The organism is Pseudomonas sp. P110(2024) (genome assembly GCF_057480795.1).
Map to the genome: position 1 here is coordinate 1 of NZ_JBLIYT010000021.1, position 54,743 is coordinate 54,743.

The 54,743-nt window shown below is 67.5% G+C and carries 37 protein-coding genes; 13 read left to right on the forward strand and 24 right to left on the reverse strand.

Annotated elements, in window-relative coordinates:
* Window positions 1-202: 202 nt before the first annotated feature.
* The 7 genes from AC25ND_RS25105 to AC25ND_RS25135 all read right to left on the reverse strand — a co-directional run bounded on the left by AC25ND_RS25105 (window position 203) and on the right by AC25ND_RS25135 (window position 8,802).
* Complete coding sequence (locus tag AC25ND_RS25105; RefSeq protein ID WP_028688760.1) at window positions 203-922, reverse strand: thioesterase II family protein; 720 nt, start codon at window positions 920-922, stop codon at window positions 203-205.
* Between the two features lie 4 nt (window positions 923-926).
* Complete coding sequence (locus tag AC25ND_RS25110) at window positions 927-1,148, reverse strand: MbtH family protein (RefSeq protein WP_003256222.1); 222 nt, start codon at window positions 1,146-1,148, stop codon at window positions 927-929.
* A 145-nt stretch (window positions 1,149-1,293) separates the two neighbouring features.
* A complete protein-coding gene (locus AC25ND_RS25115; RefSeq protein WP_247283206.1) occupies window positions 1,294-2,688 on the reverse strand; it encodes an efflux transporter outer membrane subunit in 1,395 nt (464 codons plus the stop codon).
* Window positions 2,685-5,768 carry a MexW/MexI family multidrug efflux RND transporter permease subunit gene (locus AC25ND_RS25120; RefSeq protein WP_028688759.1) on the reverse strand — a complete coding sequence of 1,028 codons (3,084 nt, stop codon included), beginning with the start codon at window positions 5,766-5,768 and terminating at the stop codon, window positions 2,685-2,687. Before AC25ND_RS25120 ends, AC25ND_RS25115 begins: the two co-directional genes overlap by 4 nt.
* 18 nt (window positions 5,769-5,786) lie before the next feature.
* Complete coding sequence (locus AC25ND_RS25125; protein WP_062363475.1) at window positions 5,787-6,881, reverse strand: efflux RND transporter periplasmic adaptor subunit; 1,095 nt, start codon at window positions 6,879-6,881, stop codon at window positions 5,787-5,789.
* 14 nt (window positions 6,882-6,895) lie between these two features.
* Window positions 6,896-7,381: a DUF2165 family protein gene (locus AC25ND_RS25130; RefSeq protein ID WP_062363470.1), complete on the reverse strand. Its 486-nt coding sequence runs from the start codon at window positions 7,379-7,381 to the stop codon at window positions 6,896-6,898.
* Between the two features lie 206 nt (window positions 7,382-7,587).
* Window positions 7,588-8,802 carry a sugar transporter gene (locus AC25ND_RS25135; RefSeq protein WP_062363466.1) on the reverse strand — a complete coding sequence of 405 codons (1,215 nt, stop codon included), beginning with the start codon at window positions 8,800-8,802 and terminating at the stop codon, window positions 7,588-7,590.
* Window positions 8,803-9,012: 210 nt separating this feature from the next.
* Between AC25ND_RS25135 and AC25ND_RS25140 the strand changes: the two genes are divergently transcribed.
* Window positions 9,013-10,329: a hypothetical protein gene (locus tag AC25ND_RS25140; RefSeq protein WP_084943219.1), complete on the forward strand. Its 1,317-nt coding sequence runs from the start codon at window positions 9,013-9,015 to the stop codon at window positions 10,327-10,329.
* 248 nt (window positions 10,330-10,577) lie between these two features.
* The gene (locus AC25ND_RS25145; RefSeq protein ID WP_036985693.1) at window positions 10,578-11,588 is read left to right on the forward strand and encodes a TerC family protein; all 1,011 of its coding nucleotides are present in this window, start codon (window positions 10,578-10,580) and stop codon (window positions 11,586-11,588) included.
* A gap of 62 nt (window positions 11,589-11,650) precedes the next feature.
* Here the strand turns inward: AC25ND_RS25145 and AC25ND_RS25150 are convergent, their stop codons facing one another.
* The 3 genes from AC25ND_RS25150 to mqo all read right to left on the reverse strand — a co-directional run bounded on the left by AC25ND_RS25150 (window position 11,651) and on the right by mqo (window position 27,422).
* Window positions 11,651-24,142, reverse strand: a complete 12,492-nt coding sequence (locus AC25ND_RS25150) for a filamentous haemagglutinin family protein (RefSeq protein ID WP_486976638.1) — start codon at window positions 24,140-24,142, stop codon at window positions 11,651-11,653.
* A gap of 206 nt (window positions 24,143-24,348) precedes the next feature.
* Entirely contained in the window at window positions 24,349-25,497 is a 1,149-nt protein-coding gene (locus tag AC25ND_RS25155) for a substrate-binding domain-containing protein (protein ID WP_062363458.1), read from the reverse strand.
* Between the two features lie 350 nt (window positions 25,498-25,847).
* The gene (mqo, locus tag AC25ND_RS25160) at window positions 25,848-27,422 is read right to left on the reverse strand and encodes a malate dehydrogenase (quinone) (RefSeq protein ID WP_486976639.1); all 1,575 of its coding nucleotides are present in this window, start codon (window positions 27,420-27,422) and stop codon (window positions 25,848-25,850) included.
* 213 nt (window positions 27,423-27,635) lie between these two features.
* On the opposite strand from mqo, the gene aroQ reads away from it, so the two are divergent.
* Window positions 27,636-28,085, forward strand: coding sequence for a type II 3-dehydroquinate dehydratase (gene aroQ, locus AC25ND_RS25165; protein WP_028688751.1), 450 nt, complete (start codon window positions 27,636-27,638; stop codon window positions 28,083-28,085).
* A complete protein-coding gene (locus AC25ND_RS25170; RefSeq protein WP_062363455.1) occupies window positions 28,082-28,927 on the forward strand; it encodes a shikimate dehydrogenase in 846 nt (281 codons plus the stop codon). The genes aroQ and AC25ND_RS25170 overlap by 4 nt, the downstream gene beginning before the upstream one ends.
* A gap of 52 nt (window positions 28,928-28,979) precedes the next feature.
* Here the strand turns inward: AC25ND_RS25170 and AC25ND_RS25175 are convergent, their stop codons facing one another.
* Genes AC25ND_RS25175 through AC25ND_RS25190 form a run of 4 tightly spaced genes read right to left on the reverse strand, consistent with a single transcriptional unit; the run spans window position 28,980 to window position 31,811 of the window.
* Window positions 28,980-29,714 (reverse strand): amino acid ABC transporter ATP-binding protein, encoded by a 735-nt coding sequence (locus AC25ND_RS25175; protein ID WP_028688749.1) that lies wholly within the window; start codon window positions 29,712-29,714, stop codon window positions 28,980-28,982.
* Entirely contained in the window at window positions 29,701-30,348 is a 648-nt protein-coding gene (locus tag AC25ND_RS25180; RefSeq protein WP_028688748.1) for an amino acid ABC transporter permease, read from the reverse strand. The genes AC25ND_RS25175 and AC25ND_RS25180 overlap by 14 nt, the downstream gene beginning before the upstream one ends.
* On the reverse strand, window positions 30,349-31,014 hold the full coding sequence (locus AC25ND_RS25185) for an amino acid ABC transporter permease (protein ID WP_486976640.1): 666 nt from the start codon (window positions 31,012-31,014) through the stop codon (window positions 30,349-30,351).
* Window positions 31,015-31,025: 11 nt separating this feature from the next.
* Entirely contained in the window at window positions 31,026-31,811 is a 786-nt protein-coding gene (locus AC25ND_RS25190) for a transporter substrate-binding domain-containing protein (RefSeq protein ID WP_028688746.1), read from the reverse strand.
* 261 nt (window positions 31,812-32,072) lie between these two features.
* Here AC25ND_RS25190 and AC25ND_RS25195 point away from each other — a divergent pair, with 261 nt between their 5' ends.
* Window positions 32,073-32,771, forward strand: coding sequence for a FadR/GntR family transcriptional regulator (locus tag AC25ND_RS25195; protein WP_028688745.1), 699 nt, complete (start codon window positions 32,073-32,075; stop codon window positions 32,769-32,771).
* A gap of 6 nt (window positions 32,772-32,777) precedes the next feature.
* On the opposite strand, the gene AC25ND_RS25200 is transcribed toward AC25ND_RS25195, so the two are convergent.
* Both AC25ND_RS25200 and quiC read right to left on the reverse strand, forming a co-directional pair.
* Complete coding sequence (locus AC25ND_RS25200; protein WP_028688744.1) at window positions 32,778-33,440, reverse strand: TetR/AcrR family transcriptional regulator; 663 nt, start codon at window positions 33,438-33,440, stop codon at window positions 32,778-32,780.
* 105 nt (window positions 33,441-33,545) lie between these two features.
* Window positions 33,546-35,453: a 3-dehydroshikimate dehydratase QuiC gene (gene quiC / locus AC25ND_RS25205; protein WP_486976641.1), complete on the reverse strand. Its 1,908-nt coding sequence runs from the start codon at window positions 35,451-35,453 to the stop codon at window positions 33,546-33,548.
* 409 nt (window positions 35,454-35,862) lie between these two features.
* Here quiC and AC25ND_RS25210 point away from each other — a divergent pair, with 409 nt between their 5' ends.
* On the forward strand, window positions 35,863-37,236 hold the full coding sequence (locus AC25ND_RS25210) for an MFS transporter (protein WP_186597503.1): 1,374 nt from the start codon (window positions 35,863-35,865) through the stop codon (window positions 37,234-37,236).
* 124 nt (window positions 37,237-37,360) lie between these two features.
* On the opposite strand, the gene AC25ND_RS25215 is transcribed toward AC25ND_RS25210, so the two are convergent.
* Window positions 37,361-38,704 carry an OprD family porin gene (locus AC25ND_RS25215; RefSeq protein WP_182325232.1) on the reverse strand — a complete coding sequence of 448 codons (1,344 nt, stop codon included), beginning with the start codon at window positions 38,702-38,704 and terminating at the stop codon, window positions 37,361-37,363.
* Between the two features lie 278 nt (window positions 38,705-38,982).
* Here AC25ND_RS25215 and AC25ND_RS25220 point away from each other — a divergent pair, with 278 nt between their 5' ends.
* Window positions 38,983-39,306, forward strand: a complete 324-nt coding sequence (locus AC25ND_RS25220; RefSeq protein ID WP_028688740.1) for a DUF2790 domain-containing protein — start codon at window positions 38,983-38,985, stop codon at window positions 39,304-39,306.
* 1 nt (window position 39,307) lies between these two features.
* Here the strand turns inward: AC25ND_RS25220 and AC25ND_RS25225 are convergent, their stop codons facing one another.
* Together AC25ND_RS25225 and AC25ND_RS25230 are read right to left on the reverse strand one after the other, a co-directional pair.
* Entirely contained in the window at window positions 39,308-40,462 is a 1,155-nt protein-coding gene (locus tag AC25ND_RS25225) for a GGDEF domain-containing protein (RefSeq protein ID WP_486976642.1), read from the reverse strand.
* A 120-nt stretch (window positions 40,463-40,582) separates the two neighbouring features.
* Window positions 40,583-41,467, reverse strand: coding sequence for a LysR substrate-binding domain-containing protein (locus tag AC25ND_RS25230; RefSeq protein WP_486976643.1), 885 nt, complete (start codon window positions 41,465-41,467; stop codon window positions 40,583-40,585).
* A gap of 104 nt (window positions 41,468-41,571) precedes the next feature.
* Here AC25ND_RS25230 and AC25ND_RS25235 point away from each other — a divergent pair, with 104 nt between their 5' ends.
* The 5 genes from AC25ND_RS25235 to AC25ND_RS25255 all read left to right on the forward strand — a co-directional run bounded on the left by AC25ND_RS25235 (window position 41,572) and on the right by AC25ND_RS25255 (window position 47,163).
* Window positions 41,572-42,528 carry a DMT family transporter gene (locus tag AC25ND_RS25235; RefSeq protein WP_186597499.1) on the forward strand — a complete coding sequence of 319 codons (957 nt, stop codon included), beginning with the start codon at window positions 41,572-41,574 and terminating at the stop codon, window positions 42,526-42,528.
* A 124-nt stretch (window positions 42,529-42,652) separates the two neighbouring features.
* Window positions 42,653-43,489, forward strand: coding sequence for a glutathione-dependent disulfide-bond oxidoreductase (gene yghU, locus AC25ND_RS25240; RefSeq protein WP_062363434.1), 837 nt, complete (start codon window positions 42,653-42,655; stop codon window positions 43,487-43,489).
* Between the two features lie 203 nt (window positions 43,490-43,692).
* Window positions 43,693-45,396, forward strand: a complete 1,704-nt coding sequence (locus tag AC25ND_RS25245; RefSeq protein ID WP_186597496.1) for an amidase — start codon at window positions 43,693-43,695, stop codon at window positions 45,394-45,396.
* Window positions 45,397-45,537: 141 nt separating this feature from the next.
* A complete protein-coding gene (locus AC25ND_RS25250) occupies window positions 45,538-46,233 on the forward strand; it encodes a helix-turn-helix transcriptional regulator (RefSeq protein ID WP_062363432.1) in 696 nt (231 codons plus the stop codon).
* 15 nt (window positions 46,234-46,248) lie between these two features.
* The gene (locus tag AC25ND_RS25255; protein ID WP_186597494.1) at window positions 46,249-47,163 is read left to right on the forward strand and encodes a pyridoxal-phosphate dependent enzyme; all 915 of its coding nucleotides are present in this window, start codon (window positions 46,249-46,251) and stop codon (window positions 47,161-47,163) included.
* A 223-nt stretch (window positions 47,164-47,386) separates the two neighbouring features.
* Here AC25ND_RS25255 and AC25ND_RS25260 read toward each other — a convergent pair whose 3' ends face one another.
* The 5 genes from AC25ND_RS25260 to AC25ND_RS25280 form a co-directional block, all read right to left on the reverse strand.
* The gene (locus AC25ND_RS25260) at window positions 47,387-48,799 is read right to left on the reverse strand and encodes a DOPA decarboxylase (RefSeq protein WP_186597492.1); all 1,413 of its coding nucleotides are present in this window, start codon (window positions 48,797-48,799) and stop codon (window positions 47,387-47,389) included.
* An 81-nt stretch (window positions 48,800-48,880) separates the two neighbouring features.
* On the reverse strand, window positions 48,881-49,825 hold the full coding sequence (locus tag AC25ND_RS25265) for a LysR family transcriptional regulator (RefSeq protein ID WP_050705911.1): 945 nt from the start codon (window positions 49,823-49,825) through the stop codon (window positions 48,881-48,883).
* Between the two features lie 87 nt (window positions 49,826-49,912).
* Complete coding sequence (locus AC25ND_RS25270) at window positions 49,913-50,623, reverse strand: YebC/PmpR family DNA-binding transcriptional regulator (RefSeq protein WP_062363424.1); 711 nt, start codon at window positions 50,621-50,623, stop codon at window positions 49,913-49,915.
* Between the two features lie 105 nt (window positions 50,624-50,728).
* Window positions 50,729-52,120, reverse strand: coding sequence for an FAD-dependent oxidoreductase (locus tag AC25ND_RS25275; protein ID WP_062574374.1), 1,392 nt, complete (start codon window positions 52,118-52,120; stop codon window positions 50,729-50,731).
* Between the two features lie 14 nt (window positions 52,121-52,134).
* On the reverse strand, window positions 52,135-53,451 hold the full coding sequence (locus AC25ND_RS25280; protein ID WP_028688728.1) for an MFS transporter: 1,317 nt from the start codon (window positions 53,449-53,451) through the stop codon (window positions 52,135-52,137).
* Between the two features lie 245 nt (window positions 53,452-53,696).
* Between AC25ND_RS25280 and AC25ND_RS25285 the strand changes: the two genes are divergently transcribed.
* On the forward strand, window positions 53,697-54,566 hold the full coding sequence (locus AC25ND_RS25285; RefSeq protein ID WP_186597490.1) for a LysR substrate-binding domain-containing protein: 870 nt from the start codon (window positions 53,697-53,699) through the stop codon (window positions 54,564-54,566).
* Window positions 54,567-54,743 lie beyond the last annotated feature (177 nt).

The following is a 54,743-nucleotide window of genomic DNA, read 5'->3' on the forward strand; positions in this document are numbered from 1 at the left end:
AAAGCACCCTGCGAAAGCGTACGCCTCGCAGGGTGCCGGGGTGACCATCTCATTAAGTAACCCGCCGTAAGGGCGGAAAGGTGATTAAGCGTCGACATCACAAATGAATGCGCATACAACTTCCAAAACCAACAACAACAACAACAACAACAACAACAACAGATCAAATATCAGCTATAGCCAAACACCCCAACCCCACCAATCAAGCACAAAGCCTCAAAGGCTCCAACGTCCGGCAAAGCACATCAAGCACCCGCTCTTCCTGCTCATGAATAAAGAAATGCCCACCCGGAAACTTCGTCAGCGAGTACCCCCCGCCAGTCTCCCGCCCCCAAGCCTGCAACTGTTCATCACTGGCCCGATCCTCTTCACCACCCAGCACATGCAACGGACATTGCAACAACTGACGCGGCTCATACACATACCGCCCACAAAGCAAAAAGTCCGCCTGCACGATCGGCAAGGTCAGGCTCATCAGCTCCTGGTTGGCCAGCACTTCTTCAGGTGTCCCCCCCAGCTTGCGCAGTTCGCCGATCAGTTCGGCCTCCCCCCGAGGCTCGGTCCATTTGCCACCGGCATAGTCCTCCCGCCGGGTCGGCGCCGCCGTCCCACTGGCGAACAACGCCACCGGCGCCGGACACCCCAGCGCCCGCAGCTCGTGGGCCAGCTCGAAGGCGACCAGCGCCCCCAGGCTGTGCCCGAGCAGCGCGTAGGGCGCCTGGGTGGCGCCCCGCTGCTCATGGGCCAGCTGCCGGGCCAGCCCCCGCAGGTCGGTGTGCAGCGGATCGCCCATGCGCGCGCCACGCCCGGGCAACTCCACCGGACGCACCTGCAGCCAGGCCGGCAGCTTGCGCCGCCAGCGGCTGTAGACCATGGCGCTGGCACCGGAGTACGGCAGGCACAGCAGGTTCAAGCTCGACACCGCCTTACTGCGCCGCGGCTTCGGCCATCTTCTGGCGCAGGCTCAGTGGACGCATGTCGGTCCAGACCTCATCGATGTAGGCCAGGCAGTCCTTCTTCAGGCCGCTCTTGCCCACCGCGCGCCAGCCGTTGGGGATCGCCTTGTAGTCGGGCCAGATGGAATACTGCTCTTCGTGGTTGACCACTACCTGGAACTGGATATCGTCGCGGTCGAAAACGGAAGTCATTGCCTGTCTCCTTGAATGATGAGTGCCGAACGCGCCGGGCGCAGGGCGGCTTCCATGAAAACGAAGACCGCACCGGAAAAATTAGGCCCATCCTGGAACTCTTGCTCGCCGCCCATGGCGCCCACAGGGTAACAACCAATGAGGGCTACTGTGCCGCACTCCCCCACCCCAACGCCTTGTACAGCGCAATCGCATCCAGGTACGACGCCGTTTCCGCCTCGGCCACCTCGCGCTTGATCGAGAACAGCGCACGCTGGTTCTCCAACACCGCCAGGTAGGTCCCCGCTCCACGCCGATAGCGCTTGTTGGCAATGTCGATGGCCTCGCTGCCGTGGCCGGCGGAAGCCACCAGGCTTTGCAGCCGCGCCTGGTTGCGCACCAGTTGCGTCACCGCGTTCTCCACCTCTTCGCGGGCCAGCAGCACAGCCTGCTGGTAGCGTGCCTGACTGCCCTCGGCCAGCGCCTCGCGCACCCGCAGGCGGGCACGGGCGTTGCCCAGGCGCAGCGCCGGCCAAGTCACCACCGGCGCCAGCTCGTAGGCGCGGGCGGCACTGCCCAGGTCGCCGCCGCGCAGGGCGAAGAAACCGATGAAGCCGCCCAGGTCCAGACGCGGGTACAGCTCGGCGGTGGCCGCGCCGACATCCTCGGTGCTGGCCGCCAGCTCACGCTCGGCGCTGACCACATCAGGGCGCTGGCCGATCAGCGCGTCGACATCGCCCAACGGCAACTGGCGCGCCAACGGCGGCAGGAACGGCGCGACGCCCTGTTCCTGGCTGCCTGGCACCTGCCCGGTCAGCACGTCGAGGCGGTAGCTGGCCTGCTGGATTGCCGCCTGCAACGGCGGCACCGCCGCCTCGCTGAGCAGCAAGTTGGCATGGGCGTTCTGCTGGTCCTCGTACTGGCCGCTGCCGGCGCGCACCTGGGCGCTGGTCAGTTGCAGGGTCTCGCGCCAGGCCTCGACCTGATCCTCGGCCACGGCCAGGCTGCGTTTGAGCCCAAGCTGGAGGTAGTAGTTGCGGGCGACTTCCGCGGCGATACTCAGGCGCGCCTGGCGCAGGTCCGCCTCCGCCGCGTCGGCGCGGGCCTCGGCGGCGTCGGTCAGGCGTTGCAGGCGACCGAACAGGTCGATCTCCCACTGCACGTCGAAGCCGGCGCGGTACTGCTCGGTGCGCATGCGCCGCGGGTCGCTGCCATCAGCCGGTTGCTGCTGCTCCAGGCTCTGGTTGTAGCCGGCGCGGGCGGTGACCCAGGGATAGCGGTCGAGGCTGCGGTCGTCGAACAGCGCCCGCGCCGCCAGCAGGTTGGCATGGGCCTGGCGGATATCGTGGTTGTTGGCCAGGGCCTGGTCGACCAGGCGCACCAGCTGCGGGTCGTCGAAGAACCGCCACCACTGCGCCGGCAACTCGCCACGGGCGGCGAAGGCGGCGCGCTGCGGGCTGTGCACGCCACTGGTCGGTACCTCGGCCTTCTGGTAATCGGGGCCGACGCTGCACGCAGACAAGGCCAGGGCCATCAGGGAGACGACGAATACAGGCTTCATGGCTGGCCCTCCAGGGTTTCGGCCAACGACCGCGCCCGCGCCGAACGCGCGGTGCTGGCATGGTCACGGGCCAGCAGGCTGTAGATGGTCGGCAGTACGAACAGGGTGAACAAGGTCCCCACCAGCATCCCGGTGACGATCACCACGCCCAGCCCGAAACGGCTGGCAGCGCCAGCGCCCGAGGCGAACAGCAGCGGTATCAGCCCCACCACCATGGCTGCCGTGGTCATCAGGATCGGCCGCAGGCGGATCTGCGCCGCCTTGCCGATCGCCGTGCGCCGGTCCAGGTGCTGCTCGGCCTGCAGGGTGTTGGCAAACTCCACCATGAGAATGCCGTGCTTGCTGATCAGCCCGATCAGCGTCACCAGGCCGATCTGCGTATAGATGTTCACCGTGGCCACCCCCAGCGCCAGGGGCAGCAGCGCGCCGCTGATCGACAGTGGCACGGTGATCAGGATGATCAGCGGATCGACCAGGCTCTCGTACTGCGCAGCCAGCACCAGATAGATCACCACCACGGCGGCGAGGAACGCCAGCATCAGGGCGTTGCCCTCCTGCTGGTACTGGCGGGCGTCGGACTGCCAGTCAATGCTGAAACCAACGGGCAATTCAGCCGCGACCTGTTCGAGGAACGCCACCGTGTCGCCCAATGTGACCCCGGCCGCCGGGATGCCCTGGAAAGTCGCGGCGTTCTGCTGGTTGAACTGGGTCAGGCGGTTGGGCTCGACCTGCTCGCTGACCTGCACCACGGTCGACAACGGCACCAGCCGGCCCTCCTCGCTGCGCACGTACTGCCGGGTCAGGGCCTGCGGGGTCAGGCGCTGGTCGCGCGGGCTCTGGGCGATGACGTCGTAGGAGCGGCCGTCGAGGCCGAAGCGATTGAGGTAGTTCTCCCCCACCAGCACCGCCAGCGACTCGCCGATGTCCTGCATGCGGATGCCCATGCTGTTGGCCTTGGCGCGGTCGACCCGCACCTGCACCACCGGGTTGTTGTAGTCCAGGTCGCTGTCGACCACGGCGAACAGGCCGCTCTGTCGGGCCTTGGCCTTGACCTGCTCCATGGTGTCGAACAGCACTCGGTAATCCTGGGAGCTGCGCAGCACCATCTGCACCGGCAGGCCGCCCGTCGAACCCGGCAGCGCCGGCAGCTGGAAGGCAAAGATGCTGGTGCCTTCGACATCGTTCACCGCCGCCTGCAGGTCGAGCTGGATCTGCGAGGCGTTGCGCGCACGCTCGTCCCACGGTTGCAGGTTGATGCCGCCGATGCCCGAGGCGATGCCATCGCTGCCGTTGATGATCCAGGTGCTGACGGTCTCCGGCAGGGTGCGGTAGACCGCGTCGAGCTTGTCGGCGAATCGTTCGACATAGGCCAGGTTGGCATGCTGCGGCGCCTTGATCGCGGTAAGCAGCCCGGCCTGGTCCTCGGTCGGCGCCAGCTCGCGCTGCGGCAGGCTGTACAGCAGCGGCAGGCTGACCAGCACCAGCAAGGCGAAGCCGACACTGATCCAGCGATGTTTCAGCGAGAACCCCAATACATGGGCGTAGCGCTCGGCCAGCCAGTCGAAGAAACGGTTGGCGGCATGGGCCATGCGCCCTTCGGACTGACGCGCATCAAGCAGGAACGAGCTCATCACCGGCGACAGGGTCAGCGCCACCACGCCGGAAACCACGACCGCGCCAGCCAGGGTCAGGGCGAACTCGCGGAACAGCGCGCCGGTCAGCCCGCCCATCATGCCGATCGGCGCGTACACCGCGGCCAGGGTGATGGTCATCGCGATCACCGGCCCGGCCACCTCGCGGGCGCCGATCAATGCCGCCGCCACCGGTGTGCGCCCCTCCTCGATATGGCGGTGGACGTTCTCCACCACGACGATGGCATCGTCCACCACCAGCCCCACCGCCAGCACCATGGCCAGCAAGGTGAGCAGGTTGATGCTGAAACCGAACGCCAGCATCAGCGCCGCCGCCCCAAGCATCGACAGCGGGATGGTCACCACCGGGATCAGTACCGTGCGCAACGAACCCAGGCACAGGTAGATCACCACCACCACGATGGCCAGGGCTTCGAGCAGGGTCTTGGTGACCTCGTCGATGGAGGCCTGGATGAACCGCGCCGTCTCGAAGGCCAGCTCGGCCTTGACGTCCGGCGGCAGGGTCTGGCGAATCTGCGGCAGCAGCTGGCGGATGCCCTCGACGATCACCAGCGGGTTGCCGCCCGGGGTGGCGAACAGGCCCAGGTGCACCGCCGGCACGCCGTCCATGCTGGCGCTGGTTTCGGCCGAGGCGGCGCCGAGCTCGACGGTGCCGATGTCGCGGATGCGCACCAGGCCGTTGCCGTCGTTGCGGATCACCAGCTCGCGGAAGTCGCCGACCGAGGTCAGGTCGGTGTCGACGCGAATATTGGCGATCACGTACTGCCCCTTCACCTTGCCGGGTGCCGCCTGGTAGTTGTTGCGCCGCACCGCCTCGGCCACATCGGCGGCGGTCAGGCCCCGGGCGGCCAGGCGCGCCGGGTCGATCCACAGGCGCATCGACAAGGTCTGGCCACCGAACACCTGTACCTTGGCCACGCCTTCGATGGTACTGAGCAGCGGCTCGACCACCCGCGTGAGGTAGTCGGTCATGGCCGGAATCGGCAGGCTCGGGCTGGCAAAGCCGATATAGGCCACCGCCGTCGACTCCCCGGCCGAGCGCTCGATGACCGGGTCGTAGGCGCGCTCCGGCAGGCGGAAGCGCACCTGGTTGACCTTGGCCATCACCTCGGTCAGCGCCTGGGTCGAGTCGCGGTTGAGCTCCATGCGCACGGTCACCAGGCTGCGGCCCTGCACCGAGGAGGACGACAGGTAGTCGATGCCTTCCACCGACGACACCGCCTGGGCGATCGGCTGGGTGACGAAGCCCTGCATCAGCTCGGCCGGGGCGCCGGGGTATTCGGTGGTCACGGTGATGGTCGAGCTTTCCAGCAATGGGTACTGGCGGATCGGCAACTGCAGCAGCGACAGCAGCCCCAGCAGCAGGATCAGGGTGCTGACCACCAGCGCCAGCACAGGCCGGCGCACGAACAGGTCGGTGAATGTCATGGCGTGTTCTCGCTGGGGTCAGGCGCCGCTGGCCGGGGCCTGCAGGGTGTCTTCGGTGGCTTGCACGGCGGTGCCGTCGCTCAGGCGCAACTGCCCCGACACCACCACTTGGTCGTCCTCGTTCAAGCCCTGTTCGATCACCACCCGACCGGCCTGGCGCTCGCCGGTGCGCACCGCCACCCGCTGCACCACCAATGCACCGGCGGCGTCATCGTGGCGGGCGACGAACACCGTGTCGCCATAGGCGGTATAGGCCACCGCGGTTTCCGGCACGGTCAGCACTTGGCCGTCATCGGGGCTGGCCACCTGCACGCTGGCGTACATGCCGGCCGCCAGGCGCGCATCGGACTTGGCCAGGGTGGCCTGGACCTGCACGGTGCGCGACCGGCCGATCAACGGGTCGATGGCCGTGATATGGGCGGTGAACGGCGTGTCGGGGAAGGCATCCAGACGCACCTCGACCGGCTGGCCGGGGCGCAGTTGGGCACTCAGCTGCTCTTCGAGGGAGAAGTTGACGTACAGGCTGCGGGTGTCGATCAGGCTGACCACCGGATCACCGACATTGAGGTACTGGCCCTGGTTCACCCGGCGGATGCCCAGGCGCCCGTCGAACGGCGCGCGCACCGCCTTCTGGGCGATCACCGCCTCGGTGCGGGCCAGTTCGCCCTGGGCCATGTCGCGGGCCGCCAGGGCGTTGTCCAGCTGTTCCTGGGTGGCGGCGTTCTCGCGCAGCAGGTCCTTGACCCGCCGGTGGTTGGTCCGCGCATTGTCCAGCTGGGCCTTCAGGCGCAGGCGCTCGGCCTGCTCGGGGGCATCGTTGAGGGTGACCAGCACATCGCCCTTGCGCACCTGCTGGCCGGACGTGAAGTTGATCGCCGTCACCCGTCCGCCGATTTCGGCCGACACCAGCACCTGGTGCACCGCCTCCAGCTCGCCGACGCCGGCGAAGGCACGTTTCTGTGGTGCTTTCTGCACCGTGGCCAGGGCCACCTTGACCAGGTGCCGCGCCGGTGTCGCCGTGGCCTGGGCCTGGCCGGCATGGCGCCAGGCCAGACCGCCGGCAGTCACAAGCGCCAGTACCAGGACGCTGCCGAGTATCGCCTTGCTCTTCATCGCGCGTCCTCGCCTCAGGCCCAATTCAGGTTGAACAGGAAGAACGCCAGGATCGCCCACAGCACCAGCACCAGATGGGTGAGCTGTAGGCCTTCCTGGCGAATCCAGTAGCCGAACCACAGGCCACCGAGCAGCATGGCAAAGGTGAAGGCGAGGAAGGCAGCGAGCGCCAGGTTCAGCCAGGCGCGGGCCATGAGCGGGTCCTGGGCAACGATCAGCCCGTAGCAACCGATCCAGGCCGCCACGCTGGCGACCACCTGCAGCAGCAGGATCACCAGCAGCGCGGTGCGGGCCAGGCCGGTCGACTGGCAGGCCCGGCGCAGCAGGGGGAAGTCGATGGCCGGTGGCTGGCGCAGCGGCGCCATGGCCAGGGTGGCGCCGATGGCGCCAACGGAGCTGGCGAAAGCCTGCAGGTTGTTCAACACCGCGATGCTCAGCCACAAGGCCAGGCCCACGGCCTGGATGGCCTGGAACAGCCACAGGGAGGTGTGCAAATCCATATCAACGTCCGTATTGATGGCCTGGCCAGGGGGAACAGGCAATTACACAAGAAAACGCTTGGATATTAGTGGCAGCCTTGCCGATACACAAGCGCCCCTATTACAGGGGCGCATATTGTCTGAGGGATTGATGCGGATCAGTCGATGGGCATTCGCGTGCCGGGGCTGCGCTTCGATGCTCGGGCAGCCCCTACAGAGGTCGCGGTTCAGACCTGGCCGGGAACGCGCGTCAAGGCCTCACGAAAGCGCTGGGTGCTGGACAATGCCAGCACCAGGCCAACCACCGCCACGCCGCCACCGACCAGGCCGATATGCGCCACGCCCAGCTGGCTGCTGACGATGCTGCCCAGCAGCGCGCCGCCGCCGATGCCGATGTTGTAGATTCCCGAGAACAGCGCCATGGCCACGTCGGTGGCATCCGAGGCGAGCTTCAGCGTCTTGGACTGCAGGGCCAGGCTGAAGCTCAGGATCGCCACGCCCCAGACCATGCTCAGCCCGGCGAACACCGGGAAATTGCCCGACAGCGGCAGCAGCAGCAACAGGCACGCCGCCAGGGCGCCGATGGCGCCCACCAGGAAGCCATGGGGGAACCGCTCGCTGTAGCGGCTGAACAGCACCGAACCGAACACCCCGGCGCCGCCGAACAGCAACAGCAGCAGCGTGGTGCGCTCGCCGCCGATCTGCGCCACGTGCAAGGCAAACGGCTCGATATAGCTATAGGCGGTGAACTGCGCGGTGATCACCAGCGTCACCAGCAGGTAGGTGATCACCAACGCCGGGCGCTTGAACAGGATCGGCAGGCTGCGCAGCGAGCCGGAGTTCTGGCTCGGCAGCAGCGGCAGCGACTTCATCAGGCACAGCATGGTCGCCAGCGCCACCCCGGCAATGCACAGGAAGGTGATGCGCCAGCCCAGCGCCTCGCCCACCACCCGCCCCAGCGGGATGCCCATGACCATCGCCAGGGTGGTACCGGTGGCCAAAAGGCCCAGCGCCTTGGCCTGCTGGCCGGGCGGCGCCACGCGCACCGCCAGCGACGCGGTGATGGCCCAGAACACGGCGTGGGCCAGGGCAATGCCGATGCGGCTGACCAGCAGCATGGCGAAGCTCTGCGACAACCACGACAACAGGTGGCTGGCGATGAACACCAGGAACACGATCAGCAGCAGGCGCCGCCGCTCGATGTTGCGGGTCATCAGCATCATCGGCAGCGACGCCAGCGCCACCACCCAGGCATAGATGGTCAGCATCAGGCCGACCTGCGCGGTGGTCATCTCGAAACTGCGACCGATGTCGCTGAGCAGCGCCACCGGGACGAACTCGGTGGTGTTGAAGATGAACGCCGCCAGCGCCAGGGCGATGACGCTCAGCCAGCTGCCGTTGCCGGCTGCAGGGGGCATGGAGGTGGGTACGGGTCCATTCATGTGAAGAGGTCTTTCTCCGCGGGCAAGGCAACAGGACGCGCATCGCCTGCCCAGGTGCCAGGCCGGTGATGCACGTTTTTGATTATTGGAAGGATGCCCAGCATGGTACGCATCAAGCCCGGACCTCACAACCACGGACGCCGACGGAGTACCATGCACCCTTTTGTGGCAGCGCCACTCACCCTGCGGAACAAGGAGTTCGATCCGCCCATGGACAAGCAGCACCCCCAGCAGCAATGGCGCGAGGCGGTCATCGCCTACGCCGAGGCCATCAACCGCTATGTCGCGCAGGGCCGTGCGCAAGGCTGGGACGATCTGGAGGAGCCGCAGGCAGCGGCGACCGAACACCTGCTCGACGCCTGGCTGGCGGCGCTGCGGGCCATCAACCGACCCGGCGTCGAGCCGGCGCAGCGCCAGCTGTTCCGCGAGGCCTGGCCGCCAGCGCACCTGCCGCTGGTGCCCCTGTTCGAGGAACAGGCCCAGGGCATCGGCAACCTGCTGCTGCTCGACGACGGCAGCCTGCTGGCGCGCATCGGCATGCCGTTCGACCGGGGCCAGGTGCTGCGTATCGACGACCAGGGCATCACCCCGGTGATTGGCGTCGAGCACTTCGGCCGCTGCCCGCAGCGGCGCTACTACGCCCTGGCCAATGCCGAAGGGGTGCGCGTGACCGATGGCTGGGGCGGCCCGCAGGTGGCCAGGCTGGCCTGGCCCCATGGCCTGGAAGGCTTGCCCGCCGGCTACCCGTTCGACCCCTTCGACCTGCCGCCGACGCCCACCGCGCTGCTACCCTTCCCTGACGGCCAGCGGGTCCTGCTGGTCAGCAGCGACGGCATCTTCGTCCTCGCCGCCAACGGTGCCACGCGCCTGCTGCCACGCCAGGAGACGATTCTCGAGGACCTGCGCCAAGGCACCGATCCGGACGACATAGCCCTGGGCCTGGCCATGGAGCACGCCGCGTTGTCACCGGATGGCCGGCTGATCGCCCTGGGTGAGCAGTGCGGCCGGCACCTGGTGCTCGACGAACACTTCAGGCCCATCGCCGAAGTCGGCCCGGCCAGCGAGTACCCGCACTTCGCCCTGTTCAACCGGCGCGGCGACCAGCTGATCCTCAACGCCTGCCATTTCTACCAGGGCGGCACCGTCGGCGTGCGGGTGGCCGACCTGCCGGGGCTGGACACCGGCTTCTACAGCGAGGACCCGCGCACGCCGCTGTTGCAGGACGGCGCGCGGATCTACGCAGGCGTCACCCGCGAAGGCGAGTACATCGTCGGCGACGCCCATGGCTATCTGCGCGCCTTTGGCGAGGACGGCAGCGAGCACTGGCAGCACTACCTCGGCTCGACCATCAGCGCTATGGACATCAGCGCCGACGGCCGCACCCTGGCGGTGGCCAGCCATGCCGGCTTCATTTCACTGATCGCCCTGGACAGCGGCCGACCGCAATGGCAGATCGGCACCGGGGCGCATGGCGAGGTACGACGCTGGGTGTGCTGGAAGGGGTTCGAGCAGCCGCTGGCCTGGTAGGCCGGCGGCGCCCCGGGGATGTGCCCCTCACGGATACGCTGCAAGACCCGTCAGCCCCATAGCGCGCAGTCGGTCCGCCGCGCCGCTGGCCATTGGATCCAGGCAAAGAAATGTAACAGCCTGCCATTCGGCAAGCCCGAGGATCGCGACTAGGCTCAAAATCATGTGATGCCGGGCCCCTCTGACGGTTTGCGCCGCCATGTCGGAATCACTGTTGCCATGCAACGTCGACAATCAAGGAGGGGCTCATGACGGCTCTGCAGCAATTCCTCTTCACGCCTTTTCTCGGCACCAGCGCCTGGTTGTGGCTGGTCTTCATCACCATCGTCATCGCCTTGCTGGTCCTCGACCTGGGTGTGCTGCACCGCCAGGACCGCGAGATCGAGATGCGCGAAAGCCTGCTGCTGTACTCGGGCTACTTCAGCGTCGGCGTGCTGTTCGGCGTGTGGGTCTGGTATGAGCTGGGCGCGCAACCGGCGCTGGAGTTCTACACGGGTTTTCTGGTCGAGCAATCGCTGTCGATGGACAACGTGTTCGTCATGGCGATGATCTTCAGCTTCTTCGCCATCCCCCGCCGCTACCAGCACCGCGTGCTGTTCTGGGGCATCCTCGGGGTGGTGGTGCTGCGGGCGATCATGATCGGCGTGGGCGCCGCGCTGGTGCAGCACTTTGCCTGGGTGCTGTACCTGTTCGGCGCCTTCCTGCTGTTCACCGGGGTGAAGATGGCGCTGTCGAAGGACGACGCCCACCCGGACCTGGCCAACAACCCGGTACTGCGCTTCGTGCGCCGGCACATGCGCGTCACCGACGAGTTGCATGGCCGGCACTTCTTCGTTCAGCTCACACCGCCCGGAGCAACGCGGGCTATCCGCTATGCCACGCCGCTGTTCCTGGCCCTGGTATTGATCGAACTGGCCGACCTGGTGTTCGCCGTCGACAGCGTACCGGCGATCTTCGCCATCACCCAGGATCCGTTCATCGTCTACACCTCGAACATTTTCGCTATCCTCGGCCTGCGCTCGCTGTACTTCGCCCTGGCGGCGCTGATGCACCGCTTCGTCTACCTCAAGTACGCGCTGGCGCTGGTGCTGATCTTTATCGGCTGCAAGATCTTCTGGCACGGGCTGGTGGGCAAGGTGCCGGCCGGGGTGTCGCTGGGGGTGACGTTCGGCCTGCTGCTCGGCGGCGTGCTGCTGTCGCTGCTGCGCACCCGCGACAAAAAGGCGGATCCGACAGCGGTCGATGAAGCCCGACGATAACGAGCCGGGCAGCAGCGAAGGCCAGGACTCCTGGCCCATCGCCGCTGCCCGGCAGCCCCGGCTCATAGCAACAGGTTGCCCCGCTCCTCCTCGGTCAACTGTGCCTTCGCCCGTTCATCCAGCGCCCCGGCCCCGAGCACCTGCACCGGGCTCTGGCGATTGTACTGGGGGTTGAGGCTCGCCCCGTCCTGCCCCGGCACCAACCGCTCGCCACCGAAGCCCAGCACCTGCACGGTGATCACCGACGGCTGGCGCTGCCTGGACGCGGCCTGCTGCTGGCGCCCCGCCTCTTCGGCGGCCTGGCTGGCCGACGATGCCGCGGCGCTGGCCGAGGCGATCGCCCCGGTATTCACCGAGGCCACCGCAGGCATGCCCTTGGCGTCGCCCTGGACCTGGATGTTGGCGGCGTTGACCACCTGCAGCGCGGCGATGTTGACATTGCCCGATACGCGGATCCCGGCCTCGCCAGCGTCGATGGTGCCCTGCGGCGCGATCAGGTCGATATCCCCCGGCGGCACCTCGGCGATCGGGTTGAGCGTGGCGATGCCGGCGCCGGTGCTCGGCACGCTTGGCGCCAAGCCGACGTTGCCCCACAGGTCGTAGGTGCGTTTGGGCGGGGTATACACCACGGTGGTCTTCGAACCGCGACCGGCGTTGATGTCGCCCTGGGCCGACCAACCGAGGATCGAGCCGCCGAAGGTGGTCATGATCCGGCTCTGGCCGAGCAGGATGCTGCCGTGCGAGTACAGCTGGATATCGCCGCTGCCCTGGGTGATCACCCCGGCGGTGGACGGTGGCGCCTCGCCCTCGATGCCGAACACCTGCTGGCCACCGGGTGTCAGCACCTGGATGCCGCCGCCGAAGTCGGTATGGATGCCCGCCCCGCCATAGAACGTGGCGCTGCCGCCATAGCTGATCGGATTGCCGGCCACATCCCGCTCAGGGAACAGCGTGGCGATCGCCTGACGGCCGCGTACATAGCTGCCGGTACGCGGGCCGTTGACGTCGTTGTACTCGCGTCCGCCTTCGCGCAGTTCGCTGAAGTAGACCTGCCGGGCGAAGATGCGCTGCTGCTCGGCGGGCAAGGCGGCGAAATAGTCACGGCTTGCGGCGCTATCGCCGGTGAAGTCGAAGCGTTCACGCAGCCAGGCCTGCAGTTCCTGGTCGTAGACCTTGAACGGCTGGTCCGGCTGGCCCTGCTTCGTGCTCAGGTAACGCTTGAGCAGGCGGGTATAGTCCGGCCCGGTCTTGCCAGCGCCGACGATGATGGCGATGGCCGCGCCGTCGTTCCCGCCACCGCTGCCATCGACCCGGCCAATGCTGTTGATCGCCGCCTCCTGGTAAGCCGAGCCCACGCCCTGGCCGGACTGGAACAGGTTGCCCCCGGCCACCACTTCCAACTGGCCGGGCCCGGCAACATTGAAGGTGCTCAGGCGAATGTCGCGGCCGGCGCTGATCAACGAGACATCCAACGCGTCGCCATGAATGATCAGGTTGCCCGAGGAATGGATGTTGCCCTGATCCCCTGCCACCATGCCCGTCGCCCCGAAGCGCTCGGTCCCCAGCGCCTTGCCGGCATTGACGATATCGCGCCCGGCCATCACCCGCACCTGCCCTGCGCCCTGGTACAGCTTGAGCCCGGTCTGCTGGTATTCAATGATTTCGCCGGTGTTCAAGCCGAGGATGTCGCCCGCCAGGGCATAGAAACGCGCAGGCGCCTGCGGCCGCTGCCCGGCCCTGTAGGTGTTGAGCCCATAGGTGAACAACGGCGCCGTATCTAGGCTGGCGGCAACGTCCCCGCTCAGGTTGCCGGCCCGGTACACGAACGCGAAGTCCTGGCCCAGCATGGCAGGTCGCTGCGGCGTGGCGATGGCTGAGGTGTCGGTGCCGGCCTGGCTGATCACATAGCCACCGGCATAGATCGACTCGCCCGCGATCAGTTGCAGGGCGCTGCGCGCAGACGGCGCGGTCATCAGCGAGTACGCCGACGTCGCGACGCCCCGCTCGCTGGCCGAACTGCCGTAGTACAAGCTGCCGTTGGCCGCCAACACGCGCAGGGCCGTCGGGTAGAACAGCCGCCCACCGTAGAGCGGCAGGTTGCGCCCGGGTCGGGTGTCGTCGAGGTTGACCGGCGTGACATTGCCGCCCAGGGCCAGCAAGTCAACGGCGGTGGTCTCGCGCCACAGCGAGAACCAGCTGCTGCCCTGCCCGGCATAGCGCATACCGTTGTCGCCGTGGAAGCCGGTCATGTTGAACTGCGGCACCCGACCTGGGTCGCCCACGCCTTGCACGACCAGGTCGCCGCGGCTGTCCAGGCGCACGGCGGCATCGCCCGGCATCAGCGTCAGGCCACCCAGCGCCGCCGCCTTGGTCGAGGTGAAAGGGTCGTAGGCACGCGACTCGCTGCTGTCGTTGAAGGCGAAGCTGCTGCCATAGACCTGCCTGACCACGCCGATACTGCCCGCCTGCACATTCAGGGCGCCGCGCAGGTTGACCAGCGTGCCGCCCAGGTCGGGGGTGACGCGCGACATTTCCAGGGCACTGGAATCTGGGTTGATGGCGCCGGCCACACGCAGGTTCAGGTCGCCGCCTCCGGTCTGCACCAGGCGGCCGTCCTCGGTCATCCGGCCACTGCCGCCTACCACCAGGTTCAGGCCCTGGCTGCGCTCGGCCTCGACGCCCGCGGTGTTGCTGCTCTGCAGCAGGCCCGCCGAACCGTCCACGCCGACATCCAGGTTGCCGCCGCCCAGGGTGCCGATGCCGGTGAAGCCCACCAGCCAGGGCTCGGCCACCGTGGCCTGGGGCTGCTGGGCGAAGGTGCCGAAGTTGACCCACCAGGCCGCCGGGATATCGGCGCTGGGCTGTCCCTGGCGCCACAACCAGTTGCCCACCGCGGCCGACGCCACTTGCGGCCTGGCGAGGGCACTGCCGGTCCTGGTCGCCACCAGGTTGCCCGTCAGGTCGCCGCCGGCGGCGATGCGCAGGTTGCCGCCCTGCTCCGGATACCAGGCGCGGTACAGGCTGTCGGTCAACGCTTCATAGGCCGTGCCGGCGCCGCCCAGCACGCTGCCGTCGGCCAGCCGGCCACGGGCGACCTGGTGCGGATCACTGCCGTCGCGCCATAGCGACGGCGCCTGGGTGCCGGCGGTGTAGACGCCGAACAGCGAGTCCATGCGCCAGTCGCCGGCGCTGAGCAGGTCCAGATCGCCGGTGCCTGTACGCAGCACGCTGAACATCAGGGTCTGCGGCGTGACCTCGATACGCTCGGGCTCGCTCGGCGCATCAACCTCCACGCACCAGCCGGGGATCGAGCACAGGTCCATGTCGGCTTCCGCCACCGGGGTGCCGGGCTCCATGCCATAGGTGTTGTCCGGCCCCCAGACCCAGATCTTCTTGCCGCCCACTGTCTGGTCCACGCACCAGCCGGCGATGTCGCACAGCACCAAGTCCTCGGGCGCCACCGGGGTACCCGGCTCCATGCCATAGGTGTTGTCGGGGCCCCAGACCTTGATGGTCTTCACTGCCGGCTCGCACCAGCCGGCGATCTCGCACAGCGCCAGGTCCTCGGGCGCCACCGGAGTACCTGGCTCCATACCGTAGGTGTTGTCCGGCCCCCAGACCATGCCGGTGCCGGTATCCCCGCCGCCGCTGCGTTTCTGCTGCGCCATGTAGTGCAGGTCGGCCAGGCGCAACACGCCGGCCTCGGTGTCGGGGCGGGTGATGCGGCTGTCGGCGGCATCCAGGTCGGCGCCGGCCACCAGGCGCATCGACCAGGACTGCGAACCTTGCGCCAGCATCTGCGCCAGCGCCCAGTTGCGCCCCTGCTGGCCATTGACCGCGGGCCGCAACTCGATCAGGTCGACGCCCTCGGCCAGCTTGACGTCGGTGCCGGCCGGCAGCCGCGAGCCCACGGCCAGGCCCAGCACGCCGCGCAGGGTCAGACCGCTGCTGGGCAGGGCAACGCCCTTGCTCCAGGTGCCGCCCTGCACCGCCACGCTGACCGGCAGGCGGCTGCCCGCATCCAGACGCGTGCCAACGGCCAGGGTGACCGGCTCACGCAACAAGGTGCCGGCGGCATACAACAGGTTGCCGCCGGCATCGCGCACCGGGGCCTCGAGCACCGTGCCCGCAGGCAGGGTCAAGGGCGCCGACAGGCTCAAGGCACTGGGCAGGCGCTGGTTGGCCGGCAAGGTGGTGGCGGCGAACGGCAGGTCGAAGTTGAGCAGGCTGCCTTCGGGGAACCGCGTGCCCTCGGCCAGTTCGACGCCGCTGCGCGGGATCACCAGGTCGCTGTCGAAGGGCTGCTTGCCGGGCACCAGCAACCAGCCCTTGCCGTCCGTGCGTGTGTCGTCGGTGGCCAGGTCCACCGGCATGAAGCCGTCGCTGATGCTGCCGTACACCTCCAGGTTGCCCCCGGCGCGCAGCACCAGGTTGCCCACCTCGCCTGAACCGTAGACCGAGGTCTGCGCGGTCAGCGGATTGAGGCTGGCGTAGCGATGGCCGGACAGGTCCAGGTCGCCCTGCACCACCAGGTCGGTGCGGGCATCGGCCGTGGCGATCTCCACGCCCGGCCGCAGGTGCAGGGCCTGGGCGTAGCGGGTGTTGTTGAGCCCGGCCAGGCGCACCTCGAGCAGATCGCGGTTACCCAGCAGGTGGTTGATGAACTGCACGCTCAGGTCGTGCTTGCGGTTCAGGTAATCCTGGTCGATTACCTGGACCGGCCGACCACTGACCGAAGTGCCGCCCGGCGCCGCGTCGGTATAGCGCTGGTTGCCGACCACCGCGATGGAACGGGCACCGAGAATGTCCACAGGGCCGCGCACGTCGATGGCGATATCACCCGCGGTATCGCTGCCCTGGCGCGGGGCGATCAGCTCCAGGGTGCCGCGTGGGCGGCCATCGCCCTGCCCGGCGGCGGTGCCGTGGCGCAGGTCGATGCGCGCGCCGCTGGCCAGGGTCAGCTGGCCCTGGCCACTGTTGAGTTCGACCACGGCGCGGTTCGGCGCGTCGATGATCGCGCCGTAGCTGTCGACCCGCAGCCCACTGCCGTGGGCATCGAGCAGCGCCCCAGCGCCGAGGGCAAGGCCACGTCCGGCGGCCAGGCGGATGCTGCCGACTTGCTCGCCGCTGGCATCGACATGGCCCTCGATCCTGAGCTGGCCATTGTCCAGCGACACGTTGATCTGCCGTGCCTTAAGCTCATCGCCGATCACCAGGTCGCCCTGCTTGATCTGGAAGCTGCGCGCGCCGAACACTTCGTCGCGGTTCAGGCGCTGGTTGAGGCCGGCGAAATCGTCTAGGTGCCGGGCACGGATATCGACCGCGCCACCCGCGTAGGGGACCCGCGTGGCGGCGGCATCATACTGGCCGCTGGCAGCCCCAAGAATCCGGCCGAGCAGCTCGATGCCCCCGCCCTGCTCACCCAGGGCGATGGCGCTCAGGCGACCGGCGCGGTTGTTGCGGGCACTGAGGTCGATCAACGCGCCGGCGGCCTGGTGAATGTTGCCGAACTGACTGCCGAGCACCAGCTCGCCACCCCAGCTGTACTGGGTCACATCATTGAAGGTCAGGGTGCGCCCGGCCAGGTCCACCCGCGCGGCGTCGCCCAGGCGCAGGTCGTCCACGGCCTGCAGGGTCAGGCGGCCACTGGGCAGGCTGAAGGTGCCGTCGACCAGCAGTTGCCGCGCCTTGAGGCTCAACTCGGCCCCCAGTGCCTCGCGGCCGCTGGCCAGTGTGCCCGCAGCGCCTTGCACACGCAGGGTGCCGCCGGCCTCGATGCGGTTGAGCGAACCCGCGGTGCCGGTCCACAACGGCGTGTCCACCAGCAGGTCGCCACCGCTATAGGCGAAGCCGCCGTCGGCCTGGTAGTCGCCACGGCGGTGATGAACCAGCAGGCTGCCCTTGTGGTTGGCCGTCACCTGGTGGCTGGCGTGCAGTTCCACACGGCTGAAGCCCAAGGTCTGGCGCGCCATGTCGGCGCTGCCGTCGGGCTGGCTGTTGGCGCCATAGCCGAATTCCAGGTCCTTGACGCGGATGGCCAGCACGCCATCGCCACTGCCGGCCCCACCCGCGATCGGCGCACCCGCGACGTTACGGGCACCGCTCCAGATCAAGCGTTCGGTGCGGATGGTCGCCTGGTCGCCGGCCAAGCCACTGCCATGGATGGCCGGCACGCCGAGGACCAAGGCCTGCAGACGGTTCTTGCCGGTGACCGGGTCGTAGGTGTCGAGCGCGGTGGTACCGAAGAAATTCAGCGAGTCGGACGCCGCCAGCGTCAGGGTCTGCAGAGCAGGCACGCCATCGGCCGGGCTGCCCTGCAGCAGGCGGTCGAGCACCTGCTGGTTGAGGGTCAGGCCCTGACCCAGGACACCATTGGCCAGGGCCTGGGCCAGCGCCTCGGCGCTGCCGACGTTGATCCGACCGACCGACAGGCCCAGGTGACGGGTGCCGAAGGCCACGCCATCATCGAGGCTGAAGGTCTTGTCGGTGGCGGCGAACAACGAGCCTTCCGAGTACAGCCGGGTGCTGCCCTGGCAATCGCCGGCGCTGCAGCCGCCAATGAGAATGGAACCCGGCGCCCCGCTGGTGGTGAGTGGCGAAGACAGCACCTCCAGCCGACCATTGGACACCGCCAGCAAGGCGCGGCCATTGCTGTTGATGAAGTAGCCGTCATCGGCACCGAAGGGCACCGCGCCACGGCCAAGGGTGACGAGACCGGCCCCCTGCTCGACGACGATACCGCCGTGCGGATCGTTGCTGGTCAGGAACACTTCGCCGGCCCGCAGCTCGGCCCCCGAACGCACCCAGATATCGCGGGTGCCTTCGAGGAAGGTCATCTGGTTGCCGCCCTGGCCGTAGAGCACATTGGCCCGCCCGCCCAGGGTCAGCCGGGGTGCCTGCAAGGCATTGAGCTCGCGTGCCGACAGCACCGCGATGTTGTCGCCGATGGCCTGGCCGCTGCCGCCATCGGCGACGATCTCCAGGCCCCGGGCGCCGAACACCGCCGCGCTGCCGGCATGACCGCCCTGGGCGGCGGCGAAGTTCACCCGCCCGGCGACACGCAAGGTACTGGCGGCGTCATTGTTGGTCTGCACCCGCAGGTTCAGCCACTTGCCATCGGCCTCGATCGCCGCGCGCGGCACGCCCTTGGCCACGGCATCGGCGCGCACGAAGTCGGCGTAGGCCATTTCGTTGTACTGCGAATAGCGTCGCAGCACGTCAGCTGCGGTCAGGATTACCTGGCTCGGCAGCGCCTGGCGGATACCGGTGTTGGCCACCGACAGGCTGCCCGTGGTGGTCCATGAACCGTTGCGCATCGCCTGGCTGCCAGAGCGTCCCACGGCCGTGGCCAGGCCATTGAGCTCGACCCTGAACGCGCCCGGCAGCAGGGCGTAGCTGGCCGGCAGCAAGGTGTAGGTGCCTGCCGCCAGGCCTGGAATGCTGCCATCCAGGGTAATCTGCTGGCCGATCCCCGGCGCTGCCACGCCGGCTTCGCCGGTGACCGGTGCGTAGGGGCCGGTGAAGCTTGGCACGATGGCATAGACCGGGTTGCTGTCCAGGGTGGGCAGGACCAGGCGCCCCTCGCCATCGAACTGCATCAGCGGGTGGTAGCGGGCATCGGTGGAGCCGCCACGTCCGGAGACGAATCCGGCCCCGGTCAACGTGCCGCCCCCGGACAGGTCGATCAAGGCGTCCTGGCGGACATCGATCGATTTGCCGTTGAGCGACACCCCATAAAGGCTGTCGCCTGCCGCCCCCACCAGCTTCACCGCCTCGCCACCGAACAGGTAGCTCAAGCCGTCCACCGTTGCGCCATAGGGCATGACCAGCCCGGCCGCGCTGACCGAGGTGATGCTGCCCGGCAGCAGGGTCACGGACTGGGTGCCCCCCGTTTCCTGCCCCAGCGACAACCCGCCCAGCGGCGCCCGCAGCACGCCGCCCTGCTCCACCTTGCCGGCGATCAGCGCCAGTCGGCCGAATACCGAGAACGGTTGCTCGGGCGTGCCCTGGCCGGCCCTGCCAATGCGCAGGGTGGCGTTGGCGCCCGTCTCGATCTGGCCGAAGGCACCGGTGGTCGGGTAGATCTGCGCGGCGAGCAGCTCCAGGTCGGCATTGCCGCGCAGCAAGGTGCGGTCGGTGCCCTCGCCGACCTTGCCCAGCACGCGCAGGTCGCCCTGGCTGCGCAGGCTGCCCAGGGCAAAGCCACGCCGATCGAAATCCAACGTGCCGCCCGTAGCCAAGGCCAGGCTGCCATGGGCGCCCAGGGTCAGCGCATCGCGCAGGTCCAGCAGCTGCGCGTCGACCTGCAACAGCGCCGCGCTGTCCTGGGTCGACAGGCCGCCCTTGAGGGTCGGTCGGGTCGCCTGCTCAGCGCTGCGGTGGTTGCTGCCCGCGAGCCGCACATAGGGCGCCTGCAGGTGAACACGGGCGTCGCCTGCGCTCCTCTGGGCCAGCACCAGCGAACCGGTGTACAGCTGCAGGCTGCGGGCCATCTGCAGATCAATGCCGCCATCGAACGCCACCACGCCGTCGCTGAGCAGCGACAGGCTGTCGAAGCCCCCAGCAGCGATCCTGGCGACGTCGAGGCGCCCCTGGCCATAGCGCAACGGTCCGCTCTCAAGGCCAGCAGCGCCCTGGGCAAGGGTCAGCTCGCGGGGTGCCTTGACCCCGTCGACCAAGCTGGCATTGAGGTACAGACCGGTGTCCAACGCCACCTCCAGGCTGCCGCCCGCAGCGCCACGACCACCGGAAGCGGCACTGAAGCTGCCGTTCAGGCGCAACCCATGGCTCGACGCCAGGCTGATGCGCCCGCCGTTGCTGGCCACGGCCACCGGCCCCTGGCCACGGACATCCAGCGTGGCCTGGGCGCCATCGGCGCGCAGGCGGGCGCCTTCGGCCATGTCCAGGAACAGGTAGGCGCCGTTGCTGGTGCCCAGGTTGTGGTCGATCTGCCCGCCGATGACGATGCTGCCGCCGTCATCGACCCGGCCATAGCGGCGCCCCTGCAGGTCAACGGCCGTGACCGCCCGACCGGACACATCGATCAGGGCCTGGTCGCCGAGGCGGATGGAGCGCTGGTGCGCGCCTTCGGATACACCGGAATCCATGGCCGGCAGCCACGGCTGCAGCAGGCTGACACTGCCGCCCCAGGCATTGAGGGTGCCGTCCAGGGTCAATTGCGCGGTGCTGCCCAGGCTGATGGACTGCAACGGGTCGACACTGATCGTCGCGCCGCGCCCGACCTCGAGCAACGCTGCTTCGCGCAAGGTCTGGGCGAAACGGGTATCGCCCGCCGCCAGGGCCAGGCTGGCGCCGGCACGCGACTCCAGGGTGCCGGCCACGGCGTTCTGCACGAGCGGCGGCGCCAGCCAGACCTGCGCCTGACCACTGACCGGCTGGCTGGCGTCAAGCCGCTCCACAGGCCGGGTGACCTCGATACGGCTGCCGGCGGCCACGCTCAGGCTGTGATTGCCGGTGATGGCGTAGTGGGTGAAGCCGCGGCTGAAGAAATCCTCGGCCAGATGCACGCTGGCCTTGCCATCGGCGGCGGCGCCAATACTCACCCGGTCGGCGGCCACGGTCAGGGTGCCCGCACCACTGCTGCCGTAACCGCGCAGCTCACCATCGAGGCGCATCCGGCCGGTCCCGGCGCTGTTCAGCACGCTGCTCTGCAAGGTCAGGTTGCCGCCACTGCCGCCGAGCAGGCGGTTGGCTTCGCGGCGCACCACCCCACCGGATACGTCCAGCACGCTGCCGCTGTCCAACAGCACATCACCGCTGCTACGCAGGCTCAGACTGCCGCCGTTGCGCCAGGCCCGCTCGCCGGGACTCACACCTTCACTGCGCAAGCCGCTGACATCCAAGCGTACGCCGGCGGCCACGCCGACCTGCGCGCGCAGCCCTGTCGGGGTAACAAGCGGCAGGTCCTGCAGGCTGGCGAGGACCCGCTGCCTGAGCACATCGCCCAGGACCATCTGCCCGCCTCTGGCGGTCAAGTCGGCATTGACCTGCACCTGCGGGGCATAGAGCGTCAGGCTGCCACCGTCGGCCAGACGCAGGGCATCATCGACCTGGATACGCTGCTGAGCGGCGACCGTAAGGCCGCCCAGGGCCGAGCCGTTGAGCCAGTCGCTGTCGAGCAGCAGTTGCCCGCGACGCTTGTCGTCCAGCGGTGCCTGCAGGCCGATATCGGCGCTCTGCCCGTCCGCCCCTTGCCGCACCAGCACCTGCTGCATGACCGGGGTCAGGCTCATGCCCAGCGCCTTGGCATCGGAGAGATAGCCGGGCACCTGCTGGCCGATCACCAGCTGCGCGCCCTGGGCTCGGGCGCTGTGGACCTGGCTATAGCCGTCGCCTCCGCGCACCGGCGCCTGGACCTGGCGCTCGTCCTGCCAGGTCTGGCCGACCAGTTGGCCATCGAGCACCGCGCTGTGGGTCGCCACCACCAGGCTGCCGGCATCGCGCCCCACGGTGTAGCCCTGCTCGAAGCGCTGCCCAGGGGCGATCAGCGGATTGTAGAAGGTGCGGGTCTGGTCCCAGCGTGCGCTGTGCGCCTGGTAGCCTTTGTACAGGCCGGTGTAGAGCAGGTCGCCCGGGGCCCGCGACAGTTCGTACAGGCGTCCGTCCTCACTACGCAACCAGCTCTGGCGGACGTAGCCGTCCTGCACCGCCAGGGTGCCACCGGACAGGTTGATCTCGGCGCCGGCACGGGTCACCAGGTCCTTGCCGGTGAAGGTCACCGTGCCGCCCTGGGCCATCCACTCGCCGACACTGTGGTTGCGGGTGCCGAGGTAGCCGCCGACCTCAAGCAGGCCACCGGCGGTGTACCAACGATCGCTGGCGTAGCCGTTGACGCCCTTCTCGACATGCACCAGTTCCCGTACATCCACCCACACATCGCTGTTGATCAGGCCGCCCTTGTCACGGTTGCCGGCCGCGTCGCGCTGCTCGTTACCTTGCACGTTGATCTTGATCACGTTGCTTTCCATCGCCACCTTGACCCCGAGGGCCCCGGCCACATCGATGCGCGCGCCCTCGTCCACCAGGCTGCGCAGCCCGGCGCTGACCGCCACCTGGCCGCCGGTGGCCAGGGTCAGGGCGCCTTCCTGGAAATGCACGGTGCCGCCACTGACCACCTCCACCCGCGACTGCTCGGGGCGGTCGATGACCTTGCTCAAGTTGTCGAAGCGGCCCGTGGCATTGTTGCCGCTGACACCATCCACCACCTGCCGCGAGGCCTCCCGCTGGCTGTCGAGGGCCTGGCTGTCGTCGAGCAGCACGGCGGTGACGCTGCCCTTGCCGAAGCTGACCGTGCCGTTGGCGTCACTGGCCGAATTGAGCAGGTGGATGCTGCCCCGCCGGTCCACCGCGGTGCTGGCCAGGGCCACGCCGTCCTGGCGCACGGCATGGCCGGTCAAGGTGATGTCGCCGCCCGCGGCCTGGATCAAGCCAGCGTTGGCCACGCTGCCGGCACTGCTGCCGGCCTTCAGGCTGCTGGCGACCTCGTTGCCACGGGTGGTGGAGAAGGCGTTGGCCTGGGTGCCCTTGCCCCGGCGGATATAGAAGGCGTCACCGGCGGCCAGGGTGGCCTGGCCCTGGGGCGTGATGATCTGGCCTTCGTTGCTCACCTCGCTGCCCAGCAACAGCACGTAGCCGCCCCCTTCGGTGGAGCTGGCCGGCGCGCGGGTTTGCAGCTGCGCGCCGCGCTCGACCTGGAGCTTGCCGGCGGCCTCGGTGAAGGTGGCCTGGCTGGCGTTGTTGTCGACATAAAGCCCACGCTCGCGGAACTGCTCGTCGCTGACCTGCGCTGCCGCCGCCACCAGGTTGCGCACGTTGACCTGGCTGCTGCCGTTGAACACCACGCCATTGCGGTTGACCAGCATCACCGTGCCCTGGGCCTCGATCTGGCCCTGGATCTGGCTCGGCCGGGCATTGGGGTCGTTGACCCGGTTGAGCACCGCCCACTGCGCCTGCTGATCGAACTTGACCGTGGTGTCGCGGCCGACGTTGAAGGTCTCCCAGTTGAGGATCGCCTTGTCGGCGGTCTGCTCGATCAGCACCTGCGTCCTGCCGCCCACCTGGCTCTGCTGCGGCGCCTTGGCATTCTGCCAGCCCTTGGTCAACGGGTTCTCGTCGACCTTCAGGCCGCCCTCGCCCAGGCCGTTGGGCACGGTCTGCGGCTGCACCTGCGCGAGGGTACGCCCGGCGGCCTGGGCGGCCTGCTGCGCGGCGATGGCGGCCACGGTGTTGTTGAGATTGCCCACCGACCGCTGGAACTGCTGGTTCAGGCGCTGCTGCTGTGCCAGCGGCGGTGGCGCGCCGGGCAGTTGCACGGTGCCACCGCCGCCGACGCCGCCCCCGCTGGCGGGCGCAGCGCCCTTGGCCGCAAACCAGGCCGAGCTGAACGGCTGCGCGGCGTGGGCCGTGCCCGCCAGCATCAGCAGCGCGATGGCCTGGGCCAGGGGCTTGAGCAGCATGGGCTCATGGCCGACAGGCTGGCCACGGCGCTGGACGACGGTGGCTGGAGAGTCTGGCTGGTGCTGGCCGCGCGACATCGCAGGGTTCCTTGTGCTGGGTCATGGAAGGCAGTTCGGTGCGGCCGTGATGCCGCTTTGCCATAAGGCAGTCGGCCCGGGCCCGGACCGAAGTTTTGTCATGCAAAGTTCATCTGCCTGGGTTACGCGCACACGCGAAAACCGACGGTGCCGTACCGGCCACCGTCGGTTGTCCGCCCGTTGCGGGCTTGGGCTTTCGCGTGCGCTTACAGTCGGCCGATGCCGTTGCAGACCGAAGCGTTGGCGATGTCGGTGCCTTCGTTGTAGCCGTTGTCCAGGAACACCTTCTTGATCTCGGCGGCGTAGGCGGCCGGCAGGCTGACGAAGGAGTGCTGGGCGATGGTGGCGGCCTTGGTGCCGGAGTACAGGTCGTTCAGGAAGCTGCGCACGGCGGTGGCGTCAGCCGCGGTCTGGTAGCACTGGCCGACCAGCAGGTTGGTGTAGCCGACGATCGGATAGCCCGAGGTCGGAACGATGCCACCGGCGTTGAAGATCGGCACCCACTTGCTTGGGTCGGCGCGATCGGCCGCGGAGCTAGGGGCGACGGCGGTGCCCAGGGCGGTACGGGCGTTGGCGGCGGTCGGCAGCGGCGCGGTGCCGGCGGCCATGGCGTTCTTGCTGACACGGGCGACCACGGCGTTGTTGCCGGTGGCGACATAGTCAGGGCTGACGTAGCCGATGGTGCCATCGGTGGCGTTGACCGCGTTGACCACATCGGCGCTGCCGGCAACGGCTTGCCAGGTGGCCGGCTCGCTGCCGACGTTGGCGGTGGTGAAGGTGCTGCTGACCACGAAGGACGATGGGCAGGAGTCAGCCAGGAAGCGCGACAGCAACTCGGTGGTGCCGCTGCTACCGGAACGGTAGATCACCTTGATCGGGGTGGTGTCGGCGCTGCCCAGCAGCTGGCCCCAGGTGGTGGTGGTGCCGGAGAACACGGCGCACAGCTGGGCGCCGGTCAGTTGCAGGTTGGTCACGCCCGACTTCTTGTAAGGGATGGCGACAGAAGTGCCCACGGACGGGATCTGTACCAGTTTGCCCCAGGTGGCGGCCTTGGTGCTGTTGTAGGTCGACAGCTCCGAGGCGCTCAGCACCGAATCGCTGCCGGCGAAGTCGACGTTGGTGCCGGCCGGCTGGTTGATCGAGGCCGGTGCGTTGGTCAGGAACGCCGTCTTGCCACCGCCGCTGCCCACGCCGGTGTAGCTGAAGTCGGCCGGCAGCAGGCGTGGCAGGGTCGAGGTGCCGTTGTAGAGGTTTTCCGGCAGGGTGGCGCCGCCACCGACAACAGCAGCCATGGATTGGGCCGAAGCCAGGGTAGCAGCCACCAGGGAGGCGGCGATCACAGTACGCTTAAACATGAAGCAATCTCCTATCGTCGTGTTCGTACGTTGAGTGGGTCGCGCATTGCTGTGGCCACAGGCCGCATCCCCTGATCCAGAGGGGTTGGCGGCTGGGCCACGAAGGCAACATTCGCAGCTTGTGGTGACAGGCAAAGGAAAAAACATCGGGAGTTCGGCAGGGAAAAGCTCGGGTGTCGGCGGGCGGTTTCCGGGCCTGCGGCAGGCTGGCCAGGAGCCGGGGCAGGCAGTACGGGAGGGATCGAACCGGAGGATGGCAGCTCAGGTACTCGGGAGCTTGGCCGGGGGAGAAAAAAACATTGCGCCAGTGCCGGCCACTTCACAGTGGCCGGCTGGTCATGGGCGGGTCTTCAGGGCGCGGCGACCTCGCTGGGCGTCGCCAGTTGCAGAACCTCGCTGGTGTAGGCCCACGCTTGCTGGACCTTGTCCGGGTGCTCGTTCAGGCGGATGCCGTAGGACGGGATGATCTGCTTGATCTTCGCCTGCCACTCGGGCGTGGCCACCTTGTCCTTGAACACCTTGCTCAGCAGGTCGAGCATGATCGGCGGCGCGGTCGAGGCGCCCGGCGAGGCGCCGAGCAGCCCGGCAATGCTGCCATCCTTGGACGTCACCACTTCGGTGCCCAGCTTCAGCACTCCGCCGTGGTTCTGGTCTTTCTTGATGATCTGCACCCGCTGGCCGGCCTGCCACAGGCGCCAGTCTGCCTTCTTGGCCTCGGGGAAGTAGGTCTGCAGCGCAGCGAAACGGTCATCGTCGGACTGCATCAGCTGGCCGATCAGGTACTGCACCAGGTCGAACTCGCGCACCCCGACCCGCACCATCGGCCAGGTGTTGTGCAGCGACATGCTGGCGAACAGATCAAGCAGCGAACCTTCCTTGAGGAACTTGGTGGAGAAGGTAGCGAACGGCCCGAACAGGATCATGCGCTTGCCATCGAGCACCCGGGTGTCCAGGTGCGGCACCGACATCGGCGGCGCGCCGGTGGCGGCGATGCCGTAGGCCTTGGCCATGTGGCGCTGGGCGATGGCAGGGTTGTCGGTGACCAGGAACGAGCCGCCCACCGGGAAGCCGGCATAGTCCTTGGCCTCGTCGATGCCGGACTTCTGCAGCAGCGGCAGCGCCGCGCCGCCGGCGCCGATGAACAGGAACTTGGCATCGGTGGCCGAGGTGCTGCCGTCCTTTAGGTTCTTGTACTCGACGTGCCAGCTGCCGTCGTCGTTGCGGGTGATGTTCTCCACTTCGCTGGACAGCTTGAGGTCGAAGTTGGGCCGGGTCTGCAGGTAGCCCACGTACTGGCGGGTGATCTCGCCGAAGTTGACGTCGGTGCCGATGGGCGTCCAGGTGACGGCGAGCTTCTGGTTGGGGTCGCGCCCCTCCATCATCAGCGGCACCCACTTGGCGATCTGCGCGTGGTCCTCGGAGTACTGCATGGGCTTGAACAGCGGGCTGGCCTGCAGCGCTTCGTAGCGTTTCTTGAGGAAGCGGATGTTGTCGTCCCCCCAGACGAAGCTCATGTGCGGCGTGGTGTTGATGAATGAGCGCGGGTTCTTCAGCACACCCTGCTTGACCTGCCAGGCGAGGAACTGACGGGTGACCTGGAACGACTCGTTGATCTCCACCGCCTTGCTGATGTCGATCTTGCCGTCCTTCTCCGGCGTGTAGTTGAGCTCGGCCAGCGCCGAGTGGCCGGTGCCGGCGTTGTTCCAGCCGTTGGAGCTTTCCTCGGCGACCTTGTCCAGGCGCTCGACCATCTCCATCGACCAGCCCGGCTCCAGCTCGTTGAGCCAGACCGCCAGCGTGGAACTCATGATGCCGCCGCCCACCAGCAGCACATCGACCCGCTTGCTGTCGGCGGCGTGGGCGTGGAGGCCCAGGGCCAGGACCAGTGTCGCGACTGCCCACCTGGGCGTTTTGCTGATGTTCATGTGCGCTCCCTTGTTGGTCATTGCGTGCACCTGCGCGATCAAGCTTAGCCGACTGGATTGCTCGGGCATGGCCGCGGTGTTTTTAATGCCTTTGGCGGATCTGTCGCGGGCCAGGTCCGATAATCGCCCGCTTTCAATCGATGATGATTTGACGATACTAACCAGGTAGTACAATTATCGAGACATCCAAAAACAACAAAGTGATACCCCGTCATGACACCCCGAATCCTCGTGCTCAACGGCCCCAACCTCAATCTGCTGGGCACCCGCGAACCCGCCCAGTACGGACATGAAACCCTTGCCGACCTGGCCCGGCTCTGCGCCGCCAGCGCCGCTGAACTGGGCCTGGAACTGGAGTTTCGCCAGACCAACCACGAAGGCGAGCTACTCGACTGGATCCATGCCGCCCGTGGCCGTTGCCACGGCATCCTGATCAACCCTGCCGCCTGGACCCACACCTCGGTGGCCATCCGCGACGCCCTGGTGGCCAGCGAGCTTCCGGTGATCGAGGTGCACCTGTCCAACGTGCACAAGCGCGAGCCGTTCCGTCACCTGTCGTTCGTCTCCAGCATCGCCGTGGGGGTGATCTGCGGCCTCGGCAGCCAGGGCTACCGCATGGCCCTGGGCTACTTCGGCGAACACCTGCGCGAGCACGCGGCATGAGCGGCACAGGCATCCTTGCCGGCCTCATTGGCCGTGGCATCCAGGCCTCGCGCACACCGGCGCTGCACGAGCGTGAAGGCGACGCCCAGGCGCTGCGCTACCTGTACCGGCTGATCGACGCCGACCAGCTGGGCCTGGACGACAGCGCCCTGCCCGCCCTGCTCGATGCCGCCGAGCGCACCGGGTTCACCGGGCTCAATATCACCTTCCCGTTCAAGCAGGCGATCCTGCCGCTGCTCGACGCGCTGTCGGACGAAGCGCGTGGCATTGGCGCGGTGAACACCGTGGTGCTGCGCGAGGGCCGGCGGGTTGGCCACAATACCGACTGCCTGGGCTTCGCCGAAGGCTTGCGGCGCGGCCTGCCCGGCGTCGCGCTCCGTCAGGTGGTACAGCTGGGCGCGGGCGGCGCGGGCGCGGCGGTGGCCCATGCGCTGTTGGCCGAAGGCGTCGAGCGCTTGCAGCTGTTCGAGGTCGACCAGGCCCGCGCCCGGGCACTGGTGGACAATCTCACCCAGCGTTTCGGCGTCGGTCGCGCCGTGCTCGGCGAGGACTTGGCCAGCGCGGTGGCCGACGCCGATGGCCTGGTCAACACCACACCCGTGGGCATGGCCAAGCTGCCCGGCACCCCCTTGCCTCCCGCGCTGCTGCACCCACGGCTGTGGGTGGCGGAGATCATCTACTTCCCCTTGGAGACCGAGCTGCTGCGCCATGCCCGGGCCCTGGGCTGCCGCACCCTGGACGGTGGCACCATGGCAGTGTTCCAGGCGGTCAAGGCGTTCGAGCTGTTCAGCGGGCGCCCGGCCGATGCCGAGCGCATGCAGGCACACTTCGCCAGCTTCTAGCAAGCCCGCGCGTGCGCAATCCGGGCTGCCGCGCGACGAAGCGATGCAGCCCTCAGGCCCCCGCCACCGCACCGATGAAGTTGGCCAATTCCGCCGTGCGCGGCGCGGCAAACACGTCGCGCGGGTGGCCGGTCTCGTGCACCTTGCCCTGGTGCATGAACACCAGCTTGTCGCCCACCTCGCGGGCGAAGCGCATCTCGTGGGTGACCATGACCAAGGTCATGCCCTCCTTCGCCAGCTGGCGCACCACGCCCAGCACCTCGTTGACCAGTTCCGGGTCCAGTGCCGAGGTGATCTCGTCGCACAGCAGCACCTTGGGTGACATGGCCAGCGCCCGGGCGATGGCCACCCGCTGCTGCTGCCCACCGGAAAGGCGGTCGGGGTAGGCGTCGATCTTGTCGCCCAGCCCTACCCGCTCGAGCATCCGCTCGGCCAACTGGCGTGCCTCGGCCCTGCCGGTCTTCTTCACCACCTGGGGCGCGAGCATCACGTTCTCGCCCACGGTCAGGTGCGGGAACAGGTTGAACTGCTGGAACACCATGCCGACCTTCTGGCGCAGCGCGCGCAGGTCGGCACGGCCAGCATCGAGGTATTCGCCATCCACCTCGATCACCCCGTCGCTGATCGACTCCAGGCCATTGAGGGTGCGCAGGAAGGTGCTCTTGCCCGATCCGCTGCGGCCGATGATGGCCACCACCTCACCCTCCTCGATGCTCAGGTCGACCCCCTTGAGCACGTGGTTGTCGCCGTAGTACTTGTGCAGCGCGGACACTCTAAGCAGGGGCATGCAGCCTCCTTTCCAGGTAACGGGCGCTCAGCGAGAGCGGGTAGCAGAGGATGAAGTAGCCCACGGCCACCAGGCCGTAGATCAGGAATGGCTCGAAAGTGGCGTTGGCCAGCATGCCGCCGGTCTTGGTCAGCTCGGTGAAACCGATGATCGAGGTGACCGCCGTGCCCTTGACCACCTGCACCGAGAAGCCCACGGTGGGGGCTATGGCGATGCGCAACGCCTGGGGCAGGACCACATGGCGCAACTGCTCCAGGCGGCCCATGGCCAGGCTGGCGGAGGCCTCCCACTGGCCCCGCGGGATCGCCTCCACGCAGCCGCGCCAGATCTCGGCGAGAAAGGCGCTGGTGAACAAGGTCAGGGCGATGGCCGCGGCCATCCACGCCGACACGTCGATGCCGAACAAGGCGATGCCGAAGAACACCATGAACAGCTGCATCAACAGCGGCGTGCCCTGGAACAGCTCGATGAACGCACGGGCGGCGCCGCGCAGCAGTGGCCGGTCACTGATCCGCGCCACCAGCAGCAACAGCCCACCGACGCTGCCGCAAGCGAACGCCACCAACGACAGCAGCAAAGTCCACTGCAACCCGGTCATGAGGTTGCGCACGATATCCCACAAGGTGAAGTCCATTCAGCGTCTCCCCATCAGCAGGCGCTGGCCGATCCAGGCCAGCAACTGGCGCACGACGATGGCCATCAGCAGGTACAGCAGCGTGGTCAACAGGTAGGTCTCGAAGGCGCGGAAATTGCGCGACTGGATGAAATTGGCGGCGAACGACAGCTCTTCGGTGGCGATCTGCGAACACACCGCCGAGCCGAGCATGACGATCACGATCTGGCTCGTCAGCGCCGGCCACACCTTGGCCAGGGCCGGTTGCAACACCACGTGGCGAAACGCCTCGAAACGGCTCAGGGCCAGCGCGGCCGCGGCTTCGAGCTGGCCCTTGGGGATCGCCTGGATACCGGCGCGGATGATCTCGGTCGAGTAGGCGCCCAGGTTGATCACCATCGCCAGCACCGCTGCCTGCCATTCGCTCAGGCGCACGCCCAGCGCCGGCAGGCCGAAGAAGATGAAGAACAGCTGGACGATGAACGGCGTGTTGCGGATCAGCTCCACGTACAGCCCGAACAGCGCGTCGAACGGCCGCAGGCGCCAGGCCCGGCTCACCGCGCCGAGCACGCCGATGGCGACCCCGAGCACGGTGCCGACCAGGGTCAGCTCCAGGGTGAACAGCATGCCCCGCAGCAACAGGTCGCCCTGCGCCAGCACCGGGGCGAAGTCGAATTGATAGGCCATCGCTCAAGCGCTCAGAGATCGGCCGGCAGCGGCTGCTTGAGCCACTTCTCGGCGTTGCGGTTCAGGCTGCCGTCGGTCCTGGCGGCGTCGAGGGTGGCATTGACCTTCTGCAACAGCGCCGGCTCGTTCTTGGCCAGGCCCACGTAGACCGGCGAGTCCTTGAGCTTGACCTTGAGCACCGGCACCTTGGCCGGGTTCTTTGCGGCGATGGCGGCCATCACCACGCTGCCGCTGGCGATCAGCTCGACCTGCCCGGACAGGTAGGCGGCGATGGTCGAGTTGTTGTCCTCGAAACGCTTGATGATCGCGCCCTTGGGCGCCACGGCGCTCAGTTCCATGTCCTCGATGGCGCCGCGGGTGACGCTGATGGTCTTGCCGGCCAGGGCTTCGATCGCGTCGACCGGTGCCTCGGCCGGGCCGAACACCGCCAGGTAGAACGGCGCATAGGGGCGCGAGAAGTCGATCACCGCGGCGCGCTCAGGGTTCTTGCCCAGGCTCGAGATCACCAGGTCGACCTTGCCGGTGGTGAGGAACGGGATGCGGTTGGTGCTGTTGACCGGGGTCAGGGCCAGCTTGACGCCAAGCTTGTCGGCCAGCAGTTGCGCGGTGTCGATGTCCAGGCCGCGAGGCTTGAGGTCCGGGCCGACCGAACCGAACGGCGGGAAGTCCTGGGGCACGGCCACCTTGAGCACGCCGCGGGCGGTGATGTCAGCCAGCGCGTCGGCCTGGGCCAGGGGCATTGCCAGAGGGGTGGCGCAGAACAGGGTGGCCAGGAACAGGGAGCGGAACGTCTTCATCGAAAGGCCTCGCAGGAGTCCGGAAAGGGGCTGCGGTGCCAGTGCACGGGCCATGCCAGTCTTGGGCAAAACACCTGCGAGCGGCGTGGCGCAAGGCGCCGATCAGGTCTTACTGGTCTGAACAGTTGCGACCTCGAAGCATCCCGTGCCCCGCTTTCGCGCAACGGCCGCAGGGCCTGCGCCAGGACGAGGCAAGGCTTGCCACGCCGTGCCGATTGCCCGTAAAAGGGAGGCCATCGCCCTCAGACCGGTCTGAACAGCATGCTCGCCACCGCCACGCGCCCCGTCCCGGAAATCGCCCTGCAGGCCATCCGCCAACTGATCGAGCAGGACGGCTACCAGCCTGGCGACGCCCTGCCTTCGCAGCGCGACCTGGCCGAACGCCTGGGCGTGAGCCGGGCGTCGCTGCGCGAGGCCTTGTCGTCGCTCAGCGCCCTGGGACTGGTCAGCGTGCAACCGGGCAAGGGGGTGTTCGTCCTGGCTCCGGCCACCGGCCAGCCATCGCCAGGCAGCTTCGCCTGGCCCTATGCCGAACAGGTCTCGGCCGCCGACACCTTCCAGCTGCGTTACGCCCTGGAAGGCTTCGCCGCCGGCCAGGCGGCCCTGGCGTTGACCGCCGATGACCTGGACGCGTTGCAGGCCAACGTCGAGGCAATGGCCGTGGAGTTGCGCGCCGGGCGCTTCGAGGCCGCCGCACGCCTGGACTTCGCCTTCCACCAGCAACTGCTGCAGGCCAGCGGCAACCGCGCGATGCTGCAGGTGATCACCGCCAGCCAGGACATTTTCCTGGAAAGCCAGAAACTGCCGTTCATCCGCCCCGAGCGGGCCATGGAAACCTGGCAGGAGCACCGCAAGATCCTCCGCGCCCTCGCCCGCCGCTCCCAGGCCGGCGCGCAACGGGCAATGCAGGAGCACATCCGCAACGCCGCGGCGCGCACCGGGGTGGTGTTCGCCGGTTGAGCGTGCTCAGGCCTTGATGTAGCGCATCACCGCCTCGCAGATCACCTGCTTTTGACGCTGCTTGACCTGCTCGTCGGCCAGGTCGATCTGGAAGATGTCGCCGAAGGTGTGGCGGTTCGACACCCGATAGAAGCAGAACGAGCTCATCAGCATGTGCAGGTCGATCACCTCGATCCCCGGGCGGAACACGCCCTGCTCCACGCCACGGGCGAGAATCTTGCCCAGTGCGTCGAGCACCATGCTGCTCATCTCGCGGATCACCGGCGACTGCTTGACGTACTCGCCATAGTGGATGTTCTCGGTGCAGACGATGCGCACGAAGTCGACGTTGTCGGCGTGGTGGTCGAAGGTGAATTCCACCAGGCGCTGAATCGCCTGTTCAGGCGACAGCGAGTCGAGGTCCAGGCTGTGCTCGGTCTTGCGGATGTCGCCGTAGAGCTTGACCAGGCATTCGACGTAGAGCTGCTCCTTGCTGCCGAAGTAGTAGTAGATCATGCGCTTGGAGGTGGCGGTACGCTCGGCGATGGCGTCGACCCGGGCACCGGCCAGGCCCTGCTGGACAAACTCGGTGATGGCGGCCTGGAGAATGTTCTCGCGGGTCTTTTCCGGGTTGTTCTTGCGCGATCTGCGCAGCCCTTCGACTTCAGGCTTTGCTACCGAATCACTCATACCGACTCACAGGCTCGTTATAGGAATCCGGACGATTATCCGTGAGCCGGGCGGTGCAGGGAAGCGTGGTGTTGTGAGCGGCTTGCCCCGCGATGGGACCCTGATTTACAACACCGCCGTGCGCGCCGCACCGCTGCGCGCTTTGGCCATCGCCGCCAGGCGCACCGCGACGTTGGCCGCGCCATAGCCGGCGTAACCGCCCTTGCGCTGCAGGACCTCGAAGAAAAAGCGCCCTTCGAACGGCTCGGTGTACACATGGAACAGCTCGCCGCCCTGGGCATCGCGGTCGTACAGCACGTTGTAGTACGCCAGCTCGCTGAGGAACTCGTCATCGAACTCGAAGCGCGCCGCCAGGTCGTCGTAGTAGTTCAGCGGGATCTCCAGCAACGGCACGCCGGCCTCCTTGGCCCGGGCCACCTCAGCGAAGATGTCCTCGCAGTCAAAGGCGACATGGTGCACGCCCGAGCCGCGATAGCTGTCCAGGGCATGGGCGATGGCGGTGTTGCGGTTCTCCGAGATGTTCAACGGCAGCCGCAGGCTGGCGCAGTGACTGCGCAGGGCACGGCTCTTGACCAGGCCATAGGGGTCAGGCAGTACCACCTCGTCGTCGGCGGTGAAATCGAACACGCTCTTGTAGAACAGCACCCAGCTGTCCAGCGCCTCGGCCGGCAGCGCCAGGGCCATGTGGTCGATGCGCTTGAGCCCGCCGCTGGCCCGGGCGTTCTGATCCAGGTGGAAATCGATGTCGTAAAGGCTCGGGCCGTCGGCGTCCGGTTCCACCAGGTACAGCAGGCTGCCGTCGGGCGCGCGCACCGCCGGGATCTCGCGCTCGTTGGGGCCGACCAGGCCACGGAACGGCTGGCCACGGTAGGCGGTGGCGCGCCGCAGCGCGGCCTGGCCGTCATTCACCCGCAGCGCCGTGGCGCACAACGACGGACCATGGGCCTCGAAAAAGTTGTGGGCGAACGAGTAAGGTTCGGCGTTGAGCACGATGTTGATATCGCCCTGGCGCAGCAGGCGCACCGCCTTGCTGCGATGTTCGCCGGCCTCGGCGAAGCCCAGGCGTTTGAGCCACCCACCCAGGCGCGCGCCGACCGCCTCGTCGACGGCAAACTCGATGAACTCCACGCCGTCGTAACGGCTTGCGCCAGGCGGCGCGAACAGCACGCCGGGCTCGACGGCGCGTGCCTCACGCTCCAGCTCAACGCGGGTCTTTTCTTCGAGGTACAGCAGCGAGCGCAAGCCGTCGGCGGCGTTCTGCCGGGTCGGTGCCGCGCGGAAACCGTCGTTGAAGACCTCCAGCGACAGCGGACCGCGGTAGCCGGTGGCCAGGATCGGCGCGAGAAAACCCGCCAGGTCCATCTCGCCCTGTCCCGGGAAGCAACGGAAATGCCGGCTCCACTCCAGCACGTCCATTGCCAGGATCGGCGCGTCGGCCATTTGCACGAAGAAGATCTTCTCGCCGGGGATATCGCGAATGCCGCTGGGATCGCCCTTGATCGACAGGGTATGGAAGCTGTCGAGGATCACCCCCAGCGCCGGGTGGTCCGCCTGGCGCACCAGGTTCCATACCTGCTGCCAGGTGTTGACGTGGCGGCCCCAGGCCAGGGCCTCGTAGCCGATGCGCAGGCCGCGGGCACCGGCATGCTCGGCGAGCAGGCCCAGGTCGTCCACCAGCAGTTGTTCGTCGCCCAGCGCGTCAGGCTGGACGTTGCTGCACACCAGCACCAGGTCGGTGCCCAGCTCCTGCATCAGGTCGAACTTGCGCTCGGCGCGGTCGAGGTTCTTGTGCAGACGGTCACGAGGACAGCCCTCGAAGTCGCGAAACGGCTGGAACAAGGTGATCTCCAACCCCAGGTCCGTGCACAGCTGGCGGATCTCGCGGGGGCTGCCGGCGTAGTACAGCAGGTCGTTCTCGAAGATCTCGACGCCGTCGAACCCTGCGGCGGCGATGGCTTCAAGTTTTTCCGGCAAAGTGCCGCTCAAGGAAACGGTGGCGATCGAACGGTGCATGGCGGGTGTTCCTTGTTATTGAGAGAGGCGGCTGGTCAGGCCCTGGCACGATCGATTATTCGCAGGTAAAGTCGCCCCGGCAATGAACTTTGTACGAAACAGTTAGTTTTTGTTCGATTACCGAACAAAACCCGTTCCGGCGAATTGATTCACCCACCCCCGTGAACAACCATGAACACCAGTCGCAGGCCCGCCGGCCCTTCTCGCTGCCACGCCGGTCGTTCGGCGGGCCCTGCGCTGCAACGCCCAACGTCACCACATAATAAGTTCAAGAAAACGGGTACCGACCTATGCACACCTTGCTCGCCCTGCGATCCACGCCGCCGCGTTCGTCTTCTCCCTACAGCCCCGTTGCCGTGCCCTGCGCGCGCTGACCATACGGCCCCCTGACAAGAACAACGGAGACAACATGGCCCGCTCAAGCTCCCAAGCCAAGAAAGCCACCGCCAGCGGATGGATCGGCTCTGCCCTCGAGTACTACGATTTCTTTATCTACGCCCAGGCCGCGGCGCTGATCTTCCCGCAGATCTTCTTCCCCTCCAGCGACCCGAAGATGGCCATCATCGCCTCGCTGGCCACCTACGGCGTGGGTTACCTGGCGCGCCCGATCGGCGCCTGCGTGCTCGGCCACTGGGGCGACACCCGCGGACGCAAGAACGTGCTGCTGCTGTGCATGTTCCTGATGGGCCTGTCGACCATGGCCGTGGGCCTGCTGCCCACCTACCACGACATCGGCCTGCTGGCCCCGGCGCTGCTGGTGCTGCTGCGCCTGGTCCAGGGCTTCGCCGTGGCCGGCGAGATCTCCGGGGCCAGCTCGATGATCATGGAGCACGCGCCGTTCGGCCGCCGCGGCTACTACGCCAGCTACACCCTGCAAGGCGTGCAGGCCGGCCAGGTGATGGCGGCGGCGGTGTTCCTGCCGCTGGCCTACTTCATGCCCAGCGAGGCCTTCAACGAGTGGGGCTGGCGCATCCCGTTCCTGATGAGCGCAGTGGTGCTGATTGCCGGCTTCATCATCCGCAAGGAGGTGCACGAGACCCCGGCCTTCGTCCAGGAGGAGAAACAGGACAAGGTCGCCAAGTCGCCGATCGGCGAAGCCTTCCGCCACAGCTGGAAGCACATGGTGCTGGTGATGTTCATGGCGCTGATGAACGTGATTCCGGTGGTTGCCACCATCTTCGGCGCGGCCTACGCGGTGCAGCCGGCCTACGGCATCGGTTTCGACAAGAGCGTGTACCTGTGGATCCCGGTGGTGGGCAATATCGTCGCGGTGCTGGTGATCCCCTTCGTCGGCAACCTGTCCGACCGCATCGGCCGCCGCCCGACCATGATCGCCGGCTGCCTGGGCTCGGGCCTGCTGGCCTTCGTCTACCTGTACGCGATCAGCATCCAGAATGTGCCGCTGGCCTTCGCCGCCTCGATCCTCATGTGGGGCATGGTCTACCAGGGCTACAACGCGGTGTTCCCAAGCTTCTACCCGGAGCTGTTCCACACCCGCTACCGCGTCTCGGCCATGGCCATCGCGCAGAACATCGGCACCATGATCACCGCCATGCTGCCGGCGCTGTTCGCCGCCGTGGCGCCTCCGGGCTCGGAGCATATCTGGCTGGTGGTCGGCGGCCTGGCGTTCCTGGTCACCTGCGTATGCGCATTCGCCGCCTACCTGGCGCCGGAGACCCATCGCCTGACCATGGAAGACCTGGGCAACCCGCAGGCACGGCCAATGGAGCGGGAGGCTTATGAAGCCAGTCGCAAAGGCAGCCTGAAAGCGTTCGGTCATTGAGGCCAACGCCCCAAGACTTTCGGTTTAAGCCCGCGGCAAAAAAAAGACGCCTCGTTCGAGGCGTCAATACATTCACCTGTAACCAAAGGAGCACAGGGGCTTCTCAAGGTGAATAGGGGGTTGATCAGAGAATCGACAGCGGGTACTCGACGATCACCCGCACCTCGTCCAGGTCCGACTCAAAGGCCGTGGCCCGGGTGGTGGCCTGGCGCACGCGCAGCGACAGGTCCTTGGCCGCGCCGGTCTGCACCACGTACTTGACCTCGATGTCACGCTCCCAGCGCTTCTGGTCGGTAAGCGGATCGCCGTTGTCGTCGCGGCGCATGTAGTAGGCGTTGGCGTTGCTGTAGTCGGCGTCGCTGCCCCGGCCGTAGCGGGTCATGAACGACAACCCCGGCACGCCGTAGGCGGCCATGTTCAGGTCGTAGCGCAGCATCCACGAGCGCTCCTTCGGCGAGTTGAAGTCGCTGTACTGGATGGAGTTGTCGAGGAAGATCGAGTCGGACTGGCGCAGGTAGTCGAAATCGTCGTCGCCGTTGTTGCGCTGGTGGGTGAGCGCGAGGGTGTGAGCGCCGTAGCGCACGCCAAGCTTGGCGCTCCAGATGTCGTTGTCGAACTGCCCCAGGCGCTGACGCCCTTCGTCCTTGGCGTTGTAGAAATTGAACCCGCCGATCAGCGCCAGTTCGTCCGACAACGGCCAGGTCACGCTGGTGCCGGCGTAGTACTGGTTCCACACATCCTTCAGGCGGCTGCCGAACAGGCTCACGCTGACGTTTTCATTGATCGCGTAGTCGCCACCGCCATAGGCGATCCACGGCGAATCCACCGGGCCGCCGTAGAAGGTCACGAAGTTCTCGCGCAGGTCGCTGGACACCGGCTGGCTCATGGCGTGCAGGCGCCCGGCCTGCAGCGTCAGGCCTTGCAGGCTGGTGTTCTCCAGGGTCACCCCGCGAAAGCTTTCCGGCAGCAGCCGTGAGTCACCGGCCGCCACCACCGGGTTGACCGGGAACACATCGCCCACCCGCAGCACGGTGTCGAACAGGCGCACCTTGGCCGCGCCGCCGACCTTGCTGTATTCGTCGCGGGCCTGGCCATCACGGTCCACCGGCAGCACGTCGAACGAGCTGCGCCCGCCGTTGCGCCCGCCACCGGTGTCGAGCTTGAGACCGAGCATGGCGAAGGCATCCACGCCGACGCCCACCGTGCCCTGGGTGAAGCCGGATTCGAAGCGAGTGATGATGGCGTGGGCCCAGGCTTCGGAGTAACCGTTGTCACTGGCCTTGCCAGGGTTGTAGGTAGGGGCGTAACCGTCGCGATGGTCACGATTGAAGTAGTAATTGCGGTTGAGCACGCTCAGCCGGCTGCCCTCGATGAACCCTGCCTGCTGCGCTTGCGCGGCCGAGGCCACCGGGCCAAAGCCGGCCAGGGCCAGCAGGGCGGCCAGGGAAAGTGTTGGATTGCTTGTCATCCGTTGCTCCTTCGATTGCGGCTGTTCTTGTTCTCGGGCCTTGGCGCTGGAGCGTCCCTGGTCTGGCCAGGTGCATGCGCGCCCAGCCCCGTTGGCCAAGCCTGATGCTCGCCGCCGGCGGATAACGGGAAGGTGATGGGAGGATTACAATCGTGTCATTCACGGCCGCGGGATCGGCATCCACGGCCACCTTTCATATCTGTAACCCGGGCGTCATGCCGCTGTCGGCTGCCCGTCGCTAGCGTGGACTGCGAAACGAACCTTTCGGAGACACGCACATGCTACGACCGACCCTGATCGCCGCCCTGCTGGCGCTTTCCCTTTCGGCCCAGGCCACGGGTTTTTCCAGGCAAGACAGCGAGCAGTTGATTGAGGACCACCAGCAGGCCGTGGCGGCCTACGCGGCGCAACGCGCCAAGCCGATGCCGGAGATCGTCGACTATCGCTATGGCATGAAGCTCGACGTCGCCCGCCTCGTGCGCCAGTCGGGCGACCCGCGCACCTGCGAGGTGGTGCCTCGGCTGATGACCTTCGAGGACAGCCAGGGCACCCTGCGCACCGTGCGCTACTCGGTGCAGTCGCAATGCATCAACAACAAGTAGCTCAGCCGCGCAGCCCGTCCACCAGCTGCAGGCTGTTGCGCCCGCCGCGCTTGGAGGCGTACAGCAGCACATCGCCCTGCTCGATCAGGGCCGCCAGGCTGGCCGGTGGCCGGTCGAACAGGTTGGCGCCGATGCTCAGGGTCACCGCCTCCGGGGTGCGGAACGCCTGTTCGGCCGTGGCCTGGAACTGCCGACGCAAGGCATCGGCCAACTGCTCGATGGCCTGGCGCGAGGCATCGCCCAGCAGGATGACGAACTCGTCGCCCCCCAGGCGCGCTGCGATCGACCGCTCTGGGAGCAATGCCCGGATCATCTCGCTCAAGGCCACCAGCAGGCGGTCGCCGGCGGCGTGCCCGTGCAGGTCGTTGACCAACTTGAAGTGGTCGATGTCGATCAGCAGCAAGGCGCCCGGACGTTGCGCCGAGACCTCCTTGAGCAGGTTCGCCGCCCGTACCTCCAGGGCGCGACGGTTGTACAGCGCGGTCAACGGATCACGCGCGGCCAGGCGCTCGATGCGCTCTTCGCGGCGGTAGCGCACGGTGCCGGTCATCGACAGGGCGATCAGCATGATCGCCATGGCGCCCTCCAGCAGCGACGCCTGGATGATCTGCCCACGGAACGCCGTGAGGTCGATCAGTGTCCCTGGCAGCAGCGCCGGCAAGGTCTTGGCCAGGTAGAACAGGCCGTGCAGCAGCAGGATGTAGCGCAACTGGACCGCCCCCACGCTGAGGGACTTGCCGTGCGGGCGCAGCAACGCGCTGGCGTACAGGGTAAAGCCGGCGACCAGCAGCGAGTTGAGCACCAGGAAAGTCTTCGACCACAGCGGCCATTGCGGCAGCAGCAGCAGGCTCGCCCAAAGCAGCGGCGCCAGGTAGCAGGCCCGCGACAGGCGCGTCTCGGTGAAGCGCGAAACACCCAGCAAAAACAACCAGTGGGCGGCGACCAGCATGCCATTGGCGAACCAGATGCCGATGAACAGATAGCCGCTGCCGCGCAGCAATGCAAGCGAGGAGCCGACGCTGATGGTGGCGAAGCTGGCGCTCCAGCACAGCAAGGAAGTCTCACGTACGCTGATCCACTCCACCGCCAGGTACAAGGCGGCGACTGCGGCCAGGGCGATGGAGAGGGTCAGCAGGGTGCAAGCGTCGAACGCCATGGGTGGGTGTGGCCTGTGAATTACCGTTCAGAGCGCTGATTGTATGCGTTCGAAGGCTTTTGCACAGGCACATTTGATATCCAAATGATGGCATTCTGACGAGCAACCCATTCGCTCGCGTTATTGCTCGGAAAGAAAGCTCACCAGTTGCCGCCCATGGGAGCTCAGCGTCTCCCAACCACGCAAGCAAATGCGCAGTTCCAGGGTCGCCCAGCGCTCCTCCAGAGCCACCCGGCGCACCGCCAGTTCCTGCTCGGCGCGCACCGCGGCGGTCTCGGGCATCAGGGCGATGCCGGCGTGCTGGGCCACCAGCTGGGCGATGGCTTCGAAGCTGGGGGCACGCACCCGTACCTTCAGCGGCATGGCCAGGTTCATCGCCAGCTCCTCGACGAAACGCTGCATGGCGCGCTCGGCCGGCAGGCAGACGAAAGCAAACCCCAGCGCATCCGCCAGTCGCAGCTGGCCGCGCCCGGCCAACGGGTGATCGACCGGCACCAGCAACACCAGGCGTTCGGTGCGAAACGGCAGCGACACCAGGCCGTCATTGACCAGGTTGCCGTCGTACACGCCGATCTCGCACTCCCCGGCCAGCACCACGCGCAGCACATCGATGCTCTTGTGCTCGACCAGTTGCAGGTCCACCTCCGGGTAGTCGGCCAGGAACGGCCCGAGCACCGCCGGCAGCAAGGTGCTGTTGGTCACCGTGGAGGCCGCCAGGTGCAGGGTGATGCGCCGCTGGCCGGCATGTTCGTCGAGGGTGTCGTGCAGCTTCTGCGCCTCGCCCAACACGCCGCGCGCCGACTCCAGCACCAGGCGCCCGGCAGGCGTCAGCTGCATGCCGTCGGCCTTGCGCAGGAACAGGGTCAAGCCACAGCGCGCCTCGAACAGGCGCAGCCGGGTGCTGGCGGCCGATACCGCCACCGGGAAGGTCGCCGCCGCCTTGCTCAGGCTGCCGGTCGCGGCAATGGCCGCGAGCAGGCGCAGGTCCGCGAGGTCGAAGTGCATCAGGGCTTCTCCAAATCAGAACGCCATGTTCGAGAAAAAGCGATTCTAGCCTGCCTGCGTTCTGCGCAGAATAAGCCACGCCCCCTAGCCGTCACGGACCTGTCATGACCCGCCTGCCCGCCCCGCTCCACCGCGCCCTCGCCAACGGCAGCCTGTATGCCGTCCTCGCGGCCCTGGGTTTCAGCTTCAAGGCCATCTTCGTCAAGCTCGCCTATGCCGCAGGCCCGGTGGACGCCATCAGCCTGCTGGCGCTGCGCATGGCCTTGTCGCTGCCGCTGTTCGCCTGGCTGGTGTGGGCCAGTCGTGGCCAGGGCGGTGCGCCGCTGAGCGCCGGCGATGGCCTGCGGGTTGCCCTGCTTGGCCTGTTCGGCTACTACCTGGCCAGCCTGTTCGACTTCTATGGGTTGCAGTTCATCAGCGCCGGCCTGGAGCGCCTGATCCTGTTCACCTACCCGACCCTGGTGCTGGTGATCCAGGCCGTCGTCCAACGCGAACGCCCCACCCTGCGCACGCTGGCGGCCATGGGCCTGTGCTACCTGGGGCTGGGCATCGCCTTCGTGCATGACATCGCCAGCGCGGGCACTGGCAACCAGGTGCTGGTCGGCTCGCTGTGGGTGTTCGCCAGCGCGGTGACCTATGCCCTGTACTATTCCGGCACCGGGATGATGCTCAAGCGCATGAACTCGATGCGCCTGGCCGGCCTGTGCGGCAGCGCCTCGTCGCTGATGGTGCTGGCCCATTACCTGCTGGTGGCGGATGTCGCGCCGTTGCTGCAACTGCCCAGCGCGGTGTGGCTCAACGCGGCGCTGATGGCGTTGTTCTCCACGGTGCTGCCGATCTACTGGGTGGCCCTGGCGATCCAGCGCATGGGGCCTACGCACACGGCCGCGGTGGGCAACCTGGGGCCGGTGCTGACCATGCTGGCCTCGTGGCTGATCCTCAGCGAGGCGGTTTCGCTGTACCAAGTGGCCGGGCTGGTGCTGGTGCTGTTCGGCGTGTCGCGGCTCAAGCCTGCGAACAAACCCGAGGCCCAGGCCGCAGCCCCTGCACGGTCCGCGTAGGAGCGGCCTTGCGTCGCGAAAGGGCTGGGCGACCTCCTACAAAGCGCATGTCGCGCTTGTGACCATTGGCGAATCCATGGCATAGAAGCAGTCAACCCGCATTGCGCCACCCTGGAGATTCCCCATGAGCAAGCCCTACGTTCCGCCCAAGGTCTGGACCTTCGAGGCGCCCTCCGGCGGCCAGTTCGCCAGCATCAACCGTCCGGTGGCCGGCCCCACCCACGACAAGCCGCTGCCCACCGGCAAGCACCCGCTGCAGCTGTACTCCCTGGCCACGCCCAACGGGGTCAAGGTCACCATTCTCCTGGAAGAACTGCTGGCCCTCGGCCACAGCGATGCCGAATACGACGCCTGGCTGATCCGCATCGGCGAGGGCGACCAGTTCGGCAGCGGCTTCGTGCAGGTCAATCCCAACTCGAAGATCCCCGCCCTGCTCGACCGCAGCGTCGAACCGCCGGTGCGGGTGTTCGAGTCCGGTTCGATCCTGCTGTACCTGGCGGAAAAGTTCGGCGCCTTCCTGCCCAAGGACCTGGCCGCGCGCACCGAAAGCCTCAACTGGCTGTTCTGGCAGATGGGCTCGGCGCCTTACCTGGGCGGCGGTTTCGGCCACTTCTACGTCTACGCGCCGGAAAAGTTCGAGTACGCCATCAACCGCTTCACCATGGAAGCCAAGCGCCAGCTCGATGTGCTCGACCGTCGCCTGGGCGAAAGCGCCTACCTGGGCGGCGACGCCTACAGCATCGCCGACATCGCCGTGTGGCCCTGGTACGGCCAACTGGTGCGCGGCAACCTGTACGGCGCGGCCGAGTTCCTCGCGGTGCACGAGTACCCGAACGTGCAGCGTTGGGCCGAAGCCATCGCCCAACGCCCGGCGGTGCAGCGCGGCACCCGCGTCAACCGCACCTGGGGCGAGGAAGCCAGCCAAGTGGCGGAGCGCCACGCGGCCAGCGACCTGGAGTGATCCTGCTACCCCACACACCGCGACGCGAGCACCTCATCCGTGTTGTCTATGCCTCGAGGGGCATAGGCAACCGCGCACACCGCCCCGCCGTTCGATTGCCTGGCTGCAACCAACCATTTCCCCGCTGCATGCCTGCGCCCAGCAGGACCTTCTTGCTACACTCGCCGCCATGATTTTTCCACCTGCACAACTGTGGTGACAGCATGATCGAGGTAACCGAGGTTTCCATTGCCGAGCTGCGCGACGCGCTCGAGTCCGGCCGCACGACCGCCGTCGAGTTGGTCAAGGCCTACCTGGCGCGCATCGACGCCTACGATGGCAAGGACACCGCCACCGCACTCAATGCCGTGGTCGTGCGCAACCCTGACGCGCTCAAGGAGGCCGAAGCCTCCGACGCCCGCCGTGCCCGCGGCGAGACCCTCGGCCCACTGGACGGCATTCCCTACACCGCCAAGGACAGCTACCTGGTCAAGGGCCTGACCGCCGCCTCCGGCAGCCCGGCGTTCAAGGACCTGGTCGCCCAGCGCGATGCCTTCACCGTCGAGCGCCTGCGCGCCGGCGGCGCCATCTGCCTGGGCAAGACCAACATGCCGCCGATGGCCAACGGCGGCATGCAGCGCGGCGTCTATGGCCGCGCCGAAAGCCCGTACAACGCCGCCTACCTGACCGCGCCCTTCGCCTCCGGCTCGTCCAACGGCGCCGGCACCGCCACCGCCGCCAGCTACAGCGCCTTCGGCCTGGCCGAGGAAACCTGGTCCAGTGGCCGTGGCCCGGCCTCGAACAACGGTCTGTGCGCCTACACCCCGTCACGCGGGGTGATCTCGGTGCGCGGCAACTGGCCGCTGACACCGACCATGGACGTGGTCGTGCCCTATGCCAGGACCATGGCCGACCTGCTGGAAATCCTCGACGTGGTGGTGGCCGACGACAGCGACACCCGCGGCGACCTGTGGCGCCTGCAGCCATGGGTGCCGATTCCGACCGCCTCGAGCGTGCGCCCCCGCTCGTACCTGGACCTGGCCGTAGGCGCCGAGTCGCTCAAAGGCAAGCGCTTCGCCGTGCCACGCATGTACATCAACGCCGACCCCGACGCAGGCACCTCGGAAAAACCCGGCATCGGCGGCCCGACCGGACAGCGCATCAACACCCGCGCCAGCGTGATCGAACTGTGGCAGCAGGCGCGCCAGGCCCTGGAAGCGGCCGGCGCCGAAGTGGTCGAGACCGACTTCCCGCTGGTGTCCAACTGCGAGGGCGATCGCCCGGGCGCGCCGACCGTGTTCACCCGCGGCATCGTCAGCAAGGAGTTCCTCCATGACGAACTGTGGGAACTGTCCGGCTGGGCCTTCGACGATTTCCTGCGCGCCAACGACGATCCCAAGCTCAACCGCCTGGCCGATGTCGACGGCCCGCAGATCTTCCCCCACGACCCGGGCACCCTGCCCAACCGTGAGGACGACCTGGCCGCCGGCATGGACGAATACGTCAACATGGCCAAGCGCGGCCTGAAGACCTGGGACCAGATCGCCACCGTGCCCGATGGCCTGCGCGGCCTGGAAGCCACCCGCAAGCTCGACCTGGAAGACTGGATGGACGCCCAGGGCCTGGACGCGGTGCTGTTCCCCACCGTGGCCGACGTCGGCCCGGCGGACGCCGATGTGAACCCGGAGTCGGCGGACATCGCCTGGAGCAACGGCATCTGGGTGGCCAACGGCAACCTGGCGATCCGTCACCTGGGCGTACCGACCGTGACCGTGCCGATGGGCGTGATGGCCGATATCGGCATGCCGGTGGGGCTGACCTTCGCCGGCAAGGCGTACAGTGACAACAATCTGTTGAAATTCGCTGCTGCCTTCGAGTCGACCGGCTCGCGCCGCATGATCCCGCCGCGTACGCCAAAGCTGGGCTGATTCGCCTGACAACGGGGCCAACTTGCTCCTGCAGCCCGCAGGAGCGGGTTGGCCCCGTTTTCATGTGGGCCAAACAACTGCACTCACCAGATTCAACTTTTTGTGTAAAATTCAACACATTATTGAATCAGGCCCCTTCCCATGCCCTCTCCCACCACCCAGCAAGAACGCCAGCTCACCCTGACTGTTCTCCAGGCCACCCTGCAGGCCTTGGGCAGTGTCGTCCCACGCAACGTCGAGATCCTCCTGCACGACCTCGAACACCCGGAGCACTCGGTGGTGGCGATCGTCAACGGCCATCTTTCCGGTCGCCGGGTCGGCAGCCCGATTCTCGCCGCCCCCGAGCAGGACCAGGGCTTCAAGGCGTTGATGCAGGCTTCGGCCGACCAGCAGGGCTGCGCGCCGGTGGTGCTGCCCGACTATCCCACCACCCTCAAGGGCCGCAGCCTGCGCAGCGCCACGGCGATCTTCCGCGACCGCGACGGCCTGCCCTTCGCCAGCCTGTGCGTGAACACCGACGTCACCGGCCTGGAGGCCGCCATGGCCTTTCTCCAGCACTTCCAGCCACTGGGCGCGACACCGGCGCCGGCCGACGAGGCGGCCGACATGACCGCGCTGATGGCCGGGATCATCCAGGATGCGCTGCAACGCAGCGGCCAGGGGCGGATGAACAAACAGGCCAAGGTCGAGGCCGTGCGCCTCATGCAGGAGCGCGGCCTGTTCATCGTCAAGGGTGGCGTGGAGAAAGCCGCCGAAGCCCTCGGCGTGACCCGCTACACCGTCTACAACTACCTGGAGCAGCTGCGCGGCGAGCCCGCCACGGCTGCCCGCGACTGAACCCCGGAGCCCATCATGCCGCTGCACATTCCTACCCCGCTGATCGAATCCCGCCCATTGTCCCTGAGCGCCGACCGCCCGGTGTGGCTCAAGCTCGAAGCCCTGCAACCGTGCGGTTCGTTCAAGCTGCGCGGCGTCGGCCATGCCTGCGAGGTCCACCATGCCCGGGGTGCCCGGCATTTCGTCTCGTCGTCCGGCGGCAATGCCGGCCTGGCGGTGGCCTATGCCGGCCGCAAGCTCGGTGTACCGGTCACCGTGGTGGTGCCCGAGACCACTACCGAACGGGCCAGGGAACTGCTGCGTCTGGAAGACGCCCGCGTGATCGTGCGCGGCAGTTCCTGGCAGGAAGCCAATGAGCACGCCCAGACCCTGGTCGGCGCGGACGACGCCTTCATCCACCCGTTCGACGATCCGCTGCTGTGGACCGGCCACGCCAGCATGATCGACGAGGTCGCCGCCGCCGGCGTCAAGCCTGACGCGGTGGTGCTTTCGGTCGGCGGCGGCGGCCTGCTCCGCGGCGTGGTTGAAGGCTTGCAGCGCAACGGCTGGCAGGATGTACCGGTGCTGGCGGTGGAGACCGATGGCGCGGCGTCGCTGCACGCCGCCATCGCCGCCGGGCACACCGTGGAACTGCCGCGCATCGCCTCGGTGGCCACTTCGCTGGGCGCCAAGCGGGTCGCCGAGCAGGCGCTGGCCTGCACCCGCCAGCACCCGGTGCGCAGCCACCTGGTCAGTGACCGCGAAGCCCTCGATGCCTGCGAGCGCCTGCTGCGTGATCATCGCCTGCTGGTGGAACCGGCCTGCGGCGCCGCGCTGGCCCTGCTCGAACGCCCCGAGGCCGTGGCGGCCTACGGCAATGTGCTGGTAATCGTCTGCGGCGGCGCCACCGCCACGCTGGAACAGATCCGCGCCTGGCGAGCGGCCTGCTGATTCAGCTGGCATAGCTGAAACCGCGCAGCTGTCGGCAAACACGCTATCGCTATCTTCCGCTTCGGCATGGCGCCCGGCAGCTCGGGGCAGGTCAGGCCCACCCGCGCCTCCACCCAGGCCCAGGCCGACCTGCTGCTGCGCAGCCTGCGCCCGGCGCCATGGCCACCGGACAGGATCGCCTGATCGCTATATTCATACAGATACAGCGAAACCTGAATGGTGTTTACTCCGCCACCACCGCCTGCAAGCGCGCCCACAACTGCTGCACATGTTCACGCTCGGTCGGCAACGCCCCCACCGACACCCGCACCATCCAGCGCCCGCCCAGGGTCGCCGGGGTCACGTAGGCGTCACCCGAGGCGTTGAGGCGCTCGGCCCAGCCGCGGGTGTGGGCATCCAGCGCCTCGCCCTCGAGGCCCGCCGGGCGATGGCGGATGCACAGGGTCTGCAATTGCACCGGCGCCAGCACTTCCCACTGCGGTGCCGACTCGATTTGGGCGGCCAGCCAGCGGGCGTTTTCCAGGTCGCGGCGCAGGCGTTGCTGCAGGGCCTCGACCCCTTCGCTGCGCAGCATGAACCACAGTTTCAGTGCCCGGAACCGACGCCCCAGCGGGATGCCCCAGTCGCGCAGGTTCTTCACCTCGCCATCGACCGCCGACTGCAGGTAGCTGGGGTTGGTGCTCATCACCCGGATCAGGTGCTGCGGATCGCGCACGTAGTAGATCGAGCAGTCGAAGGCCACGCCCAGCCACTTGTGGGCGTTGACCACCACCGAATCGGCTAGCTCGATGCCGTCCCACATCCAGCGGCACTCCGGGAGGATCATCGCCGAACCGGCCATGGCCGAGTCCACGTGCAGCCACAGCTGGTTGGCCTGGGCGATCTCGCCGATCGGGCGCAGCGGGTCCAGCGCGGTGGTGGTGGTGGTGCCGGTGGTGGCGACCACGGCACAGGGCTGGTTGCCGGCGGCCAGGTCCTGCTCGATGGCCTCGCGCAGCGCTTCAGGACGCATGGCGTAGCGGGCGTCGGTGGGGATCAGGCGGATGTTGTCGCGGCCAAAGCCGGCCAACAGCGCGGCCTTGTCCACCGAGCTGTGGGCGTGGGCGCTGACGTAGACGATCAACGGTTTGGCCTGGGCCTGCAGGCCGCCATGCACCTGGGCGTGGTCGGTGGCGCGCTCGCGGGCACTGATCAGCGCCACCAGGGTGCTGGTCGAGGCGGTGTCCTGGATCACCCCGCTCCATTGCCCGCTCAGACCCAGCAGCTGACGCAGCCAGTCGAGGGTGGTTTCCTCCAGCTCGCTCAGGGCCGGGCTGGACTGCCACGACAGGCCGAGCACGCCCAGGCCGGTGCTGAGGAAGTCGCCGAGCACCGACGACAGGGTGCCGTTGGAGGGGAAGTAACCGTAGAAGTCCGGGTGCTGCCAGTGGGACAGGCCGGGCATCACCAGCTTGTCGACGTCGGCGAGGATGGCTTCAAACGGCTCGCCCTTCTGCGGCGCGCCCTCGGGCAAGGCGGCCTTGAGGTAGCCCGGCTGGACCTGGGCCATGACCGGGCGCTCGCCGACGGTCTGGCGGTAGTCGGCGATCAGGTCGATCAGTTGGTGGCCGTACTGGCGGAATTGTTCGGGTGTCATGCGCGCGCTCCTGGGCGGTGTCCATTGCCCGCAGTCTAGGCGCCTGCCGGTTTGCGAATAACCCCGCTTCGCGCATAGCTGCTATGGCGAAGGCGCATGCCCGCCCTGCACGCCGAACTGCGACTGACGCCACACCTCGAAAACCCGGTTGCGCAACCAGCGGTGCTCGGCCGAGGCCTGCAGGCGCTGGTGCCAGACCACCCAATAGCGCTGGGTGTGGTCGATGAAGCCCATCGGCCGCCAACTCAGGCCATGCAGCCGCGCCAGTTGCCGGGCAATGTGCTCGGGCACTGTGGCCAGGGCCTGGCCATTGCCGAGCACCTGGACCATCGCGCTGAAGAACGGCACCTCCAGGCTGATGCGCCGCTGCAGCCCCTGGGCGCGCAGATGACGGTCGATGAAGCTGTCCTTGTCGCCGCCCCCGGACACCCTTACGTGCTTGAAGGCCAGGTAGTCGTCCTGGCTCAACTCGGCGCGGGCGCTCAGTGGATGGTCGTGACGCATCAGGCATACCGCCCGGTCCTCGCCCAGCAACCGACCGTGCAGGTTGGGCGGTGACTCGTCGAACAGCGTGGTGGCCAGGTCGATCTCGCCACTGGCAAGCAAGGCATACTGCCCGGCCTGCCAGGTGCGGTACTCCAGCGACACCCCCGGCGCCTCCTGCTCCAGTACCTTGACCAGCTGCGGCAGCATGTGCTCGGCCACGTAGTCGGAGGCCGCCAGGCAGAAGCGCCGCTCGCAGCGCGCCGGGTCGAACGCCGCGGGCTGGCGCAAGGCGTTGAGCTCCTCCAGTACCTGGCGCAGCGGTTCGACCAACGCCTCAGCGTGTTCGCTGAGCACGTAGCCACGGCCCTGGCGCACCAGCAGCGGGTCGTCGAAGGCCTCGCGCAGGCTGGCCAGCTGGCGGCTCAGCGCCGATTGGCTGCAGCCCAGGCGCTCGGCGGCGTGGCTGAGGTTCTTCAGCTGCAGGAGGCAGTCGAGGGTGCGCAGGTGGGCGAGGCTGAGGGAGGCGAAGGTGGGGTGCATGGCACAGGTCCGGAAATGATCGCGGGGCAAGCCCGCTCCCACAGAACGTGCTGGGAGTGGGCTTGCCCCGCGAGGATGACGCGCGGATCAGTCGGTCAGGCCGACATAGACGTTCTGCACGTCTTCGTTCTCGTCGATCGCCTCGAGGAAGGCCTCGACCTCGGCCAGCGCTTCGGCGCTCAGGCCGGCGGCGCTCACCGGGTTCTTAGGGATGTAGCCGATCTTCGCCGAGGTGACGGTGAAGCCATGCTCCGGCAGGGCCTTCTGCACGGCGTCCAGGTCGGTGGTGTCGGTGATGAACAGGGTCGAGCCCTCTTCCTCGCCGTCCTCGAAGTCCTGGGCACCGGCTTCGATGGCCGCCATTTCCGGATCGGCGTCACCTTCCGGGGTGGCCTCGATCAGGCCAACATGGTTGAAGTCCCAGGCCACCGAGCCGCTGGCGCCGAGCTGGCCCTTGCGGAACAGCACGCGGATCTGGGCCACGGTGCGGTTGATGTTGTCGGTCAGGCACTCGACGATCAGCGGCACCTGGTGCGGGGCGAAACCTTCATAGCTGACGGCATGGTACTGCACGGCCTCGCCGTCCAGGCCCGCGCCTTTCTTGATCGCGCGCTCCAGGGTCTCACGGGTCATCGAGGCTTTTTTGGCCTGGACGATGGCCAGGCGCAGGCGCGGGTTCATGTCCGGGTCGGCACCGGACTTGGCAGCGATCTGGATCTCCTTGGCCAGCTTGCCCATGATCTTGCCTTTGGCATTGGCCGCTGTTTCTCTATGTTTGGCTTTCCACTGTGCGCCCATATCGACTCTCTTTGTTTCCGCGGCCGGTTCAGGAAGCGACCGGCCTAAAAGTGGGGAGAGTTTATACGCCCTGCGCGCCGGGTTCGACAAGAAATCGCGTCGGCTTCAGCCCTTGTCCGCCTTCCCCGCCGCCGCCGCGAACTTCGCCAGGCGCACGTCCAGCCGGCGCGGGCGCACGCCGCGGTCCTCGGCGCGTTCCTTGCGGCGGATGGCGTTGCGCACCAACAACGACCCCAGGTAGCGCACCGGCTCCGGCGGAAACTGCCCCAACGGCCCCTTGACCAGCGGCGAACGGGTCCAGGCGTTGTCCAGCCCCAGTGCCAACGACGACAGGATCTGCCCGCCCATGTGACACGGCCCGACCCCGCTGCCGGAGTAGCCGAAACCGTAGAACACGTTGCCCTGCCCATCGAGCCGACCGAAGAACGGCAGCCCGGTCACCGAACGGTCCGATGGCCCGTTCCAGCTCGCCGCCAGCGGCACCTCGGCCAGCGCCGGGAAGAACTCGGCCAGGCTTTCGCGCAGCAGCGGCTGGTACGGCGACGGCTGGTCGAACACCGGCAGCATGCGCCCGCCATAAGCAAAGGTGTTGCCGCCCTTGCCGAGCATCAGCCGGCCATCGGAAGTGTTGTGGTAGTAGTGCACGAAAATCCGCGAGTCGAGCACGCTGACGCCGCTGTCCAGGCCGATCCGGCGCAGCAGCTCGGGGCATGGCTCGGTGATCACCATGTCGCTGGAGACGATGGCCACGCTGCGCTCGAACTGCGGGAAGGCCCGCGCCATCCAGGCATTGAGGCCCAGCACCACGCGGTCGGCGCGGACGGTGCCGGCGCGGGTGCGCACCTGCACCGGCGCGCCATGCTCCAGGCCGGTCATCGCCGTGCCCTCGTGGATGCGCACGCCACGTTGCAAGGCCACCCGGCGCAGGCCGCGCACCAGCCGCCCCGGCTGCACCGTGGCCGCGGCCGGCGAATACCAGCCCTCCAGGTGCCGTTCGGAACCGGCCAGGCGCTGCACCTGTTCCAGCGCCAGGCGCTGGAACGAGTTGATGCCCTGCTGTTCCAGCGCGGCGATCACCGCATCGGTGCCGCCGAGCTGGGCCTGGTTGGTGGCGGTGTAGAGGGTGCCGTCCATGCGGTAGTCGCAGCGGATGCCGTTGGCCGCGCAGAACTCGCCGATGGCGCCGATGCTGCGCTCGGACTCGCGCACCAGGCGCACCGCCTCGGCCACCCCGAACAACCGCTCGAGGGTGAAGTACTTGGCCGACCAGGACAGCGCGCAACCACCATTGCGCCCACTGGCCCCGGCGCCGCAGATATCCGCCTCGAGCAGCAGCACCTCCAGCTGCGGCGCCTGTTCCTTGATCATCAGTGCGGTCCACAGGCCGGTGTAGCCGCCGCCGACGATGCACACGTCGCAGCGCACGTCACCGGCGAGCGGCGGGCACAGCGCTTCGTCTTCCTGGTCCAGGGCCTGTTGCAGCCAGAAGGGTCTCATCTACTCGCTTTCCTTTAGGTACGCAGTGGCTTGATCGCCATGCTGGTATTGGGTGCCACGTCATTGGCCTGCAGGGCAGTCGCCGGGCGGCTGTTCCAGTGCGGCAGCAGCACCAGGGCGGAGAACAGCGCGGTGCCGGCGAAGACGATGAACACCGTGACGCTGTCGAAGTAACCGGGCAGCAGGCCGCCGAGCACCGCGCCCACCGAGCCGCAGCCGTTGACGAAGCCGGCCGCGGTGGCGCCGGCCTTGGCCGTGCCAAAGTCGATGGCCGCGGCGCCGCTGATCATCGAATCCGGGCCGTACAGGGTCAGGCCCATGACGAACAGCAGGGCCACCACCAGCAGCACGCTGCCGCTGTGCATCGCCGCCATGAAGCCGGCCAGGGTCAGGGTCAGCAGTACCAGGCTGATCACGCAGGCCGGCATGCGCCGGGCACCGAACAGCTTGTCCGAGGCCAAGCCGATGAGGATCGGGCCGAGCAGCCCGGCCAGCTCGAAGGCCGTGGGGATGATCGCCGCGCCGACCTTGCCCACCGACGGCATCTGCTCGAAGACGATCACCGGGCCCCACAGCAGGATGGCGTAGCGGGCCGGTTTGAGCATGAAGTAGGCCAGGCCCAGGGTCAGCACCGTGCGGTTGCGCAGGATCTCGCGCAGCGGCGACCACACGCTGCAAAGGTTCGCCCCCGGGGCCATGCTCTGCGGCTCGGGCTCCACCGCCGGCAGGCCGACATCTTCGGGCTTGTTGCGCTGGAAAATGAAGAACAATACCGCCACCGCGGCCACCACCACGGCGCTGGAGAAGAACGCCGCGTGCCAGGTGCCGACCAGGGTGTAGGCCCACCAGCCGGCGAACGGCGAGGCCACCAGGCCGCCAAAGGCGTAGCACGAACTCCACAGCCCCAGCACCCGGCCGCGCTGGGAGGCCGGGAAGAAACTGCCGATGTTCTTGCATAGCCCCGCCCAGCCGGTGGACTGCGCCAGCCCCTGGATCAGCATGCAGGTGGCGAAGATCGGGAAGGTCGCGTAGCTGCCCATCACCACCGCGGCCGCCGCGGAGATCAGCAGCCCGCCGAGCACCACCACGCGGGGGCCGAATCGGTCGGCGAGCATCCCCCAGGTGAACTGGCCCACGGCGTAGGCGGCCAGGTAGATCGCGTCGAGGTTGGCCATGGCGGCCTTGTCGAGCATGAAATTCGGATCCTCGCCGATGCCGAGCTTGGCCACCGAGAAGGCCTTGCGGGTGAAGTAGAAGGCGGCGTAGGCCAGCCAGGTGATCGCGAAGATCTGCACGCGCCAACGCTTGATGGCGCCCAGGGATTGATTCATTGACTCTGACCTCTTGCTTGAGTGTGCCGGCAGAATGTGAAGAAACGCCTGTCTTGTTGTTGTGTTGCGCACTGCGTGACGGAGGGACGTCACCTGGTCAGCTGGCGGTGGTGCCGCCATGGCCGACATGCCGCCGCTCGTGGCAGCGTGGTCGGGTTGAAACACATGGAAACAGCTGCTGACTGATAAATAAAATCGATTTATCGTATTTCACACATAAGCCCAGCTTTTAAGTGGAGTGTTCGATGTCGGTCTCCCATGCTCAACTCAAGGCCTTTCATGCGGTCGCCGAACAGGGCAGCTTTACCCGTGCGGCGCAGAAGCTGTTTCTGACCCAGCCGGCGGTGTCCGACCAGGTGCGCAAGCTCGAGGAGCGCTTCGGCGTGCTGCTGTTCCAGCGCAACAAGCGTTCTGTACAACTGACCGACCTGGGCGAGCGCCTGCTGGGCGTGACCCAACGCCTGTTCGCCTGCGAGGCCGAGGCCGTGGAGCTGCTGCAGGACTCCCGCGCCCTGCACACCGGCAGCCTGACCCTGGCGGTGGACGCGCCGGTGCACGTGCTGCCGCAGATCGCCCGGTTCTGTCAGCGCTATCCGGGGATCCAGGTGAAGATCGAGACCGGCAATACCGACGAGTCGCTGGCCCGGCTGTTCAGTTACCAGGCGGACCTGGCCCTGCTCGGGCGCGATGTCGATGATGAGCGGTTGTTCTGCGTGCCGATGCGGCGTGACCCGATGGTGGCGTTTGTCTCGCACAACCACCCGTGGGCCAGCCGGGGGCAGATCAGCCTGGCGGATCTGGACGACACGCCGCTGGTGCTGCGTGAGCCGGGGTCGGTGACGCGGCAGACGCTGGAGGAAGAAATGCAGCGGGCCGGGTTGCGGATTCGGCCGGCGATCCAGGTCGAGGGGCGCGAGGCGGCGCGCGAGGCGGTGGTGGTGGGGATTGGGGTTGGGGTTGTTTCGGCGGCGGAGTTTGGGGCTGATGCGAGGGTTTGTGCTTTGCCGATTGTGGATTGTCGGCGGCATTTGACTGAGACGTTGGTTTGTTTGAGTGAGCAGAGGACGCGGCGGGTGGTGGCTACGTTTTTGGAGATGGTTTTGGAGGAGGTTTAGGGCTGGGGCTGGTTACTTGGTGATTGTTTTGATTTTTGTGCGCGCATTCGTAGACGATATCGACATTTAGTCACCTTTTCGGAGGGTGTCAGAAATTTTGTGTTCGGGCATAACATGAGTAAGAGGTGCATGTATGCCAACCAAAAAGAAACCCTTGCGTGACCTGCCCAAAATCCC

Bases quoted from the DNA above. Each gene is read 5' to 3' on its own strand.
- AC25ND_RS25155 (WP_062363458.1), bottom strand. From the start codon at position 25,497: ATGTTTAAGCGTACTGTGATCGCCGCCTCCCTGGTGGCTGCTACCCTG.
- AC25ND_RS25180 (WP_028688748.1), bottom strand. From the start codon at position 30,348: ATGGACTTCACCTTGTGGGATATCGTGCGCAACCTCATGACCGGGTTG.
- AC25ND_RS25275 (WP_062574374.1), bottom strand. From the start codon at position 52,120: ATGAGACCCTTCTGGCTGCAACAGGCCCTGGACCAGGAAGACGAAGCG.
- AC25ND_RS25195 (WP_028688745.1), top strand. From the start codon at position 32,073: ATGCTCGCCACCGCCACGCGCCCCGTCCCGGAAATCGCCCTGCAGGCC.
- AC25ND_RS25265 (WP_050705911.1), bottom strand. From the start codon at position 49,825: ATGCACCCCACCTTCGCCTCCCTCAGCCTCGCCCACCTGCGCACCCTC.
- AC25ND_RS25250 (WP_062363432.1), top strand. From the start codon at position 45,538: ATGCCCTCTCCCACCACCCAGCAAGAACGCCAGCTCACCCTGACTGTT.
- AC25ND_RS25120 (WP_028688759.1), bottom strand. From the start codon at position 5,768: ATGACATTCACCGACCTGTTCGTGCGCCGGCCTGTGCTGGCGCTGGTG.
- AC25ND_RS25245 (WP_186597496.1), top strand. From the start codon at position 43,693: ATGATCGAGGTAACCGAGGTTTCCATTGCCGAGCTGCGCGACGCGCTC.
- AC25ND_RS25230 (WP_486976643.1), bottom strand. From the start codon at position 41,467: ATGCACTTCGACCTCGCGGACCTGCGCCTGCTCGCGGCCATTGCCGCG.
- AC25ND_RS25140 (WP_084943219.1), top strand. From the start codon at position 9,013: ATGGACAAGCAGCACCCCCAGCAGCAATGGCGCGAGGCGGTCATCGCC.
- AC25ND_RS25170 (WP_062363455.1), top strand. From the start codon at position 28,082: ATGAGCGGCACAGGCATCCTTGCCGGCCTCATTGGCCGTGGCATCCAG.
- AC25ND_RS25255 (WP_186597494.1), top strand. From the start codon at position 46,249: ATGCCGCTGCACATTCCTACCCCGCTGATCGAATCCCGCCCATTGTCC.
- AC25ND_RS25270 (WP_062363424.1), bottom strand. From the start codon at position 50,623: ATGGGCGCACAGTGGAAAGCCAAACATAGAGAAACAGCGGCCAATGCC.
- yghU (WP_062363434.1), top strand. From the start codon at position 42,653: ATGAGCAAGCCCTACGTTCCGCCCAAGGTCTGGACCTTCGAGGCGCCC.
- AC25ND_RS25235 (WP_186597499.1), top strand. From the start codon at position 41,572: ATGACCCGCCTGCCCGCCCCGCTCCACCGCGCCCTCGCCAACGGCAGC.
- AC25ND_RS25125 (WP_062363475.1), bottom strand. From the start codon at position 6,881: ATGAAGAGCAAGGCGATACTCGGCAGCGTCCTGGTACTGGCGCTTGTG.
- AC25ND_RS25115 (WP_247283206.1), bottom strand. From the start codon at position 2,688: ATGAAGCCTGTATTCGTCGTCTCCCTGATGGCCCTGGCCTTGTCTGCG.
- AC25ND_RS25150 (WP_486976638.1), bottom strand. From the start codon at position 24,142: ATGTCGCGCGGCCAGCACCAGCCAGACTCTCCAGCCACCGTCGTCCAG.
- mqo (WP_486976639.1), bottom strand. From the start codon at position 27,422: ATGAACATCAGCAAAACGCCCAGGTGGGCAGTCGCGACACTGGTCCTG.
- aroQ (WP_028688751.1), top strand. From the start codon at position 27,636: ATGACACCCCGAATCCTCGTGCTCAACGGCCCCAACCTCAATCTGCTG.
- AC25ND_RS25200 (WP_028688744.1), bottom strand. From the start codon at position 33,440: ATGAGTGATTCGGTAGCAAAGCCTGAAGTCGAAGGGCTGCGCAGATCG.
- AC25ND_RS25260 (WP_186597492.1), bottom strand. From the start codon at position 48,799: ATGACACCCGAACAATTCCGCCAGTACGGCCACCAACTGATCGACCTG.
- AC25ND_RS25185 (WP_486976640.1), bottom strand. From the start codon at position 31,014: ATGGCCTATCAATTCGACTTCGCCCCGGTGCTGGCGCAGGGCGACCTG.
- AC25ND_RS25135 (WP_062363466.1), bottom strand. From the start codon at position 8,802: ATGAATGGACCCGTACCCACCTCCATGCCCCCTGCAGCCGGCAACGGC.
- quiC (WP_486976641.1), bottom strand. From the start codon at position 35,453: ATGCACCGTTCGATCGCCACCGTTTCCTTGAGCGGCACTTTGCCGGAA.
- AC25ND_RS25210 (WP_186597503.1), top strand. From the start codon at position 35,863: ATGGCCCGCTCAAGCTCCCAAGCCAAGAAAGCCACCGCCAGCGGATGG.
- AC25ND_RS25215 (WP_182325232.1), bottom strand. From the start codon at position 38,704: ATGACAAGCAATCCAACACTTTCCCTGGCCGCCCTGCTGGCCCTGGCC.
- AC25ND_RS25110 (WP_003256222.1), bottom strand. From the start codon at position 1,148: ATGACTTCCGTTTTCGACCGCGACGATATCCAGTTCCAGGTAGTGGTC.
- AC25ND_RS25220 (WP_028688740.1), top strand. From the start codon at position 38,983: ATGCTACGACCGACCCTGATCGCCGCCCTGCTGGCGCTTTCCCTTTCG.
- AC25ND_RS25285 (WP_186597490.1), top strand. From the start codon at position 53,697: ATGTCGGTCTCCCATGCTCAACTCAAGGCCTTTCATGCGGTCGCCGAA.
- AC25ND_RS25190 (WP_028688746.1), bottom strand. From the start codon at position 31,811: ATGAAGACGTTCCGCTCCCTGTTCCTGGCCACCCTGTTCTGCGCCACC.
- AC25ND_RS25225 (WP_486976642.1), bottom strand. From the start codon at position 40,462: ATGGCGTTCGACGCTTGCACCCTGCTGACCCTCTCCATCGCCCTGGCC.
- AC25ND_RS25280 (WP_028688728.1), bottom strand. From the start codon at position 53,451: ATGAATCAATCCCTGGGCGCCATCAAGCGTTGGCGCGTGCAGATCTTC.
- AC25ND_RS25175 (WP_028688749.1), bottom strand. From the start codon at position 29,714: ATGCCCCTGCTTAGAGTGTCCGCGCTGCACAAGTACTACGGCGACAAC.
- AC25ND_RS25145 (WP_036985693.1), top strand. From the start codon at position 10,578: ATGACGGCTCTGCAGCAATTCCTCTTCACGCCTTTTCTCGGCACCAGC.
- AC25ND_RS25130 (WP_062363470.1), bottom strand. From the start codon at position 7,381: ATGGATTTGCACACCTCCCTGTGGCTGTTCCAGGCCATCCAGGCCGTG.